The organism is Kitasatospora sp. NPDC042419 (assembly GCF_056437345.1).
Window position 1 is genome coordinate 1 of sequence record NZ_JBWKAW010000036.1, and the last position, 57,671, is coordinate 57,671.

The 57,671-nt window shown below is 74.1% G+C and carries 42 protein-coding genes and 1 tRNA gene (1 of these 43 running past the window's edge); 32 read left to right on the forward strand and 11 right to left on the reverse strand.

Annotated elements, in window-relative coordinates; all coding sequences use genetic code 11:
* Positions 1–113: 113 nt before the first annotated feature.
* Positions 114–461, reverse strand: coding sequence for an alkyl sulfatase C-terminal domain-containing protein (locus AC067J_RS38550; RefSeq protein WP_478307438.1), 348 nt, complete (start codon positions 459–461; stop codon positions 114–116).
* Between the two features lie 166 nt (positions 462–627).
* Between AC067J_RS38550 and AC067J_RS38555 the strand changes: the two genes are divergently transcribed.
* The 4 genes from AC067J_RS38555 to AC067J_RS38570 all read left to right on the forward strand — a co-directional run bounded on the left by AC067J_RS38555 (position 628) and on the right by AC067J_RS38570 (position 3,833).
* On the forward strand, positions 628–1,578 hold the full coding sequence (locus AC067J_RS38555) for a hypothetical protein (RefSeq protein ID WP_478307439.1): 951 nt from the start codon (positions 628–630) through the stop codon (positions 1,576–1,578).
* Positions 1,579–1,678: 100 nt separating this feature from the next.
* The gene (locus tag AC067J_RS38560; RefSeq protein ID WP_478307440.1) at positions 1,679–1,966 is read left to right on the forward strand and encodes a hypothetical protein; all 288 of its coding nucleotides are present in this window, start codon (positions 1,679–1,681) and stop codon (positions 1,964–1,966) included.
* 62 nt (positions 1,967–2,028) lie between these two features.
* On the forward strand, positions 2,029–2,835 hold the full coding sequence (locus AC067J_RS38565; RefSeq protein ID WP_478307508.1) for a TlyA family RNA methyltransferase: 807 nt from the start codon (positions 2,029–2,031) through the stop codon (positions 2,833–2,835).
* Positions 2,836–2,927: 92 nt separating this feature from the next.
* Positions 2,928–3,833 (forward strand): NAD kinase, encoded by a 906-nt coding sequence (locus AC067J_RS38570; protein ID WP_478307441.1) that lies wholly within the window; start codon positions 2,928–2,930, stop codon positions 3,831–3,833.
* Positions 3,834–3,854: 21 nt separating this feature from the next.
* Here AC067J_RS38570 and yczR read toward each other — a convergent pair whose 3' ends face one another.
* Complete coding sequence (yczR, locus tag AC067J_RS38575) at positions 3,855–5,366, reverse strand: MocR-like transcription factor YczR (RefSeq protein ID WP_478307442.1); 1,512 nt, start codon at positions 5,364–5,366, stop codon at positions 3,855–3,857.
* Positions 5,367–5,502: 136 nt separating this feature from the next.
* Between yczR and yczE the strand changes: the two genes are divergently transcribed.
* The 3 genes from yczE (at position 5,503) to AC067J_RS38590 (ending at position 9,707) form a co-directional block, all read left to right on the forward strand.
* Entirely contained in the window at positions 5,503–6,237 is a 735-nt protein-coding gene (yczE, locus tag AC067J_RS38580; protein WP_478307443.1) for a membrane protein YczE, read from the forward strand.
* A gap of 106 nt (positions 6,238–6,343) precedes the next feature.
* On the forward strand, positions 6,344–8,077 hold the full coding sequence (gene recN, locus AC067J_RS38585) for a DNA repair protein RecN (protein WP_478307509.1): 1,734 nt from the start codon (positions 6,344–6,346) through the stop codon (positions 8,075–8,077).
* Positions 8,078–8,525: 448 nt separating this feature from the next.
* On the forward strand, positions 8,526–9,707 hold the full coding sequence (locus tag AC067J_RS38590; RefSeq protein WP_478307444.1) for a glycosyltransferase family 4 protein: 1,182 nt from the start codon (positions 8,526–8,528) through the stop codon (positions 9,705–9,707).
* Between the two features lie 55 nt (positions 9,708–9,762).
* On the opposite strand, the gene AC067J_RS38595 is transcribed toward AC067J_RS38590, so the two are convergent.
* Positions 9,763–11,763 (reverse strand): glycoside hydrolase family 15 protein, encoded by a 2,001-nt coding sequence (locus AC067J_RS38595; RefSeq protein ID WP_478307445.1) that lies wholly within the window; start codon positions 11,761–11,763, stop codon positions 9,763–9,765.
* Positions 11,764–12,540: 777 nt separating this feature from the next.
* On the opposite strand from AC067J_RS38595, the gene AC067J_RS38600 reads away from it, so the two are divergent.
* From AC067J_RS38600 to AC067J_RS38645, 10 genes are all read left to right on the forward strand, one after another.
* Positions 12,541–14,181: a CTP synthase gene (locus AC067J_RS38600; protein ID WP_478307446.1), complete on the forward strand. Its 1,641-nt coding sequence runs from the start codon at positions 12,541–12,543 to the stop codon at positions 14,179–14,181.
* 142 nt (positions 14,182–14,323) lie between these two features.
* The gene (locus AC067J_RS38605) at positions 14,324–14,968 is read left to right on the forward strand and encodes an NUDIX domain-containing protein (protein ID WP_478307447.1); all 645 of its coding nucleotides are present in this window, start codon (positions 14,324–14,326) and stop codon (positions 14,966–14,968) included.
* A 467-nt stretch (positions 14,969–15,435) separates the two neighbouring features.
* Positions 15,436–17,802 carry a tetratricopeptide repeat protein gene (locus AC067J_RS38610; RefSeq protein ID WP_478307448.1) on the forward strand — a complete coding sequence of 789 codons (2,367 nt, stop codon included), beginning with the start codon at positions 15,436–15,438 and terminating at the stop codon, positions 17,800–17,802.
* A gap of 261 nt (positions 17,803–18,063) precedes the next feature.
* Complete coding sequence (gene ald, locus AC067J_RS38615; RefSeq protein ID WP_478307449.1) at positions 18,064–19,179, forward strand: alanine dehydrogenase; 1,116 nt, start codon at positions 18,064–18,066, stop codon at positions 19,177–19,179.
* A gap of 615 nt (positions 19,180–19,794) precedes the next feature.
* The gene (locus AC067J_RS38620; RefSeq protein WP_452153408.1) at positions 19,795–20,862 is read left to right on the forward strand and encodes a ParA family protein; all 1,068 of its coding nucleotides are present in this window, start codon (positions 19,795–19,797) and stop codon (positions 20,860–20,862) included.
* Complete coding sequence (locus AC067J_RS38625) at positions 20,859–21,566, forward strand: hypothetical protein (RefSeq protein WP_478307451.1); 708 nt, start codon at positions 20,859–20,861, stop codon at positions 21,564–21,566. Before AC067J_RS38620 ends, AC067J_RS38625 begins: the two co-directional genes overlap by 4 nt.
* An 841-nt stretch (positions 21,567–22,407) precedes the next feature.
* Positions 22,408–23,244, forward strand: coding sequence for a segregation and condensation protein A (locus AC067J_RS38630; protein WP_478307452.1), 837 nt, complete (start codon positions 22,408–22,410; stop codon positions 23,242–23,244).
* Between the two features lie 527 nt (positions 23,245–23,771).
* Entirely contained in the window at positions 23,772–24,365 is a 594-nt protein-coding gene (scpB, locus tag AC067J_RS38635) for an SMC-Scp complex subunit ScpB (protein WP_478307510.1), read from the forward strand.
* 63 nt (positions 24,366–24,428) lie between these two features.
* Positions 24,429–25,862 (forward strand): pseudouridine synthase, encoded by a 1,434-nt coding sequence (locus AC067J_RS38640; RefSeq protein WP_478307454.1) that lies wholly within the window; start codon positions 24,429–24,431, stop codon positions 25,860–25,862.
* Positions 25,863–26,242: 380 nt separating this feature from the next.
* Positions 26,243–27,226: a TrmB family transcriptional regulator gene (locus AC067J_RS38645; protein ID WP_478307456.1), complete on the forward strand. Its 984-nt coding sequence runs from the start codon at positions 26,243–26,245 to the stop codon at positions 27,224–27,226.
* 141 nt (positions 27,227–27,367) lie between these two features.
* Here the strand turns inward: AC067J_RS38645 and AC067J_RS38650 are convergent, their stop codons facing one another.
* The 3 genes from AC067J_RS38650 to AC067J_RS38660 all read right to left on the reverse strand — a co-directional run bounded on the left by AC067J_RS38650 (position 27,368) and on the right by AC067J_RS38660 (position 31,948).
* The gene (locus AC067J_RS38650) at positions 27,368–27,730 is read right to left on the reverse strand and encodes a DUF952 domain-containing protein (protein WP_478307457.1); all 363 of its coding nucleotides are present in this window, start codon (positions 27,728–27,730) and stop codon (positions 27,368–27,370) included.
* 130 nt (positions 27,731–27,860) lie between these two features.
* Entirely contained in the window at positions 27,861–29,567 is a 1,707-nt protein-coding gene (locus AC067J_RS38655) for a mucoidy inhibitor MuiA family protein (RefSeq protein ID WP_478307458.1), read from the reverse strand.
* A gap of 5 nt (positions 29,568–29,572) precedes the next feature.
* Positions 29,573–31,948 carry a DUF4139 domain-containing protein gene (locus tag AC067J_RS38660; RefSeq protein WP_478307460.1) on the reverse strand — a complete coding sequence of 792 codons (2,376 nt, stop codon included), beginning with the start codon at positions 31,946–31,948 and terminating at the stop codon, positions 29,573–29,575.
* Between the two features lie 448 nt (positions 31,949–32,396).
* Between AC067J_RS38660 and AC067J_RS38665 the strand changes: the two genes are divergently transcribed.
* From AC067J_RS38665 to der, 4 genes are all read left to right on the forward strand, one after another.
* On the forward strand, positions 32,397–33,482 hold the full coding sequence (locus AC067J_RS38665) for a prephenate dehydrogenase (RefSeq protein WP_478307462.1): 1,086 nt from the start codon (positions 32,397–32,399) through the stop codon (positions 33,480–33,482).
* A gap of 474 nt (positions 33,483–33,956) precedes the next feature.
* Positions 33,957–36,032: a hypothetical protein gene (locus AC067J_RS38670; RefSeq protein WP_478307464.1), complete on the forward strand. Its 2,076-nt coding sequence runs from the start codon at positions 33,957–33,959 to the stop codon at positions 36,030–36,032.
* Positions 36,033–36,284: 252 nt separating this feature from the next.
* Positions 36,285–37,028, forward strand: a complete 744-nt coding sequence (gene cmk / locus AC067J_RS38675; RefSeq protein ID WP_478307465.1) for a (d)CMP kinase — start codon at positions 36,285–36,287, stop codon at positions 37,026–37,028.
* 245 nt (positions 37,029–37,273) lie between these two features.
* On the forward strand, positions 37,274–38,728 hold the full coding sequence (gene der, locus AC067J_RS38680) for a ribosome biogenesis GTPase Der (protein WP_478307467.1): 1,455 nt from the start codon (positions 37,274–37,276) through the stop codon (positions 38,726–38,728).
* Positions 38,729–38,868: 140 nt separating this feature from the next.
* Here the strand turns inward: der and AC067J_RS38685 are convergent, their stop codons facing one another.
* Entirely contained in the window at positions 38,869–39,714 is an 846-nt protein-coding gene (locus AC067J_RS38685; protein WP_478307469.1) for a hypothetical protein, read from the reverse strand.
* A gap of 576 nt (positions 39,715–40,290) precedes the next feature.
* Complete coding sequence (locus AC067J_RS38690; RefSeq protein ID WP_478307471.1) at positions 40,291–41,151, reverse strand: hypothetical protein; 861 nt, start codon at positions 41,149–41,151, stop codon at positions 40,291–40,293.
* 725 nt (positions 41,152–41,876) lie between these two features.
* Here AC067J_RS38690 and AC067J_RS38695 point away from each other — a divergent pair.
* The 9 genes from AC067J_RS38695 (at position 41,877) to AC067J_RS38735 (ending at position 49,686) form a co-directional block, all read left to right on the forward strand.
* Complete coding sequence (locus AC067J_RS38695) at positions 41,877–42,692, forward strand: LysM peptidoglycan-binding domain-containing protein (protein ID WP_478307473.1); 816 nt, start codon at positions 41,877–41,879, stop codon at positions 42,690–42,692.
* 458 nt (positions 42,693–43,150) lie between these two features.
* The gene (locus AC067J_RS38700; protein WP_478307475.1) at positions 43,151–43,648 is read left to right on the forward strand and encodes a transglycosylase family protein; all 498 of its coding nucleotides are present in this window, start codon (positions 43,151–43,153) and stop codon (positions 43,646–43,648) included.
* A complete protein-coding gene (locus AC067J_RS38705; protein ID WP_478307477.1) occupies positions 43,645–44,331 on the forward strand; it encodes an alpha-ketoglutarate-dependent dioxygenase AlkB family protein in 687 nt (228 codons plus the stop codon). Before AC067J_RS38700 ends, AC067J_RS38705 begins: the two co-directional genes overlap by 4 nt.
* A 320-nt stretch (positions 44,332–44,651) precedes the next feature.
* Positions 44,652–45,512, forward strand: a complete 861-nt coding sequence (locus AC067J_RS38710; RefSeq protein ID WP_478307479.1) for an acyl-CoA thioesterase — start codon at positions 44,652–44,654, stop codon at positions 45,510–45,512.
* Positions 45,513–45,802: 290 nt separating this feature from the next.
* Entirely contained in the window at positions 45,803–46,594 is a 792-nt protein-coding gene (locus AC067J_RS38715; RefSeq protein ID WP_478307481.1) for a DUF1684 domain-containing protein, read from the forward strand.
* Positions 46,595–46,827: 233 nt separating this feature from the next.
* Positions 46,828–47,286, forward strand: a complete 459-nt coding sequence (locus tag AC067J_RS38720) for a nitroreductase/quinone reductase family protein (protein WP_478307483.1) — start codon at positions 46,828–46,830, stop codon at positions 47,284–47,286.
* 193 nt (positions 47,287–47,479) lie between these two features.
* Positions 47,480–48,049: a MarR family winged helix-turn-helix transcriptional regulator gene (locus AC067J_RS38725; RefSeq protein WP_478307484.1), complete on the forward strand. Its 570-nt coding sequence runs from the start codon at positions 47,480–47,482 to the stop codon at positions 48,047–48,049.
* Positions 48,050–48,178: 129 nt separating this feature from the next.
* Positions 48,179–49,480, forward strand: a complete 1,302-nt coding sequence (locus AC067J_RS38730; RefSeq protein ID WP_478307486.1) for an MFS transporter — start codon at positions 48,179–48,181, stop codon at positions 49,478–49,480.
* A gap of 132 nt (positions 49,481–49,612) precedes the next feature.
* A tRNA-Pro gene (locus AC067J_RS38735) sits at positions 49,613–49,686 on the forward strand.
* Positions 49,687–50,036: 350 nt separating this feature from the next.
* On the opposite strand, the gene AC067J_RS38740 is transcribed toward AC067J_RS38735, so the two are convergent.
* A complete protein-coding gene (locus AC067J_RS38740; RefSeq protein ID WP_478307488.1) occupies positions 50,037–51,158 on the reverse strand; it encodes a tyrosine-type recombinase/integrase in 1,122 nt (373 codons plus the stop codon).
* A gap of 793 nt (positions 51,159–51,951) precedes the next feature.
* On the opposite strand from AC067J_RS38740, the gene AC067J_RS38745 reads away from it, so the two are divergent.
* Both AC067J_RS38745 and AC067J_RS38750 read left to right on the forward strand, forming a co-directional pair.
* Entirely contained in the window at positions 51,952–52,173 is a 222-nt protein-coding gene (locus tag AC067J_RS38745; protein ID WP_478307490.1) for a transposase, read from the forward strand.
* Positions 52,174–52,480: 307 nt separating this feature from the next.
* Complete coding sequence (locus AC067J_RS38750) at positions 52,481–52,690, forward strand: IS3 family transposase (protein ID WP_478307511.1); 210 nt, start codon at positions 52,481–52,483, stop codon at positions 52,688–52,690.
* Positions 52,691–52,785: 95 nt separating this feature from the next.
* Here the strand turns inward: AC067J_RS38750 and AC067J_RS38755 are convergent, their stop codons facing one another.
* Positions 52,786–55,833 (reverse strand): pPIWI_RE module domain-containing protein, encoded by a 3,048-nt coding sequence (locus AC067J_RS38755; protein ID WP_478307492.1) that lies wholly within the window; start codon positions 55,831–55,833, stop codon positions 52,786–52,788.
* Positions 55,834–55,915: 82 nt separating this feature from the next.
* Positions 55,916–57,671 carry the 3' portion of a pPIWI_RE_Z domain-containing protein gene (locus AC067J_RS38760; protein ID WP_478307494.1) on the reverse strand. 2,009 nt of this gene lie beyond the right edge of the window, so 1,756 of the gene's 3,765 nt are visible here — the last part of the coding sequence; its start codon lies beyond the right edge, outside the window; the stop codon is at positions 55,916–55,918.

Consider the following 57,671-nt stretch of genomic DNA (forward strand, 5'->3'; position numbering starts at 1 on the left):
CCGAGCGGGGCTAGCCCCCCCGCTGCCCCGGCGCGGCCCCCGCCCGGGGGCCGGCCCGGGGCGGGGGCCCGGCCCGGGTCCGGAGATCGCCCGGTCGGCCGGGCGGCCCGTGGTCAGAGCAGGGTGCGCAGCCGCAGCAGGTCGCGGAAGCCGGCCTCCAGCTTGACCCGGCCGCCCGCCCAGGCGGAGGCGAAGGCGAGCCGGCCGCCGACGAGCGCCAGCAGGTCGTCGCTCGACATGGTGAGTCGTATGTCGGCTTTTTCGGCGGGGGTGCCGGGCGCCTCCCGGAGGTCCTGGATGCTCCCGCCGCGCAGGCGCCCGGTGAAGGTCAGGTCGAGGTCGGTGATCCGGCAGCTCAGCGAACGGTCCAGGTCGGCGGCCTTGCGGACGTCCCCGGTGGACGTGCCGATGTTCCGGCTGAGCTGTTCCAGCGCCTCGCGGCACTCCTCGGCGTTGGCCATGGTGGCGGATCCACTCCCCTGTACGGGCCGGGTACGGCGGCGGGTGACTGCCGGGCCACGGTACCGCAGGCGGGTTTTGGCGGTAGCGTCGTCGGTGGGATGCCCGGATTCGCCCGGGCACCGACGGCGACGACGCGATGCGCGCAGGCGAATGGGAGGCACCCGGATGCTGCCGAAGACGGTGCGAGGAGCGGTGGAGGCCGCCGCCGTACTGGTGGAGGAGGTCGGCAAGCGGGTCGTCGGGACGGCGGCCGGTCTGCTGGAGAAGGGCGGGATCGACGTCGCCGACGTCGAGCGCCGGCTCGGCGGGCAGTTCCCGCCGTCCGCGCGGTCGTTGCAGACGCTGGCGGGCGAGGCGGTGACCGCCGGCCGGGCCGGGGTGGACCTGGCGGTCGGCGTGGCGCGCGGCGAGGTGGAGAAGGTCTTCGAGAAGGTCGGCGACCAGGTGACCAAGGTCGGCGTGGTGCTGGCCTACCTGGAGAGCAAGCTGCGCGAGGTCGACGAGGACGGCGCGCCCCGGCAGCCGGAGCCCGGACCCGCGCCCGCGCCGCGGGCCGGGGGGCTGTTCGAGAACGGCTGGGAGGACGAGGAGGTGTCACCGGCCGACCGGTCGGCCGCCGGCGGCCCGGCTTCGGCGGGCGGGTCGGCAGGGTCCGAGCGGATAGCGGTCGACGAGCCGGTGGAGGTTGACCCGCCGGTGCCGCCGACCCGGGTGGCCACTGCGGGGACGTCCGCCGCGCCGAAGCCCGCAGCTCCCGCACAGGGCGCCGAGGAGAAGTCCGCCCAGGCGCCGGCGAAGAAGGCCGCTGCCGGGAAGCCCGCGGCCCAGGCGCCGGCGGTGAAGAAGGCGGCCGCGAAGAAGGCGGCTGCCAAGAAGACGGCCGCGAAGAAGACGGCGGCCGGGGCCGGGGACAAGCTGCCCGTCGCGAAGAAGGCCGCCGCCAGGAAGACGGCGGTGAAGAAGACGGCGGTCAAGCGGACCTCGACCGCGAAGAAGGCGCAGCCGGGGGAGGCGAAGCAGCCCTCCGGTCAGGAGCCGCCCGTCAAGCGGACGGCGACCCGGAAGACGACCGTCCGTCGGACCACGACCACGAAGAAGCCCGAGCCCGATGCCTGAGCCCGACGCCGGTCCGGTGCCCGTCGCCGTTCCGGTCCCTGATCCCGTTTCCGCTTCCGTACCCCTTCCCGGGTCCGCTTCCGGCGCCGGTCGGGACTCCGTGTCCGCGACGGATCCCGGGTCCGCGGCCGCGTCCGCACCGCTCTCCTCCTCCGCCGTGCCGACCGCCGTGCCCTCCGCCGTGCCGACCGCCGTGCCCTCCGCCGTGCCGACCGACGAGCCGGCGCCGCTCGGCGTCGACCTGGCCCCCACCGGCCACCCGGCGGTGGATGCCGGCCTGGCCCGGCTGGAGGCGCTGGACGGGGTGCCGACCGATGCGCACGTCCCGGTGTACGAAGATGTTCACCAGCGGCTCGCCGACACGCTGGCCGCTCTCGACCGGGACTGACCGGGAGCGGCCCGGACCGACCGGGCGACGAACCACCTGTAGGAGCTGAAACACCAGTGGCAGTGGCACGACGCCGACTCGACGCGGAGCTGGTCCGCCGCAAGCTGGCCCGGTCCCGGGAGCACGCCTCCGAGCTGATCGCGGCAGGCCGGGTGACCGTCGGCGGCACCACCGCGACCAAGCCGGCCACCCAGGTGGAGACCTCGGCGGCGGTCGTGGTGGCCGAGGACGAGAACGACCCCGACTACGTCTCGCGCGGCGGTCACAAGCTCGCCGGGGCGTTCGCGGCGTTCGTGCCGCAGGGCCTGGTCGTCGAGGGCCGGCGGGCGCTGGACGCGGGCGCGTCGACCGGCGGCTTCACCGACGTGCTGCTGCGTGCCGGGGCGGCGCACGTGCTGGCCGTGGACGTCGGCTACGGGCAGCTGGCCTGGTCGCTGCAGAGCGACGACCGGGTCACCGTGATGGACCGCACCAACGTGCGCGAGCTGACCCCCGAGCTGATCGGCGGCACCCTGGTCGACCTTGTGGTCGGCGACCTCTCGTTCATCTCGCTGGGCCTGGTCCTGCCGGCGCTGGCCGGCTGCGCCGCCGAGGGCGCGGACCTGGTGCTGATGGTCAAGCCGCAGTTCGAGATCGGCAAGGAGCGCCTCGGCAGCGGCGGGGTGGTGCGCAGCCCGCAGCTGCGCGCCGAGATGGTGCGCCAGGTCGCCGGGCAGGCGTGGGCGCTGGGGCTGGGCGTGCGGGCGGTCACCGCGAGCCCGCTGCCCGGTCCGTCCGGAAATGTCGAGTACTTCCTCTGGCTGCGCCGGGACGCGCCGCAACTGGACCCGGCGGAGGCGGACCGGGCCGTCGCCGAAGGCCCCCGATAGGCTGCTCTGCGGACGTCCGGTCCGTCATGCTGGGTGGCGCGGCCGTACCGGGCCGAGGACGACCCGGCCGGCGTAGGGAGAGGGCAGCGGGCATGAGTGACGAACGTACGGTGTTCTTGATCGCGCACACGGGCCGCGAGGCGGCGCTGCGCAGTGTCGAGGGCCTGGTGCACGGTCTGCTGAAGGCGGGGATCCGGATCAGACTGCTGGCCGCCGAGGCGGTCGACCTGGACCTGCCGGACGGCGTGGAGCGGGTGGCCGGGGGGCCCGGCGCGGCGGACGGCTGCGAGCTGATCCTGGTCGCGGGCGGGGACGGAACCCTGCTGCGCGGCGCGGAGCTGGCGCGCGAGCACGGTCTGCCGATGCTCGGCATCAACCTGGGCCGGGTGGGGTTCCTCGCCGAGGCGGAGCGGGACGACCTGGCGGTGGTGGTCGAGCGGGTGGTGGACGCCGACTACGAGGTCGAGGAGCGGATGACCCTCGACGTGATCGTCCGGACCAACGGCGATGTGGTGCACCACGACTGGGCGTTGAACGAGGCGTCGATCGAGAAGGCGGCCCGGGAGCGGATGCTGGAGGTGGTGACCGAGGTGGACGGCCGTCCGGTCTCCAACTTCGGCTGTGACGGGGTGGTCTGCGCGACGCCGACCGGGTCGACCGCGTACGCGTTCTCCGGCGGCGGGCCGGTGGTCTGGCCGGAGGTGGAGGCGCTGCTGATGGTGCCGATCAGCGCGCACGCGCTGTTCGCCCGGCCGCTGGTGACCTCGCCGGACTCGGTGCTGGCGGTGGAGGTGCAGCCCAAGACGCCGCACGGGGTGCTCTGGTGCGACGGCCGGCGCTCGGTGGAGCTGCCGGCCGGCGCCCGGGTGGAGGTCCGCAGGGGCCAGACGCCGGTGCGGCTGGCCAGACTGCACCGGGCGCCGTTCACCGACCGGCTGGTGGCCAAGTTCGCGCTCCCGGTGACGGGTTGGCGCGGCCGGGCCGAGACGAACTGCTGATCCGGGGGAGTTGACGGGGCGTCACACCGCCAGCGGGTGGCTCTCGTCGGCGCCGTGCCAGCGGCCGCCCTCGGCGGCCCGGGCGGCGACGGCGGCGAGCCGCTCGACGGCGTCGGGCACGGCGGCGGCCGGCACGCTGAGCGGGATCCGGATGTGGCGCTCGAAGGCGCCGTCCGAGCCGAACCGGTTGCCGGCCGCGATCCGGACCCCGCCGTGTTCGCCGGCCCGGGCCAGCGCCGCGCCGGAGAGCGCGCCGGTGGAGACCCAGAACGACAGGCCGCCGGGCGGGACGGCGAACCGCCACCGCGGCAGGTGCTCGCCCAGGGCGGTGGTGAGCGCCCCGGCGGTGTCCCGCAGCCGCGCGAGCTGGTGGGCGCGGACGGCCGGCAGCTGCCGCTCGTCCAGCAGCTCGGCGGCGATCAGCTGGTCCAGCACGGGGGCGCCGACGTCGCTGTAGACGCGCTCGGTGGCCAGTCGGCGCACCAGCGCCGGCGCGGCCCGCACCCAGCCGATCCGCAGGCCGCCCCAGAGCAGCTTGCCGGCCGAGCCGACCGTGACCACCTGGGCCGAGCGGTCCAGCGCGGCGGTCGGGCGGGGCAGCGGGGTGTCCTCGGGGACGCCCCAGCCCAGCTCGGCGGTGGTCTCGTCGGCGAGCACCAGCGTGCCGGCGGCCCGGGCGGCGGCCAGCAGCTCGCGCCGCTGCTCCTCGCCGACCAGCGCGCCGGTCGGGTTGTGGAAGTCCGGGATCACGTAGGCGACCCTGGGTGCGGCGCCGCTCAGCACCCGGCGCCACTCGGGGAGGTCCCACTCCGGTCGCGCCGCCCCGCCCGGCCAGGCGTAGGGGACGGGCACCAGGCGGGCCTCGTTGAGCCGCAGTGCCTGCAGGGTGTGGGCGTAGCTGGGCGCCTCCACGGCGACCCGGTCGCCGCGGCCGATCAGCGCCCGTTGCACCAGGTGCAGGGCGCCCATCGCGCCGATGGTGATCAGGATCTGGTCGGGGGTGGTGGGCAGTCCGCGCTCGGTGTAGCGGCGGGCCACCGCCTCGCGCAGGACCGGGACGCCGGTGGGGTAGTGGCCGTGCCCGGCGGCGTACGCGGGCAGTTGCTCGACGGCGCGGGCGGCTGCCGCGGAGAGGAAGGGCTGCGGGGCGGGCAGTGCGGCCACGCCGAGGTCCAGGGTGCGGCCCTGCTCGTCGGGCGGCACCGGGTGCAGGGCGTCGCTGGGCGGGGCCGCGCCCTCGGGCAGGGCGGTCCAGCTGCCGGAGCCGCGCCGGCTGCGCAGGTAGCCCTCGGCGCGCAGGGCCTCGTAGGCGGTGGCGACGGTGGTGCGGCTGAGCCGCAGGGCGAGGGCGAGTTCGCGTTCGGCGGGCAGCCGGGCGCCGACCGGGAGGCGGCCCTCGGAGACCAGCAGCCGGACCTGGCCCGCGAGCGTCCGGTACGCGGGCCGGCGGGCGCTGGCCGGTTCGGGCAGCCGGGCGGTGTCGAGCAGCCGGGCGAGCGCCGGGGGAGTGATGGTGGTCTGCCAGTCGGCCATCGCTAATCAGTCCACTTGCTCGTGATTGGCCCTGGAGTGGGCGTTATTGGCCTGGCCATCATGGCAGGGCGGCCGTCGAGTCCGCCACTGCCGGGGACGCGTCCCCGAACGTGCAGCACCACCTGCCGGAGATTCCATGGCCACCACGACCACGCCCCCGACCTCGCCGACGACCACGCCCCCGACCGCGCCGCCGGAGCGGCCGGGGTTCGCCGTCCGGGTGCTCGGCGACACCCACGCGCTCGGCCGCCGCCTGCCGCAGCTCTTCCTCGGCCTCGCCCTCTACGGCGCCAGCATGGGCCTGATGCTCCGCTCCGGGCTCGGCCTCGACCCGTGGGACGTCTTCCACCAGGGCCTGCAGCGCACCGTCGGCCTCTCGGTGGGCGCCTGGGTGACCATCTGCGGCGCCCTGGTGCTGCTGCTCTGGATCCCGCTGCGCCAGCTCCCCGGCGTCGGCACCGTCTCCAACGTGCTGGTGATCGGCGCCGCGATGGACCTCACCCTGCGCGTCGTCGACGGACCCGGCCCGCTCGCGGCCCGGATCGCGCTGATGGTCGCCGCGATCACCCTCAACGGCCTCGCCACCGGCCTCTACATCGGCGCCCGGCTCGGCCCGGGCCCGCGCGACGGCCTGATGACCGGCCTGCACCGGCGCACCGGCCGCTCGCTGCGGCTGATCCGGACCGGGATCGAGCTGACCGTGCTGGCCGCGGGCCTGCTGCTCGGCGGCACCGCCGGCGTCGGCACCGTCGCCTACGCGCTGGCGATCGGCCCGCTCGCGCAGTTCTTCCTGCCCTGGTGCACCGTCCCGACCGCCGCCGGGTCCGCGGCACGCAGCGGGCCGGAAAACGCCACCCAAACCCCCGCGTAAACGCCCCGGAACGGATGAACTTCCGGGCACCGAGTTGCCGCGCGTCGTTGTCGCTCGTCGCGCGGCGGGGGCGGAACCTCGTAAGGTCGTCTCCGTGTTGGACGAGATGCGGATACGGGATCTTGGGGTCATCGACGACGCGGTGGTCGAACTCGCCCCCGGCTTCACCGCCGTGACCGGCGAGACCGGGGCGGGCAAGACCATGGTGGTGACCAGCCTCGGCCTGCTGCTCGGCGGCCGCGCCGACCCGGGCCTGGTGCGCAACGGCACCGGACGCGCGGTCGTCGAGGGCCGCCTCGAACTGCCCGAGGGCTCCCCGGCGGCCGCCCGCGCGCTGGAGGCCGGTGCCGAACTCGACGACGGCGCCCTGCTGATCAGCCGGACCGTCTCCGCCGAGGGGCGCTCCCGCGCCTACGTCGGCGGCCGGGCCGTCCCGGTCGGCCTGCTCGCCGAACTCGGCGAGGACCTGATCGCCGTGCACGGCCAGACCGACCAGCAGCGGCTGCTCCGCCCGGCCCGCCAGCGCGGCGCCCTCGACCGGTACGCCGGTGCGGCCGTCGCCGAGCCGCTGGCTCGCTACCGCGAGGTGTACCGGCGGCTGCGCGAGGTCTCCGCGACCCTGGAGGAGCTGACCACCCGGGCCCGCGAGCGCGCCCAGGAGGCCGACCTGCTCCGCTTCGGCCTGGACGAGGTCGCCGCCGCCGAACCGGTCGCCGGTGAGGACGAGGAGCTGTCCGCCGAGGCCGAGCGGCTCGGCCACGCCGACGCGCTCTCCTCCGCCGCCACCCTCGCGCACGCCGCCCTGGCCGGCGACCCCGCCGACCCGGAGGCGCTGGACGCCGGCACCCTGGTCGCGCAGGCCCGCCGCGCCCTGGACGCCGTCCGCCACCACGACGAGCGGCTCGCCGCCCTGGCCGACCGGCTCAACGAGGTCGGCTACCTGCTCGCCGACGTGGCCGGCGACCTGGCCGGCTACGCCGACGACCTGGACGCCGACCCCGTCCGGCTGGCGGGCGTCGAGGACCGCCGGGCCGTCCTGGCCCAGCTGCTGCGCAAGTACGGCGGCCCGGAGAACTCCCTGGCCGAGGTGCTCGCCTGGGCCGAGACCGGCGCCACCAGGCTCGCCGAGCTCGACGGCGACGACGACCGGATCGACGAGCTCGGCGCCCGGGAGACCGCGCTGCGCGCCGAGCTGGCCGACCTCGCGGCCGAGGTCTCGACCGCGCGGCAGGCCGCCGCCGGCCGCTTCGCCGAGGCCGTCTCCGCCGAACTCGCCGAACTCGCCATGCCGCACGCCCGGGTCACCTTCGCGATCAGCCAGGTCGACGACCTGTCCGGGATCGAGGTCGAGGGCCGGACCGTCGCCTACGGCCCGCACGGCGTGGACGAGGTCGAGGTGCTGCTCGCCCCGCACCCCGGCGCCCAGCCGCGCCCGATCGCCAAGGGCGCCTCCGGCGGCGAGCTCTCCCGGGTGATGCTCGCCGTCGAGGTGGTCTTCGCCGGGGCCGACCCCGTCCCCACCTACCTCTTCGACGAGGTGGACGCGGGCGTCGGCGGCAAGGCGGCGGTCGAGATCGGCCGCCGGCTCGCCAAGCTGGCCGAGAGCGCCCAGGTCGTCGTGGTCACCCACCTGCCGCAGGTGGCGGCCTTCGCCGACCGCCACCTGGTGGTCGAGAAGACCAACGACGGCACGGTGACCCGCAGCGGCGTCAAGGTACTGACCGACGAGGAGCGGGTGCGCGAGCTCTCCCGGATGCTGGCCGGCCTGGAGGACTCCGAACTCGGCCGGGCGCACGCCGAGGAGCTGCTGGCGGCGGCCCGGGCTCCCCGCCCCCGCTAGGGCGTGTCTGACAATTCCCGCCGCGCGCACGACGCCGGGCATCCCGGCTGGACGCACCGCCGAATCGTCCAAGTACGTCCAGTACGAGGGCGCTCCGGCGGCACGCCCAGCCGGGCGCCCAACGCCGCGCGCTGATGCGACGCGAATTGTCAGACACGCCCGAGGGGTTGTCCGACCGAACCGGGACGGCCGCCGCCGTCCCGCCGCTCCGTGGCCCCGGTGACCCCGGGTGGCGGTCCGGCGGGGCGGGCGGGGCTCCCCGGCCGGTCCCGCCGGACCGGTCCGCCGACCGGCCCGCGCGGGCCCGCCACGACGCGCCCCACCGGGGGCGCCGACTGTCCAAGAGGGCCGCCGACCTGGCATGGTGGCGGCTGGACACTGGCTTTCCAGTCCCGGGCGCCGCAGGCGGGAAACCCCCGCCGCAGGCGCGCGTACCTGATCGAGTCGGATGCGAGACGACGTGGACCATTCCGCCGCCCGGGCCACCGCGGCCAGCCCCGAACGGGGGCAGCTGCAGGTGGTGCTCGTCCTGGCCGCCAGCACCGGCGGCATCGGTGCGCACGTGCGCTCCCTGGCACAGGGCCTGGTCGCGCACGGAGTCACCGTCACGGTGTGCGCCCCCGCCGGCACGGACGCGCTGTTCGGCTTCTCCCGAACCGGCGCCAGGTTCCACCTGGTCGACATCACCCCCACCGCGGGGGCCCGCAGCGACGCCACCGCCATCGGCGAACTGCGCCGTGCCTTCACCGGCGCCGACGTGGTGCACGCCCACGGCCTGCGCGCCGCGCTCCTCTCCGACCTCGCGCTGCGCACCGCCGGCCGCTTCCCGGGCCTGCGCCCGGAGACCCCGCTGGTGGTCACCTCGCACCACGCGCTGCTGGCCACCGGCATGGAACGACGGCTCCAGCGGCTGATGGAGCGCCGGGTGGCGCGCGCCGCCGACCTCGTCCTCGGCGCCTCCTCCGACCTGGTGGCCCGGGCCCGCGAGCTGGGCGCCACCGACGCCCGGCTCGGACCGGTCGCCGCCCCGCCGACCCCCGGGGTCCGGCTGGAGCGGCCCGCGGCCCGGACGGCGCTGCTCGGCGACGGCCCGGACCGGCCGCTGGTGCTCGCCGCCGGCCGGCTCGTCCCGCAGAAGGCCTTCGGGCTGCTGCTGGACGCCACCCGCGAACTCGCCGCGCTGGACCCGGAGCCGCTGCTGCTGCTCGCCGGCGACGGACCGGAGGCCGCCGCGCTGCGCGAGCGGACGGCCGCCGAGAAGCTGCCGGTCCACCTGCTCGGCTACCGCACCGACGTGCCGGACCTGCTGGCCGCCGCCGACCTCCTGGTGGTCTCCAGCCGGTGGGAGGCCCGCCCGCTGGTCGTGCAGGAGGCGATGCGGGCCGGCGTGCCGGTGGTCGCCACCGCCGTCGGCGGCATCCCCGAGCTGGTCGGCGACGCCGCCGTGCTGGTCCCGCCCGGCGACCCGGTCGCGATCGGCCGGGCGGTCCGCGAGCTGCTGTCCGACCCGGCGCGCCGCGAGCGCCTGGCGGAGGCCGGCCGGCAGCAGGCGGAGACCTGGCCGGACGAGGCCGCCACCGTGGCGCAGGTGCTCAGCACCTACGACGAGCTGGTCCAGCGCAACCGCTGAACGCCGCCGGGCGCGCCCGTCCGGCGGGTACGCCCCGGCCGCCGGGCGCGCCCGCTCAGACGGCGGCCTGCTCGGCCGTCCGGTCGGCGGCCGCACCGTCCGGCTGGGCCGACAGGTAGGCGCCGCCGCAGGCCGTCAGCCGCAGCGCGGTGTCGATCAGCGGGACGTGGCTGAAGGCCTGCGGGAAGTTGCCGACCTGGCGCTTGAGCCGCGGGTCCCACTCCTCGGCGAGCAGCCCGAGGTCGTTGCGCAGCGAGAGCAGCCGGTCGAACAGCTCGCGCGCCTCCTGCACCCGGCCGATCATGGCGAGGTCGTCGGCCAGCCAGAACGAGCAGGCCAGGAAGGCGCCCTCGTGGCCGGAGAGGCCGTCGACGTTGTTGCCGTGGTCGTCGTGGGTCGGGTAGCGCAGCACGAAGCCGTCCTCGGTGGACAGTTCGCGCTGGATCGCCTCGATCGTCCCGATCACCCGCTTGTCGTCCGGCGGCAGGAACCCGACCTGCGGGATCAGCAGCAGCGAGGCGTCCAGCTCCTTGCCGCCGTAGTACTGGGTGAAGGTGTTGCGGCCGGGGTCGTAGCCCTTGTCGCAGACGTCCCGGTGGATGGTCTCGCGCAGCTCGCGCCAGCGCTCCAGGTGGCCGTCGGTGGGCGCGTCCTCCGGGTTCTGCTCCAGCAGCTTGATGGTGCGGTCGACCGCCACCCAGGCCATCACCTTGGAGTGGACGAAGTGCCGGCGCGGGCCGCGGACCTCCCAGATGCCCTCGTCCGGCTCCTGCCAGTGGTCCTCCAGGTACTCGATCAGGCGCAGCTGGAGGTGGTGGGCGTGGTCGTTGCGGACCAGTCCGGTCATGTGGGCCAGGTGCAGTGCCTCGACGACCTCGCCGTAGACGTCCAGCTGGAGCTGGCCGGCCGCGCCGTTGCCGACCCGGACCGGCTGGGAGCCCTCGTAGCCGGGCAGCCAGTCGAGGGAGGACTCGGTGAGCTCGCGCTCGCCGGCGATGCCGTACATGATCTGCAGGTTCTCCGGGTCCCCGGCGACCGCGCGCAGCAGCCACTCGCGCCAGGCCTTCGCCTCGTCCCGGTAGCCGGTGCGCAGCAGCGAGGAGAGGGTGATCGCGGCGTCCCGCAGCCAGGTGTAGCGGTAGTCCCAGTTCCGCTCGCCGCCGATGTCCTCGGGCAGCGAGGTGGTGGGGGCGGCGACGATGCCGCCGGTCGGGGCGTAGGTGAGGCCCTTGAGGGTGATCAGCGAGCGGACCACGGCCTCCCGGTACGGCCCCTGGTAGGTGCACTGGCCGGCCCAGTCGTGCCAGAAGTCGGCGGTGGCGTCGAGCAGCTCCTCGGCGGCGGGCGCGGTGGGCGGCTCCAGGTGGGAGGCCTGCCAGGTGAGGGCGAAGGCGATCCGCTCGCCGGCCGAGACGGTGAAGTCGGCGTAGGTGGTGAGGTTGCGGCCGTAGGTGTCGGCCTCGCCGTCCAGCCAGACCGAGTCGGGCCCGGCCACGGCGACCGTGCGGTGGCCGCCGTCGGGCTGCTCGACCCGGTGCACCCAGGGGACGACCCGGCCGTAGCTGAACCGCATCCGCACCGCCGAGCGCATCCGGACGGTGCCGGCCACGCCCTCGACGATCCGGATCATCTGGGGGACGGCGTCCTTGCCGGCGAGCGGTCGCGGCGGCATGAAGTCGATCACCCGGACGGTGCCGCCCTGGGAGTCCCACTCCTGTTCCAGGATCAGCGAGTCGCCCCGGTAGCGGCGCCGGTCGGCGGGCACCGCGGGGGCGGCGGCGGTCGGCGGCGGCACGCGCAGGTCACTGGTGTCGGTGAACTTGAGCCGTGCGGCGGCCGGGGCCGGGTCGGCGGCCGGGGAGGGCAGTTCGGTGGCCACCGCCTCCGCGGGGCCGATCCGCCAGAAGCCGTGTTCGTCGGTGCCGAGCAGGCCGGCGAAGACCGCCGGCGAGTCGAACCGGGGGAGGCAGAGCCAGTCCACCGCTCCGTCCTTGCTGACCAGGGCGGCGGTCTGCATGTCCCCGATGAGTGCGTAGTCCTCGATACGGCCGGCCACGTGGATCTCCAGTTCGCAATGTGGTCACGACGCATCGGCGATCCGAGGGGGAGCCAGCGGTTCTGCGCGGCCGGAGGCCACCCCGGGACGTCCGGCCCTCCGTGGGGTGGTGGGGGCCTTGCTGGAGTGTCCGCGAGGGCTCGGTCGAGCCTCTGGGTGGGTGGGGAGGAGCGGGAAATACGGGGAGGTCCGGTCGCGCATCGGGGACCGAGAGGCGTCCTGACCCTCCCACGCCCTCCGCGTGCTCGTGTTGTCGGCGATGCGTCCGTGCAGCTTACGACGGACGAAAGGGGCGAAGCACGCGGGCGCCGCCCGGTGTGGCGCCGCAATTCGGCGGAAATACCGCGCATCGTGGGGACGCCCGCCAGGATGGCCCGGAAGGATCAGCTCCGGATGGCTCGAACAGAGGAGCCGCCGATGGCCCGGCCGAGCAGTCCCGAGTGGCCCGCCCGGGCCGGTGGTGCGACGGGTGTGACGGCTGCGCCGGGTGGTGCGCCGGTGGTGCGCCAGGCGTGCGCCCCCGGAGTGTTCCCGGCGGGCCCCGGCGGGCCGGAACGCGTCCGGCCCGGGTCACTGTTACCCTGGTATCCCGTGGACCGGTGGGATCAAACGCCCCGGACCAGCCGAACCGACGACCCCCGGGCGCCGTGCACCGCACCGCCCTCCCAGTCGGCAGGCGAGCCGCGAGCCCTCCCACCACGTCACGTCCGACTCGCGACCCACGGGAGCCCCCTCTTGGCACAGCCCCATTCCGGCAAGGCATCGAACAGCCGCGCCGTGACGACCAAGCACCTCTTCGTCACCGGGGGTGTCGCCTCGTCTCTCGGCAAGGGCCTCACCGCCTCCAGCCTCGGTGCCCTGCTCAAGGCCCGTGGCCTGCGCGTCACGATGCAGAAGCTCGACCCGTACCTCAACGTGGACCCGGGCACCATGAACCCGTTCCAGCACGGTGAGGTCTTCGTCACGGACGACGGCGCCGAGACCGACCTCGACATCGGCCACTACGAGCGGTTCCTCGACACCAACCTGCACGGCTCGGCCAACGTCACCACCGGCCAGGTCTACTCCACGGTCATCGCCAAGGAGCGCCGCGGCGAGTACCTGGGCGACACCGTCCAGGTCATCCCGCACATCACCAACGAGATCAAGTCCCGGATCCGCCGCATGGCGACCGAGGACGTCGACGTGGTGATCACCGAGGTCGGCGGCACCGTCGGCGACATCGAGTCGCTGCCGTTCCTGGAGGCCGTCCGCCAGGTCCGCCACGAGGTCGGCCGGGACAACGTCTTCTTCGTCCACGTCTCCCTGCTCCCCTACATCGGCCCCTCGGGCGAGCTGAAGACCAAGCCGACCCAGCACTCGGTCGCGGCCCTGCGCAACATCGGCATCCAGCCCGACGCCATCGTGCTCCGCGCCGACCGCGAGGTCCCGCAGGCCATCAAGCGCAAGATCTCGCTGATGTGCGACGTCGACGAGGAGGCCGTGGTCGCCGCGATCGACGCCAAGTCGATCTACGACATCCCCAAGGTCCTGCACGGCGAGGGCCTGGACGCCTACGTGGTGCGCCGCCTCGACCTGCCGTTCCGCGACGTCGACTGGACCACCTGGGACGACCTGCTGCGCCGCGTCCACGAGCCGCAGCACATCGTCAAGGTCGCCCTGGTCGGCAAGTACATCGACCTGCCCGACGCCTACCTGTCGGTGACCGAGGCACTGCGCGCCGGCGGCTTCGCCAACAACGCGCGGGTCGAGATCAAGTGGGTCACCTCCGACGACTGCGAGACGCCCGAGGGCGCCCAGGAGCAGCTCGGGGACGTGGACGCGATCTGCATCCCCGGTGGCTTCGGCGACCGCGGGGTGGACGGCAAGGTCGCCGCCATCACCTACGCCCGCGAGAACCGGATCCCGCTGCTCGGCCTCTGCCTGGGCCTGCAGTGCGTGGTCATCGAGGCCGCCCGCAACCTGGCCGGCCTGCCCGAGGCGAACTCCACCGAGTTCGACTCCGCCGCCAAGTACCCGGTCGTCTCCACCATGGCCGAGCAGCTGGCCATTGTCGACGGCAAGGGCGACCTGGGCGGCACCATGCGCCTCGGCCTCTACCCGGCCAAGCTCGCCGAGGGCTCCATCGTCCGCGAGGTCTACGGCGGCGAGCAGTACGTCGAGGAGCGCCACCGCCACCGCTACGAGGTCAACAACGCCTACCGGGCGGACCTGGAGAAGACCGGCCTGCAGTTCTCCGGCCTCTCCCCGAAGGGCGACCTCGTCGAGTACGTCGAGTACCCGCGCGAGGTGCACCCCTACCTGGTGGCCACCCAGGCCCACCCGGAGCTCAAGTCCCGCCCGACCCGCCCGCACCCGCTCTTCGCGGGCCTGGTGAAGGCCGCGATCGAGATCAAGACGGCCCCCGCGGCCGAGTAGGCACCCCGTGCCGGGCACCCGGTCGCACGGAGTGCCCGGCTGTTGGAGTGCCCGACTGTTCGCCCGACGGCGGCCCCGCGATTCCCGCGGGGCCGCCGTTCGGCGTTAGATTGTGTCGTACTGACGAAAAGGGGAGAACGTGATGGAAGAGCGCAGCATCGCCGACGTCGCCGAGGGGTGGGAGATCCGGGGGACCACCACGCCGTTCCAGGGCCGGGTCACCGGCGTGCGCACCGAGGAGGTCCGGATGCCCGACGGCAGCTGGGCCCGCCGCGACTACCAGACCCACCCCGGCTCGGTCTCCGTCCTCGCCCTGGACGACCAGCAGCGGGTCCTGGTCCTGCGCCAGTACCGCCACCCCGTCCGCCAGCGACTCTGGGAGCTGCCGGCCGGCCTGCTCGACGTACCCGGCGAGAACCCGCTGCACGCCGCGCAGCGCGAGCTGTACGAGGAGGCGCACTGCAAGGCCGGCACCTGGCGGGTGCTGGTCGACTTCTACACCTCGCCCGGCGGGACCGACGAGGCGCTGCGCCTCTTCCTCGCCACGGACCTCGCCGAGGCCGACGGCGAGCGCTACGCGGCGCACGGGGAGGAGCTGGAGCTGGAGTCCGCCCGGGTCCCGGTCGACGAGCTGGTCCGGCTGATCCACGCGGGCGAGCTGCACAACCCCACCCTGATCACCGGCACCCTGGCGGTCGCGGCGGCGCTGAACGCCCCAGGCGGGCTGGACGCGCTGCGTCCGGCCGACTCGCCCTGGCCGGCCCGGCCGTTCGGGGCCGAGGCCTGAGGCTGAGGTCTGAGGTTGGGGCCTGGCGGGTGACGCCGGGGGCGGGCCGGGCCGGGCGCCGCTGCTCGGCTGCCGGACGGTTCTGCGTGGCCGGGTGACCGGGCGGGGCTCCAGGACGGGACTCCGAGGCGGGCTCCCGGCCTGGGAGCTCGGTCGCGTTGCTCGGTCGGACTGCTCGGTCGGGCTGCTCGGACTGGCGCTGGGCGCGGCGGTCCGGTGCGGCGTCCAGGGGCTCTCGGGACCGGCCGGGCTCCGGGGGACCGGCCCGCTGCGGGCGGCGTTTCCCCGGCCCGGAGGGTGCCCCGGGTCCTGCGCGACGCGACGGGTTGATCCGCGGGGGTGATTTACCGGTTCGTACGACCGGATGTCACCCCGGTCGGGCCGGATCGTCGAACTACGCTTCGCAGACAGGGCGCCCGTCCCGGGCCGCCTACGCTGAGCGCTGGGTGACGTCGGGAGTGGCACGGGTGGCGAGGAAGACGGCGACGATGGAGGCCGGGCCCGGCGCGCCCGCCGAACGCGTTCCCGGGCTGGACCGGCTGCCCGCCGGGCCCGCCCTGTTCGTCGGCCGGCGTGCCGAGCTGGCCGCGCTGCGGGCCGCCGCCGCCCGCCCTGCCGAGGGCCGCAGCCCCGTCCTGGTCGTGGCCGGCCGTCCGGGCTCCGGGCGGACCGCGCTGGCCGTCCGGTTCGCCGTCACCGTCGCCGCCGACTACCCCGACGGTGTGCTGTTCGCACGCCTCTCCGCGCCCGACGGCGGCCGGGTGCCGCCCGCGCGGGCCGCCCGCCGACTGCTGGAGCAGCTCGGCGCGGACACCGCCGGCGTCCCGCTGCCCGGGGCTGTCGAGGACGGCCGGGACGAGCCCGCCTGCGTCGCGCTGCGCGAGGCACTGGCCGGGCGGCGCGTCCTGCTGCTGCTCGACGACGTCCGGGACGCCGGGCAGCTCTGGCCGCTGCTCGCCGACGAGTCCGGCTGCCTCGTCCTCGCCACCACCGCCGGGCCGCTCACCGGGATCGAGGACATCGACCCCGTGATCCTCGGCGGGCTCGACCGGTCGGCGGCGGGCGACCTGCTGGGCGATCTGGTCGGCGGCACCAGGATCAGCTGCGACCCGGTCGGCGGGGCCGACCTGGCTGAGGCCTGCGCCTCGCGCCCGGCGGCGCTGCGGCTGATGGCGGGGTGGCTGCGGGGCAACCCGAAGCTGGCCGTGACGGACGCGGCGAAGGAGCTGGTGCGGGCGGTCTCGGACGCGGACGCGCGGGAGACGGCGCAGGGGGAGGCGCGAGGGGAAGTACGGGGCGAGGCGAAGACGGGGGCGGTGGGGGCGGCTGGGGGCAGCGGGCAGCCGGGGAGCAAGGGGGCCGCAGGGACCGGCGGGCCGGGCAGCGGGTCGGCCGGTGGGTCTGCCGGTGGCTCGGTCGGTGGGTCGGTCGGTGGCTCGGTCGGTGGGTCGGTCGGCGCGTCGGAGCAGAGGGACGGGGCCAAGCAGTCGAAGGCGTCGAAGGCGTCGAAGGGGGCCAAGCGGCAGGCGGGACCGGGCGGGGCGGAGAAACCGGGCGGGACGGGAAGGCCGGGCGGGGCGGAGCGGGGGTCTGCGGGCGGGCGGGACGGCGGCGCGGGTACGGCCGGGCCTGGTGTCGGGCCCGCCGTCGGGCCGGAGGGCCCGACGGACCCCGGGACGGATCAGGGGACCGGCCAGGGGCCGGATCCGGCGCGGGACCAGGCGGCCTGGGTGAAGCCCGGGCCGGAGCCGGCCGAGCCCGTCCCCGTCCCTGACAACGACCCGCTGATCGGCGCGTTCACCCTGACCTACGCGACCCTGTCCGCCGCCCAGGCCCGGATGCTGCGCGCGCTAACCCTGGCGCCCGCCCAGTGCGCGGACCCGCGCACCGCCTCCGCCCTGGTCGGCTGCCCCGCGCCGGAGGCCGCGGCGACGCTGGCCGCGCTGGCCGAGCGGGAGCTGCTGACCGAGGAGCCCCCGGCCGCCGACGGCACCGCCCGCTACCGGGTGCCGGGCCGGCTCTACCCGCGGCTGGTCCGGCTGCGCGATCGGGAGGACCGTCCGGCCGAGGTCGAGCTCGCCCGCGCCCGGCTGCTGGAGCGGCTGGTCCGCCTCACCGACTCGGCCCGGGCGCTGCTCGACCCGGCCGGGGGCACCGGTCCCGACCCGCTGCCCGGCCCGCTGCGGCTGAGGTCCGCCGCCCACGCCCGCCAGTGGCTGCTCGACGAGCGCGACCTGCTGCTCGGCGCCGTCGCCGACGCCATCGGCCAGGGCGACCTGGACGGCTCGGCCGGGCGGCTGGTCACCGCCCTGCTGCGGGCGCTCCCGCTCACCGGCGCGGCCGCTCCCGCCGACCTCCACCAGCTGCACGAGCTGGTGCTGACCGTGGCCGAGCGGCACGGACGCCCCCGCCGGGCCTCCGCCGCGCTGCTCAACCTGGGCGACCTGCAGGCCTCCGCCGGACGCTGGGAGCAGGCCACCGGGCACTACCGGGCCGCCCTGGAGCACGCCCGCTCCGTCGACGACGAGGCGCTCTGCGCCCGGGCGCTGGAGAGCGCGGCCGGCTGTCACCGGGCGCTCGGGGACGCGGTGCGCGCCGCCGACTGGTACGGCCGGGCGCTGGGCGTCCGGCAGTCCATGGGCGACCAGGCCGCCGAGGCCCGGCTGCTCGCCCGGTTGGCCGAGGCGCACACCGCACAGCGCCGCTTCGACGAGGCGGAGCGCGAGTACCGGGCCTCGCTCTCGGTGCTGCGCCGGCTCGGCGACGAGCAGGGCCGGGAGACCGTCGGCGCCGCCCTCGCGGAGCTGCGGGAACGACTCGTCACCGGGTGGTAGCGGGCGCTTCCGGAGTATTGTCGAAGATGCCTGGTTGGCGTGGCTTTGGCAGGAAGATCACCTGGGAAGCCTACGAACCTGCCAATGCGTCCGGCAGATTTATTCACTTTGGAAGGCTGACACGTCGCCTAGGCTTCATTACACTCGGACCTAGTCGCGCAGAGATCTGTGCCCCGGTGTCTTCCGGAGGCTTCCCCACGTGCGCGTCGCCCGCCGGTCTTCTCCGGTAGGGACCCCCATGGCAAGAGGACGTGTTTAGCCGTGAAGGTCGGCATCCCCCGCGAGGTCAAGAACCACGAGTACCGCGTGGCCATCACGCCCGCCGGCGTGCATGAGCTCGTCCGCAACGGACACGAGGTCTACATCGAGGACAACGCCGGTCTCGGCTCCTCGATCCCGAACGAGGAGTACGTGGCCGCCGGCGCCACCATCCTCCCCACCGCCGACGAGGTGTGGGCCACCGCCGACCTGCTGCTGAAGGTCAAGGAGCCCATCGCGGAGGAGTACCACCGCCTGCGCAAGGGCCAGACGGTCTTCACCTACCTCCACCTCGCGGCCGACCGCGCCGGCACCGACGCGCTGGTCGCCTCCGGCACCACCGCCATCGCGTACGAGACCGTGCAGCTCGCCAACGGCGCCCTGCCGCTGCTCGCCCCGATGTCCGAGGTCGCGGGCCGGCTGGCCCCGCAGGTCGGCTCGTACCACCTGATGCGCCCGGCCGGCGGCCGCGGCACCCTCCCCGGCGGCGTGCCCGGCACCCACCCGGCCAAGGCCGTCGTCATCGGTGGCGGCGTCTCCGGCTGGCACGCGGCCACCATCGCCATCGGCATGGGCTACGACGTGACCCTGCTCGACCGCGACATCAACAAGCTGCGCGAGGCGGACAAGGTCTTCGGCACGAAGATCAAGGCCATCATGTCCAACTCGTTCGAGCTGGAGAAGGCCGTGCTCGACGCCGACCTGGTCATCGGCGCCGTGCTGATCCCGGGCGCCAAGGCCCCGAAGCTCGTCACCAACGAGCTGGTCTCCCGCATGAAGCCGGGCTCCGTGCTCGTCGACATCGCCATCGACCAGGGCGGCTGCTTCGAGGACTCGCACGCGACCACCCACGCCGAGCCGACCTTCCAGGTCCACAACTCGGTCTTCTACTGCGTGGCCAACATGCCGGGCGCCGTCCCGAACACCTCCACCTACGCGCTGACCAACGCGACGCTGCCGTACGTCGTCGAGCTGGCCAACCGCGGTTGGAAGGAGGCGCTGCGCCGCGACGCCGCGCTGGCCAAGGGCCTGAACGTGCACGAGGGCCAGATCACCTTCGGCGCCGTCGCCGAGGCCTTCGGTCTGGAGTCCGTCTCCCTGGAGACCGTGCTCGCCTGAGGCTGAGCACCGGCCCCTCTGAACGGGACGCCGCCCGCACGGCGGCCCGTCGGCCCCCGACCCGCTCCCCTCGGGCCGGGGGCTTCGCCGTGCCCGCGTACAGGTGGGGCCGCGGAGCCCGGGCGGCCGTGTGGGCAAGTGTGCCCGAGGGGCTCCGGCGACCCTGTGGGCGGGTGTGTCCGAGGGGCTCCGATGACCTTGTGGGCGGGTGCGTCCGAAGGGCTCCGGTGACCTCGTGAACGAGGGGTGAACCCGGTGGTGACGGAGGGGGTGGCGCGGGCGGGTCGCTCTGTCGTCAATTTCCATCGGTCGCGTCACCCGACCGCAGAAACGTTAGGGTCAAGGGCTCGCGCATCCCTTGACAGAGGGTCGCCTGATAGTCGACACATCCTGCCCACTACCGTGGATTGTGTTGCTGCGAACGCCTTGAACGGCCTAGAGTCGCAAACCGTCGGCATGCTGCCACGCTGACGAATCGACATAGAGTCCTGGATGCCCAAGGAGGTAAGACGACTTGTGAATGAGTCGACATTTGCTCCCGGGGGTGGTCAGCCAGGACTGGCGGAGCACACCGCCGGCCAGCCGCGTGAGGAGTCCGGGGCCCGGCAGGCCACCGTGGGCTCGGCCGAGGTCGGCTCGGTCGCACTCCGTACCTTCGAAGCACGCCAGAACACAGCACAGGTGACCACGGTGACCGACTACGACGCCGATCTGCCGGCCCACGGCCTGGCCTACGGCGAGTTCGCCTACGGCGCCTACGACGACCCCGACGCCGAGTACGAGCCGGACCCGGAGTACGCGGCCACGCTGGCCCCCGACGCCGCGCGGCAGCGCCGCGAGCGGGTCGGCCCGACCGGGCGTCCGCTGCCGTACTTCCCGATCCCCGCGCCGGTGGCCGAGCACGGCCCCGCGCAGATCATCGCGATGTGCAACCAGAAGGGCGGCGTCGGCAAGACCACGTCGACCATCAACCTGGGCGCCGCGCTCGCCGAGTACGGCCGCCGCGTGCTGCTCGTCGACTTCGACCCGCAGGGCGCCCTCTCGGTCGGCCTCGGCGTCAACCCGATGGAGCTCGACGTCACCGTCTACAACCTGCTCATGGAGCGGGGGCTGACGGCCGATGAGGTGCTGCTGAAGACCGCGGTGCCCGGCATGGACCTGCTGCCGTCCAACATCGACCTCTCCGCGGCCGAGGTGCAGCTCGTCAGCGAGGTGGCCCGGGAGTCCGCGCTGGCGCGCGCCCTGAAGCCGCTGCTGCCCGACTACGACTACGTCATCATCGACTGCCAGCCCTCGCTGGGTCTGCTGACGGTCAATGCGCTGACGGCCGCTCACAGCGTGATCGTCCCGCTGGAATGCGAGTTCTTCGCGCTGCGCGGCGTCGCGCTGCTCACCGAGACCATCGAGAAGGTCTGCGAGCGGCTCAACCCCGAGCTCCGTCTGGACGGCATCCTCGCCACCATGTACGACTCGCGCACCGTGCACAGCCGTGAGGTGCTGGCGCGCGTCGTCGAGGCGTTCGGCGAGCACGTCTTCCACACCGTCATCGGGCGGACCGTGCGCTTCCCGGAGACCACCGTCGCCGGCGAGCCGATCACGACGTACGCGACCAATTCGGTCGGTGCGGCCGCCTACCGCCAGCTCGCCAGGGAGGTGCTCGACCGGTGCCGCCCCGCCGAGTGAGTCTCCCGGGTGCCGACGAGCTGTTCCGGACCACGGGCGGGATGGCGCTGTCGCCGTCCCTCGCGTCGCGTCCGGCTGCCGAGGCGCCCCGACCGGAGACCGCCCGGGCGGTCAACGGCGCCGGTGACGCGGACGGCGCCGAGGGCGCCGAGGGCGTCGGCGGCGCGGAGTACGCCGCGGGCGGTGCCGAGGCTGGCGCCGGCGCGGCCGGGGAGTCCGGCGACCACCGGCGGGCCGCCCGCCGGGCGGCCGGTTCGGCCGGGACGGCGGCGATGCCCGTACCCGCGCAGCCGGGCGGGCAGGGCGGTGCCGGGCAGGGCGCCGGAGCCGGCGGTGCTGTGGGTGCTGTGGGTGCGCAGGGTGCCGGAGGCGCTGCGGGGCAGGGCGGCCGGGCCGCCGCGCCGGGTCCGCGCCAGCACGCCGGTGCGGTCGAGGAACAGACGGGTGCCGCCGGACGGCCCCGTCCGCGGGGCCGTGCCCCGCGCCGTCCCAGCGGGCGTGAGCGGCATGACGAGAAGATCACCGTGTACGTGTCCGCCGAGGAGCTGATGGACCTGGAGCACACCCGGCTGGTGCTGCGGGGCGAGCACGGCCTGGCGGTGGACCGCGGCCGGATCGTCCGGGAGGCCATCGCGGTCGTGCTCGCGGACCTGGAGCAGCGGGGCGAGGCCAGCATCCTGGTACGGCGGCTGCGCGGGCGCTGAGGCGCCGCCGGGGCCGTGTGCCCCGCTGAGGCCGTCGGGGACCGTTGAGGCCCGTCCAGGCCCGTCCAGGGCCGCCGAGGGCCGCCGAGCCGATCGGGACGGCTGAGCCTGCCTGCCGGGGCCGCCGATGTGGGCTGGTGCTCGCTGTTGCTCGCGGGCGGTTCGGCGGTGGCGGTGGTTCGTCGAGGTTCGCAGGTGCGCGGCGGGGCCTGTTGCCCGGTCGACGGGTGTTGACGTCTGTCGGTCTCTGCCGCGGTCCGTCCAGGGACGTTCGGGCGACGCGTGTGGCGTCCGAGTCGGGACGCGGGCCGGGGCGGGCCGGGGCTTGAGGTGAGGGCCGGAGGTGTCCTGGCGGGCGCCGAGAGGCGTTGAGAGGCGCTGAGGGACGCTGGGGAGCCTGGGAGCCGCCGCGAGGGCCCGGGCGCCGGGAGGGGCACCGGAGCCGCGTCGAGGGCCTGCCGGGGCTCCTGGTGGGCCCCTGTGGGCCTTATCGGGCCGTCGAGGGCCGTCACGGGCGGGTCGCGGGTTCGGACGCGGCCGGGGCCCCGGGACTCCCGGGGAGGCACGCGCGGCGTGTCGGCGGCCCCGGCGCGGACCGGGCGGCGACACCGGGTGAAGATGGATCGCCATGCCGAGTACGCCCGAACCCCCTGTCGTCACCGGGACCGCCCGGTCGGTCGAGCCGACCGTCCCGCCGGCAGCACAGCCGGTCGCGTCGTCGGTCGCACAGCCGGCTGCTCGGCCGACCGCTCGGCCGACCGTTCAGCAGGGCGGGGCCGTCGGGGCAACCGGCAGTGCGGCCGCCGGGGCGGGCGGGGATGAGCCGCGGGGCGGCTTCCGGGTGCACCTGGACAACTTCGAGGGGCCGTTCGACCTGCTGCTGAGCCTGATCGCCAAGCACAAGATGGACGTCACCGAGGTGGCGCTGGCGACGGTCACCGACGACTTCATGGCACACATCCGGGCCATGGGCCCGGACTGGGACCTGGACGCCGCGACGGAGTTCCTGGTGGTCGCCGCCACCCTGCTCGACCTCAAGGCGGCCCGGCTGCTGCCGGCGGCCGAGATCGAGGACGAGGAGGACCTCGCCCTGCTGGAGGCCCGGGACCTGCTCTTCGCCCGGCTGCTCCAGTACCGGGCCTACAAGCGGGCGGCGGCACTGTTCGGTGAGCGCTGGGCCGCGGAGCTGCTCCGGCGGCCCCGGTCCGTCGGTCTGGAACCGCGGCACGCGCAACTGCTGCCCGAGGTCGTCATCAGCATCGGCACGGAACGGTTCGCCCAGCTGGCGGCCCGGGCGATGGTCCCGAAGCCGAAACCCGTCGTCTACGTCGACCACATCCACACACCGCCGGTCAGCGTGCGCGAACAGGCGGGGCTGGTCGTCGGGCTGCTGGCCGAGCTGGGCGAGGCGACGTTCCAGCGGCTGGTCGCCGACGCAGCGGACGACATGGTCGTCGTCGCGCGGTTCCTGGCGCTGCTGGAGCTCTACCGGGAGCGGGTGCTCGCCTTCGAGCAGCCGGAGGCGCTCGGGGAGCTGGTCGTGCGGTGGGTGGCCGAGGCGGATCGGAGGTCGGTCGAGGTGACGGACGAGTTCGACCGGCCGACGGGGGAGGCGGGGGAGGCGGGCGCAGGGTCCGGGGGCGGGCGGAGAGAGCAGAGAGAGGAAGGCCGGCGATGACGGTTGGGGCCGACGGTGGAGGGCGGGTGCCCCGGCGGCCGCTCGGCGTGCCGGGGCAGCCACGGGCCGAGGAGTGGCTGGAGCCTGCGCCCGGGGTGCTGGTGGAGCCGGCTTCCGGGGCGGTGGACGGAGCGCTGGACGGGCCGGTGGACGGGGCGGTGCACGGTGGCGCGGGGGCTGCCGCTCCGGAATCGACCGGCGGGGCGTCCGGCGGTGTGGCGGGCCGCGACGTGGCGGGGGTCGCTACGCGAGCCGTTGCGGGGGTGGGAGCCGGTGCGGGTGCTGCGGCGGGCGGGGGCTCCGGTGCTGTGGGTGCTGTGGGTGCTGTGGGTGTCGAGCCGGTGGTCGTGCACCGGAAGTCGGCCCCGTCGACTTCTGGTGCGGCTGGTTCCGGTGCCGCTGAGCTCCTCGGCTCGGACCAGGCTCACATCGCGGAGTCGCTGCCGCTGCCGCTGCCGTCGCCGGCCTCGCCGGTCTGGTCGGCTCCGGACGGGCCGGGGCTGCGGGCGGAGCTGGAGGCGATCCTGATGATCGTCGACGAGCCCGTCGGCGAGGCCCACCTGGCGTCCGTGCTGGAGAGGCCCAAGGCGGAGGTGGCGGCGACGCTGCGCGAGCTGTCCGCCGAGTACACCGCGCAGGGCAGGGGCTTCGACCTGAGACTGGTGGCCGGCGGCTGGCGGTTCTACAGCCGGACCGTGTGCGCACCGGCCGTCGACCGCTTCGTCCTCGACGGCCAGCAGGCCCGGCTGACGCAGGCCGCGCTGGAGACGTTGGCGGTGGTCGCCTACCGGCAGCCGGTGTCCAGATCGCGGGTCTCAGCCGTCCGTGGTGTGAACTGTGACGGCGTGATGCGTACCCTGGTACAGCGAGGACTGGTGGAAGAGGCCGGATCCGAGCCCGAAACAGGTGCGATCCTGTATCGGACGACGAACTACTTCCTGGAACGGATGGGGCTCCGCGGCCTGGACGAGCTGCCGGAGCTTGCTCCCTTCCTGCCCGAGGTCGACGACGTGGAAGCGGAGTCCCTGGAGGGCACGATGATCGCGGAGGCGGTCGCCGCCGCTGCCGTGCAGGCCGCGGACGGCAGTGGCGAGGCCGGTCGGGCTGCGCCTGATCGGTAGGGGGCGGTGAGGTCGGCCGAAACGACCGCACATCCCAGACGGTAACGACGTACGGACACTTTGATGCGTAGCAGTGGCAACGGCAGGAACAGCAGCGGCGGCGGCAGCGGTCGCGGCGGACAGGGCGGGGGCCGGGGCGGCTCCTACGGGGGCGGCTCCGGTCGTAGCGGGTCCGACTCGCGCGGTGGCGGTTCGTACGGCGGCGGTGGTGGTTCGTACGGCGGTGGCTCGGGCTCCTCGCGCGGTGGTTCGTACGGCGGCTCCGGCGGCGGCTCGGGCTCCTCGCGCGGTGGCGGTTCTTACGGTGGCGGCTCGAGCTCCTCTCGGGGTGGCTCGTACGGCGGCTCCGGCGGCGGCTCCGGTGCCCCGCGCGGCGGCGGCCCCTCGCGCGGTGGAGCGGGCTCCTCGCGCGGCGGCTCGTACGGCTCCGGCTCCGGCTCGTACGGGCGGGACGACCGGCGCGACGGCCGTCGGGACGACCGGCGTGACGACAGGCGTGACGACCGCCGCTTCCCCGACCGGCCGCTGCGGCCGGAGGAGCGGAAGTACGACCGCCCCGAGTTCGGCGGCGGCCCGAACGCGACCCCGGCCCGCGGTGGCTTCACCGGCCGCCGGCCCGGCCCGGCTCCGCGTCCGCGCCGCGAGGGGCAGGGCGCCCCGGGCGACCCGCGCCGCCAGCCGCAGCGCTCGCGCGAGCTGCAGGCCCGGATCGAGGACGCGGTGCTCGCCCGGCACGACAAGCCGGCCGTGAAGCTGCCCAAGACCTTCGGCGAGCCCGAGGGCGAGCGGCTGCAGAAGGTGCTGGCGCGGGCCGGCATCGGCAGCCGGCGTGCCTGCGAGGAGCTGATCGAGCAGGGCCGGGTCGAGGTCAACGGCAAGCGGGTCACCGAGCAGGGCAAGCGGGTCGACCCGGAGAAGGACGAGATCAAGGTGGACGGCCTGACCGTCGCCACCCAGTCGTACCTGTTCTTCGCGCTGAACAAGCCGGCCGGCGTGGTCTCGACCATGGAGGACCCGGACGGGCGGCAGTGCCTCGGCGACTACGTGACCAACCGGGAGACCCGGCTGTTCCACGTCGGCCGCCTGGACACCGAGACCGAGGGCATCATCCTGCTCACCAACCACGGCGAGCTGGCCCACCGCCTCACCCACCCCCGGTACGGCGTGACCAAGACCTACCTGGCCGCCATCCAGGGGCCGATCCCGCGCGACCTGGGCAAGAAGCTGGCGCAGGGCATCGAGCTGGAGGACGGGTTCGCCCGCGCCGACAGCTTCAAGGTGGTCTCCAACGTCGGCAAGAACTACCTGGTCGAGGTGACCCTGCACGAGGGCCGCAAGCACATCGTCCGGCGGATGCTGTCGGAGGCGGGCTTCCCGGTCGAGAAGCTGGTGCGCACCCACTTCGGTCCGATCGCCCTGGGCGACCAGAAGTCCGGCTGGCTGCGTCGTCTGACCAACCCCGAGGTGGGTCAGCTGATGCGTGAGGTCGGTCTGTAGACCGGTCGGTCTATTCGAGCGGGCTCTATGTAGACCGGTCGGTATATTCCAGCGGAGTTTCTGTAGACCGGTCGACATATTTTGAAGCGGCGACTGCTCTCGCGGCCGGCTTCTGTGGACCGGTCTACATATTCCGTGTGCTGGCCGGTGGATCTGTAGACCGGTCTGCATAATCGCGTGTTTCCCGAGGGCCTCCCCGCCGAGTGGCGGGGAGGCCCTCACGCCGTTCGGCGGGTCCTGCTGTGAAGCGGGCCGCATAGCCGGGTGATCGCCTTGTCAGCGTCATGATCCGTGGCTGAAGATTGCCACCTGACCACGACCCGCCGGGTGGCGGGACTGCGCCATCGGCGCGGGGCGAGAGGTGAACGGGGAGCGACGCCGTGTCCGATGCACCACTCAGCGCTCTGGGACTGGCCGCACCCGACGGACGGGTCTACGCGGCGCTGGTGGCCAATCCGCAGTCGACGGCGGAGGACCTCGCCGCCCTCTGCGACCTGAGCCTCCAGCAGAGCATCCGTGCGCTGGACCGGCTGGCGCAGCAGGGCATGGCCACCCGGGCTCCGGTGGACCGGTACCGCTTCCTGCCGGTCGCCCCCGACGTCGCGATCGGCACCCTGATAGGCCACCGCGAATCCGAGCTGCGCCACGCCCGGGCCGAGATGCACCGGCTGATGGACGCCTTCCGGGAGGCCTCGCGGTACACCGACCCGGCCCACTCGGTCGAGGTGCTGACCGGCGGCGAGGCCATCGCGCAGCGGCTGGAGCACATCACCGAGACCAGCCAGTACCAGGTCCGGGGCTTCGACTGCCCGCCGTACATCCAGGACCCGGTGGCCAACATCCCCCTGCAGCGGCAGCGGATGAAGGAGGGGCTGCGGTTCCGGACCATCTACGACCGGGAGGCGGTGGCCTGGCCCGGGCGGCTGGAGAAGAACATCCTGGTCGGGGTCGCGGACGGCGAGGAGGCGCGGGTCAGGCCGGTGCTGCCGATGAAGATGATCATGTCGGACGACCGGATGGCGATCATCCCGATCAGCGTGGGCGACAGCGTCCTCGACGCCGCCTACGTCATCCACCCCTCGGCGCTGCTCCAGGCGCTGGACACGCTGTTCGAGGCGGAGTGGGAGCGGGCCGTCCAGTTGCAGGCGGCGATCGGCGCCACGGAGGAGACGCCGGAGCCGGAGGCCGACCACCGCAAGCTGCTCGGGCTGCTGGCGGCCGGTCTCACCGACGAGTCGATCGCCCGGTCGCTCGGCTGGAGCGCCCGGACGACCCAGCGCCGCCTCCAGAGCCTGATGCGCGAGCTGGGCGCCACCACCCGCTTCCAGGCCGGCATGGCGGCCCGGGAGCGGGGGTGGCTCTGACGCGGTCGGCGCCCCGGCGCGTGTGGGGAGCCGGTGTGGTCGGCGCCCCGGCGCGTGTGGGGAGCCGGTGCGTGCGGTGCCCCGGTGCGGTCGGTGGCTCGGCGGGGCGGGTGGCTCGGCGGGGCGGGTGGCCCCGTGGGGTCAGCTCCAGGGGGTGAGACCCGCCCAGCGGCCGTCCGGTCCGCGCTCGACCTTCTCCAGACCGACCACCGCGGTCCGGTTCAGCCGGCCGTAGATGTGCGGGAACAGCACGCCGGGGGTGGCCCCGGGCGGCGGTGTGCCGTTCGGGGCCTCCCACTTGACCATCGGTTCCACCAACGACTCCTCGATCAGCAGCACCATCAGCGGTTCGCGGGCGTCGGCGTAGAAGGCGTTGGCCACGGCGAGCACGGTCTGCTCGTCCGCCGAGCAGTGGATGAACCCGTCGGTGAGCAGCGAGGCGGTGGCGTACGGCCGGCCAGGGTCGGCCAGCCAGTCGTCCAGGGGTGCGAGGTGCAGGATCATGTTCCTGTTGTACCTGAGCGGACGTCACGGCGGCGGTTCGCGCGGGGCGGTCGGGTCGTGCCCGGGCCGGTCGTGGTCGGGTGGGTCGTGGTCGGGTGGGTCGCCGGTGCCCGTGCCGGGGACGGTGGTGTCACAGGCCGGCCACCTTCGCGGAGGCGGAGATCTCGTACACCAGCGTGACGGTCCGGCGCGCGCCCGGGCCGAGCGGGACGTCCCAGCGGACGATGCCCTCGGAGTCGAAGGCGTCCGGGGCCGGTGAGCACTCCTCCTTGCGCAGCCGCACCTCCACCGCCGACACCTCGGAGACCGGCACCCGTTCGCGCACCGCGACCAGCTGCTCGTCCCGCTCCTCCGGTCCGGAGAACCGGGAGAGGTACAGCCGGACCGTGCGGGTGGTGACCGAGCGCTGGGTGAGGCCTGCGGTGGACTGGCGCTCCTCCGTCTCGCGGACCACCCGGTAGCCGTCGGTGCTGCCGAACGACAGCTCCGCGTCGGCCCCCGCCGCCGTGAACGGCAGTTCGCCGCGCCCGGTGAAGCCGCTGCCGCGGACCAGCTCGACCGGCCCCGCGAGCAGCGCGTGCCCGGCCGCGTTGCGGAACCGGACCACCTGGGTGACCAGCGGTGACAGCTCCGGCGCGCACGCGTACTCGCTGCGTGCCGGACCGGTGAACGCGCCCAGCGGGACCCGGTGCGCGCGGCCGTCGGACGGCACGGTGGCCGGTGCGGGGGCGGGCAGCACCCGCACCTCGCCGCCGTCGTCCACACCCGGCACCGCCTCGGAGGGGCCGAGCGTGGAGACCTCCTCCTCGCGCAGTTCGACCTCGACGGTGCGCCGTTCCTCGGTGGTGCGCTCGCGCAGCACCAGCTGGTCCTCGCCGAGCGCGGGCGGTTCGGTGGCCAGCGCCGAGCGGGCGGTGGAGAAGGTGAGCCGGGCACCGGTCCAGTCCTCGCCGGTGCGCTGCCACACCACCGCCTCCGACTCCAGGCGGAGCTCGCCGTCGGCCAGGGTGGCGCGGTAGGAGGGTCGCCAGAGCGCGCACGGCACCAGGTGGCTCACGGTCAGCCGGGCGGGGCCGGCCACCCCGGCCTCCACGGTGAGGTCGAGGTGGGCGACCAGTTCGGCCGGCTGCTCCTCGGCCTGGTCGAGGGCGGTGAGCGCCTGGGAGCGCTGCTCCTCCAGCTCGCGCGCCCGGGAGCGGGCGGCGCGGAGCTCCTCGCCGTACCGTTCGCGCTCGGAGTCCACCCGGGTCAGTTCGCGGGCCCAGCGGGTGCGCTCGACCTCCCCGGCGCCGGCGCCCTCGCCGATCTCGCGCAGCAGGTCGGCGGAGAGCTGGGACAGCAGTGCCAGCCGCGCCCCCAGTCGTTCGAGCAGTCGGTGCTCCTGGCGGGTCTGCTCGTCCAGCTGGTGCAGGCGGTGGCGCAGCTCGGAGTCGCCCGGGCCGGGCGGCAGCGGTGCGCGCGGGGTCCAGGCGCGGACGACGCGGGCGTCCAGGACGCGGACGCCCGGTGTGTCCGCCTCGGCGCGCAGGGTGCGGTCGACGGCGAGGGCGGTGAGCGGGCCCAGGCGCAGCCGCTGGACGCCGGGGCCGAGGTCCAGGGTGACGGTGCGTTCGACCTGGCTGCGGTCCTCCAGGCAGGTGACGGCGGTGACGGGGAGCGGGTGGACGGTGCCGGCGATTGTGGTCGGGCCGATTGCGGTCGGGCCGATTGCGGTCGGGCCGAGGACGGTCGGGTCGGTGGTGGTCGGGTCGGTGGTGGTCGGGCCGGCGGTGGTCGGGCCGGTGGTGAGGCTGCCGGGGTCGGGGGAGGGTGTGCTCGGGAGGGGAGTGTCGGTCATCGCGTTCAGTTCCTCCGGTTTCCGCCGACGATGGCCTTTCCGGCCGGGATTCTGATCTGGTAGCCGCCGTCGAGCTCGGCCCGGCCGCCCGGCGGCAGCTCGACCCGCCACAGCCGGGTGCTGGGCGGGCACTCCGGCGACGGGACGGCCGGCGCGCGCCAGTCGGCCCGCTCCTCGATCCGGATCTCGGAGTCGGAGCTGACCGGCACCCGTTCGCGGACCTCGACGGTGACCGCGCGGCCGAGCCGGTTGGCCAGCTCGACGTGGACCCGGTGGTCGAGCACGGTGCTGTTGTTCAGCATGCCTGCGGTGGACTCGCGAAGCTCGGTGCGGCGCGTCACCTCGACCGACTCGGCGACACCGACACCGAGTCGGCGCACACCGCCGGGCGCGAGGGTGGGCAGCGCCGCGGTGAGCAGGAACTCGTCGTCGACGGTCACCTCGACCGGGCCGGCGAGCACCGCCCGGTCCGTCGGGTTGGAGATCACCAGCGTGGCGTAGACCTTCTCCTCGACGGAGGGGACGGTCACGTACTCGGGCCGGACGGACACCGGGATCTCGTCGATCGTGACGGTGTGCCAGGTGGCGTCGGAGGGGATGTCGGAGGGCGCGGCGGCGTCGAAGCGGTGGTCGAAGGAGCCGGCCGAGACGCGCGGCGGCACGGCGTGCAGGGGGAGCGGCAGGTCGTCGATGCCCGTGACGCGGCGGCCCACGCCGGGCCGGGTGGGCCGCTGGGCGGACCGCTGCAGGGTGCCGCGCTCCTCGGACGAGGAGTCCGGTCCGAGCAGGACGAGCGCCGGGTAGTCCAGCAGTCGGGCGTCGGGAACCGGGGGGCCGGCGGGCCCGCCGGGGCCGCCCTCCGCGACTGCGCCGACGGCGGCGGAGTCGAGCCGCACCAGGGCGTCGTCGCCGACCTCCAGGCCCTCCGGCGGAGCGGCCCGTCTGCGGGCCGCACCCCGCCCCGACGCCCGGGCGGCGGGGCGGGGTGCGGCGGCCGGTGCCGGTGGGGGCCCGCCGTAGCCGGCGAAGCCGTGGGAGGGCGAGGCGAGGCGCGGTTCGTCCTCGGCCGCGAGGAGACCGCCGGCGTACGCCTGGTACCCGCCCGGCGCGGCGGGCAGCGGCGGGGGCGGGGGCGGGGCGGTGGTCGGGCTGACCGGTGCGGCGAGGCTCGGCGGCGGGGCGGCGCTCCCGGCGACGGGCAGGTGGCGGGGCCGTTCCGGCGCGGGGCGCGGGCCTGCCGCGTCGTAGCCGGTGAACAGGTCGGCCAGGCCGCCCGGGGGCTCGCGCCAGCCGGAGGGCGGCGGGGCGGGCTGGCTGCGGCCGATCCGCAGCGAGCGCAGCTTGGGCAGGTCGGTGCGCCGGTCGAGGTCGGCGGTGGAGAGGGCGAGGCGGACGCCGGTCCAGTCCTCGCCGGTCAGCTGGGCGACGGAGGCGCGCAGGACCAGCCGGCCGGTGTCGGTGCCCTGGGCGTAGGACAGCCGGTAGGAGGGCACCCAGCGGGCGGCTCGGACGGTGTACTCCAGCTCGATGTCCAGCGCGGCGTCCGGCGCGGCGGTGGCGCTGTCGTCGTCCGGGGCGGCGGAGGCGGGCGGGGCGGCCGAGGAAGCGGAGGTGGGCGGGGGCGGAGTGGTGAGGGTGAGCAGGACGGTCGCCGAGGTCTCGATCGGGCGGGCCGGGCCGGCGGTGGACGAGCGTTCCAGCTGGTCGGCGAGCAACTCGGATTCGTGCTGGGCGAGTTCGAGATCGCGGGTGAGCTCCTCGGCGCGCTGGTGGAGCCCGGCGAGGCGTTCGTCGACGAACTCGGCCAGTTCGAGCCAGGCATCGGCGGGCGTCCGGCGGAGCGGCTCGTCGAGGCGCTGCTTCGGTGGGACGGCGCGCAGCGCGGCGGTCTCGGCGATGGCGGCGAGGACCAGTCGGTGGCGTTCCCCGAGGGCGTGCTCGTGCTCCCGTGCCGCGTTCAACTTCTGCCGAAGCTCGGGGAGTTCGGTGTTCTCCCGAAGCTCGGCGACCGGTTCGAGACGGGCCTCGGTGACGGCGGTGCCGGCCGGCCCGGCGAGCACCCGGGCGCGCAGCGAGCGTCCCTCCAGGGCCATGGGCAGCCCGGTCAGCCGGATCCGTCCGCTCGGCGGCACGGCCACCCGGGCCCGGCGGCGGCAGACCGCGCCGACGGCGTGCACGACGACCGACTCCAGGACGGAGGGGACGGAGGGGACGGAGGGGACAGCGGGGGCGGGGGAGGCGCCTGGCGGCGCAGTGGGGCCGGCCGCGTCGGAGGGCGCCGCCGTGGCGGCCGGGGCGGTGGTGGGGGCGGAGGGCTCCGGGCGTTCGCCGGGCCCCCCGTCGTTCGGTCGATGCTGGTCGCTGCTGTGGTGATCGTTCACCCGGCCAACCCCTTCGTCTCGTACCGCTCGTGCCGTCGGCGCCGATCGCGCCGGGCCTCCCCTGGGCGGCCCATCCTGCCGTGCGTCGGCGCCGCCGTCCCCGGATTTCGCCGTGTGCGGCGTACGGGCGCCGTGGTGTGCGCGCCGTGGCGCGGGTCCCCGGCGGCGGGCGCTTCCGCGTGAGTCGTGTGTGGGGACGGGCGGGAGGGCCGCGCGGTTGCGGTGCGGTGTCCGCAGGGGCGGCGGGGATACGAGAGGATGGGGCGGACGTGTCCGACCGGTCCGGGTCCGCCGGTGCCGCCCGGTCGGTTCCGGGCCGGTACCGGGCTGCTCCCGGGGCCGTCCCGGGCAGGTCCGTACGATCCGTAGGGCTCCGTGCGACCTGTACGGGTCCGTCGGTTCTGTTGTCCCGCTTGCCAGTTCGTTCCGTGAGGAGAGCCACCCCGCCATGCGCACAGTCGCCGTCGTCGGTACCGGACTCATCGGCACCTCCGCCGCGCTCGCCCTCACCGGACGGGGTCTGACCGTCCATCTGGAGGACGCGGACCCGGACGCCGCCCGCACCGCCGAATCGCTGGGGGCGGGCATCACCGAACCGGCCGACGGTCCGGTCGACCTGGCGATCATCGCCGTCCCGCCCGCGCTGGTCGGCAAGGTGCTCGCCGACTGCCAGAGCCGGGGCCTGGCCCGCTGCTACACCGACGTCGCGAGCGTCAAGGCCGGGCCGCGTGCCGACATCACGGCGCTCGGATGCGACACCGTCCACTACATCGGCAGCCACCCGATGGCCGGGCGCGAGCGGTCCGGGCCGCTGGCCGCCCGCGCCGACCTGTTCGAGGGCCGGCCGTGGGTCCTCACCCCCACCGCGGACACCGACACCGAGACGCTGAACGCCGTCCTCGAACTCGTCGCGCTCTGCGGGGCCATGCCGATCGTCATGGACGCCGCAGCGCACGACCGCGCGGTCGCGCTGGTCTCGCACGCCCCCCAGCTGTTCTCCTCGCTGGTCGCCGCCCGGCTGGAACACGCCGACGAGACGGCCATAAGGCTCTCCGGCCAGGGCGTCCGGGACGTCACCCGGATCGCCGCCTCCAACCCCGGGATGTGGGTGGACATCCTCTCCGCCAACGCCGGCGCGGTCGCCGACGTGCTGGAGGAGCTGGCCACCGACCTCGGCGAGGCGGTCGGCGCGCTGCGCGCCCTCCAGGCCGCCGAGGAGGGCGAGCGACGGGACGGCGCCGCCGGGATCGAGGCGGTCATGCGGCGCGGCAACACCGGCCAGGCCCGGATTCCCGGCAAGCACGGCGCGCCGCCCACCCGGTACGAGACGGTCGCCGTCGTCCTCGGCGACCAGCCGGGCGAGCTGGGCCGCCTGTTCGGCGAGGTCGGTGCGGCGGGCGTCAACATCGAGGACGTGGACATCGAGCACTCGACCGGCCAGCAGGTGGGCTTCGTCCAGCTGTCGGTCGCCCCGGGGGCGGTGCGGCCGCTGACGGCGGCGCTGCGGGCCAGCGGCTGGAGCGTACGGGACTGAGTCCGGTTCGGGGCGGGACTTCGCGGGCCTGGTTCGGGGCGGGTTCTCCGAGCCGGGTTCGGGGCGTACTTGCCTGAGCCGGGTCCGGGGCGGCTTCCACGGGGCGGCGGCCGTTGCGTGCGCTGGGTGCTGTCCTCCCGCCGCGACAGGTGGGGGAGGGCCTCGTGGTGCGGTCCGGGGCTGGGGAGCTTTGGGTGGAGTGCGCGGCTGGCCGGTCGACGGGCGCTGCCCGGGCTCCGGAGGTCTGCGGTTGCGACGCCGGATGCCTGGCGGTGCGCCTCGGGATTGTCGAGGCGGTGTCCCGGCCTCCCGGCGTCCCGGCGTCCGGGCGTCCGGGCGTTCTTGCGGGCGGAGGAGCGGGGCGGTGGTGTGATCATCTGCTAGGCCTCGTGGCGGTCGTGGCGGTCGCGATGGTCGGGCAGCCGGGCGGTCGCGGCGGTGGGCCGTGGGGCGCGTGACGGGAGGGACGGCGGAGTGGGTACGGCGGATGCGGCGGCCCCGGCGGTCGCGGTGGAGGAGCGGACGTCCGCCTGGGCATTGCGGCGGGCGGCCGCACGGTTGCGCACCGACCTGCGGGCACCCGCGCGGGGCGGCGAGGCGGTGCCGGGCGCCGTACCGCTGCTGGTCCGCATGCTGCGGTCGGCGCGCGGGCGGACCCGTCGGGCGGCGCTGGGGATGCTCACGGAGCTCGCCGAGCACCCGGCGGCCTACTGGTGGCCGATCGAGGACCTGGGCGGTCCGGCCGTCCTGGCACCGGTGGTGCCCGAGGCCGTCCGGCTGGTCGGGGACGCGGACCGGCAGGTCCGGGCGTCGGCCCTGCCGGTGCTGAAGTGGCTCGGTGTCGGCGATGCGGCGGTGCTCACCGCGTTGCGCGCCCGGGCCGAGTGCGAGCCGGACACGGACGTGCTGGCGGAGCAGCTGACGGTGCTGGTGGCGCTGATACCGGCGGCCGGGACGGCGGACGGCGGGGTGGTGCCGGGCGGCGCGGGAGGCAGTGGGGCGGCAAGCGGTGGGGCGGCGGTCGGTGGGGCAGCGGACGGTGGGGTGGCGGGCGTCGCGTGGGCCGGTGCCGGCGGGGAGGACGGCTGGTACACGTGGTTCGCGCGGTGGCTCGGGCACCCGAGTGCCACGGTGCGACTGGCGGCGGTCGCCGGCCGGGTCAGGCTCCGGCCCGGGACGGACGCCTCGGGCCTGGGCGCCCTCGCGGCGGCGGCGCTGGCCGGCGCCGAGGACCTCGACTGGCCGGCGGTCGGCTTCCTCCACGGCATGACCGCTGGTGCACTCGTCGACCGGCCGGACGAGAGCCGGGCCCTTGCGGAAGCGCTGCTGCGGGCGGGGGCGGGGGCGGGCGGCCGGCAGTCGGCGGGGCAGCGGGCCGCCTGGGCGCTCGACCACGCCGCCCGCGCGCTCACCGACCGCCGGGCCGACGCCGCCGGCCTGTACGCGCTGGCCGCAGAGCACCTCGACCACCCGGGCTGGCAGGCCCGCGAGCGTGCCGAGCGGCTGCTCACCGAGGCCGGCTCGGACGCGGCCCCGTACGCGGACCTGCTCGCGCACCGGCTGCTCGTACAGCTCCCCGTCCACCGCGGGAGGCCGGAGGCGCGGGCGCTGGCCCACCTCGGGGACCGGCGGGTGCTCACCTACCTGCGCCGCCTGCGCGGCTCCGACTACGACCTCGCGCTCGGCCGGCTGGCCGGCTGCTACCCCGGCGAGGCCCACACGCTGCTGCCGGTGCTCGAAGGCGCCCTCAAGGACGAGGACGGCGCCGCACGGGCGGGCGCCCTGGAGGCACTGGCCGCCTGGGGACCGGTGGCGGCCCCGGTCGTGCCGAGGCTCGTCGGGCTCCTGCAGAGCGGGGAGGCCCGCCGGGCCGCCGCGGCGCTCGGTGCGATCGGTCCGGCGGCGGAGCGTGCCGCGCCGCGCCTGCGCGAGCTGGTCGACGGTGTCGGAGTGCCCGGCGTCGGGTCTCCGGGCCCCCGCGACCCGCGCGCCCAGCCCTGGCACGGCACCCAGACGGCCGCCTGGGCCCTGTGGCGGGTCACCGGCGACCACCGGACGGCGCTGGACGTGCTGGGCGCCGCAGCCGAGGCCGGCCCCGGCCGCCCGCACCTGCCGTACCTGGCCGACCTCGGCCCGCTGGCGGTCCGGCACGCCGACGCCGTCCGCGCGCTGCTGGACTCCCCCGGGGAGTGGACCCGGGTCGAGGCCGCGCACGCCTGGTGGCGGCTGACCGGCGAGCCCGGGCCCGCGGTCGACGTGCTGGTCGGCGAGCTGACCGGTGAACGCGCGGTGCTGCGGCGGACGAGGGCGGTACGGGCAGTACGGGTGATGGGAGCGGCGTCCGCGGCGGGGGAGTACGACGACGAGCTGTCGGCCGTGCTGCGACACCTCACCGCGATCGGCCGCCCGGCCGCCGCCGCGGTGCCGGTGCTGGAGGCGTACCTGGCGGGTCACCGGCGGGTGCTGGGCGGGGCCGAGCTGACTCCCCTGCGTGACGAGCGGCTTGCGGCGGCCGCGGCTGCGGCGCTGGTGGCCGTCCGGGGCGGCTGAGGAGCTGCCGGGTGCGCCGGGTGCGTCGTCGGTGGTGCCCTTGCCCGGCCTGCGGGCCTGCGGGCCTGCGGGCCTGCGGGCCTGGCGGCCTGGCGGCCTGGCCTGCGTGGGCAAGGGGCCGGGGGCCGGGGGCCGGTTCAGGCCGGGCAGGGGCCCGGGCAACGGGCGGGTCACCGACTGGGTCGGGGTCGGGCGGCGGTCCATTAACCTTGGGGGAGACACTCCCCCGGCTTCCCCGTAGTTCGGGTTGCCATGCTCAGAGATCAGAGAGAGGTTCGTGCCGTGGACACTGCCGACCGAGCGCACGCCCCGGTCGTCGTCGCCATCGACGGACCCTCCGGCTCCGGCAAGTCGACCGTCTCCCGGGCGGTCGCCGCCCGGCTGGGGCTGAGCTTCCTGGACACCGGTGCGATGTACCGGGCGATGACCTGGTGGATGCTGGCCAACGACGTCGACGTCGACGACCCGGAGGCGGTGGCCGTCGCGTGCGGCAAGCCGGTGATCGTTTCCGGTACGGACGCGGACGGCCCGACCATCACGGTCGACGGCCAGGACGTCGCCGGACCGATCCGGGGCCCCGAGGTGACCGCGCACGTCAGTGCCGTCGCCGCGGTGCCGGCGGTGCGGACCCGGCTGGTCGAGCTGCAGCGCGGCTGCGCCGAGGTCGCCGAGCGCGGCATCGTCGCGGAGGGCCGGGACATGGGGAGCGTGGTCTTCCCCGACGCGACCGTCAAGATCTTCCTGACGGCGTCGGAGACGGCCCGCGCCGAGCGCCGGGCGGCCGAGCTCCGCGCCAAGGGCGTGGACGAGGCGACCATCACCGCGATGGCCGCCGACCTGGCCCGCCGGGACGCGGCCGACTCCTCACGGGCGACCGCCCCGCTGACCCAGGCCGCGGACGCGGTCCTGGTGGACACCAGCGAGCTCACCCTGGAGCAGGTGATCGACACGATCGCCGTCCTGGTGGAGGAACGGGCCGGGTTCTCGGCGGTCTGACCGGACCGCCGGACCGCCGGACCGCTGTACCGCTGGATTGTCGGACTGCCAGGCCGGCGGACTGCCGGGCCGGCCGTCCGACCCGCCTGGTGACCACCAGGTGATCACTGATGACAGGTGCCACGCCGGCATCTGGACGAACGGGTGCCGACGTGGCACCCGGAACCAATCGCGCTGCCCCGGTGGGGCAGGTACGCACGGCACGCCCCTGGGAAGGGCCGGGCCGGGAAACGGACGACACGAACATGACCGCAGAGCACTCCACCGCCGGGCACGGCGAGCTGGACGCCACCGACTACGCCGAGTTCATGGCACTGGCCGCCGAGGAGGGCTTCGACTTCGACGACGTCGACGGCCTCGGTGACGGCAGCCACGTCCCGCTGCCGGTGCTGGCCGTCGTCGGCCGGCCGAACGTCGGCAAGTCGACCCTCGTCAACCGCATCATCGGCCGCCGCGAGGCGGTCGTCGAGGACAAGCCCGGCGTCACCCGCGACCGCGTCAGCTACGAGGCCAGCTGGAACGGCCGCCGCTTCAAGGTCGTCGACACCGGCGGCTGGGAGATCGACGTCCTCGGCATCGACGCCATGGTGGCGGCGCAGGCCGAGCTGGGCATCGAGACCGCCGACGCGGTGATGTTCGTCGTGGACGCCACCGTCGGCGCCACCGACACCGACGAGGCCCTGATCAAGCTCATCCGCCGGGCCGGCAAGCCGACCGTCCTGTGCGCCAACAAGGTCGACGGCCCGTCCACCGAGGCCGAGGCCGCCTACCTCTGGTCGCTCGGGCTCGGCGAGCCGTACCCCGTCTCCGCCCTGCACGGCCGCGGCTCCGGTGACCTGCTCGACGCCGTGATGGCCGCGCTGCCCGAGGCCCCGCCCCAGACCTTCGGCGACGCCGCCCCCGGCGGCCCGCGCCGGGTCGCGCTGATCGGCCGGCCGAACGTCGGCAAGTCCAGCCTGCTCAACAAGGTCGCCGGCGAGGAGCGGGTGGTCGTCAACGAGCTGGCCGGCACCACCCGTGACCCGGTCGACGAGATGATCGAACTCGGCGGCAAGACCTGGAAGTTCGTCGACACCGCCGGTATCCGCCGTCGGGTCCACCTGACCGCCGGCGCCGACTTCTACGCCTCGCTGCGCACTTCCTCCGCGCTGGAGAAGGCCGAGGTCGCGGTCGTCCTGATCGACGCCAGCGAGACCCTCGCCGAGCAGGACACCCGGATCATCTCGATGGCCGTCGAGGCCGGGCGCGCCGTCGTCATCGCCTACAACAAGTGGGACCAGCTCGACGAGGAGCGCCGGTACTACCTGGAGCGCGAGATCGAGCGCGACCTCGTCCAGGTGCAGTGGGCGCCCCGGGTCAACGTCTCGGCGAAGACCGGTCGGCACATGGAGAAGCTCGTTCCGGCGATCGAGACCGCGCTGGAGGGCTGGGAGACCCGCATCCCGACCGCCCGGCTGAACGCGTTCCTCGGCGAGCTGGTCGCGGCGCACCCGCACCCGATCCGCGGCGGCAAGCAGCCCCGTATCCTGTTCGGCACCCAGGCGGGCACCCGTCCGCCGCGCTTCGTGCTGTTCGCCTCGGGCTTCCTGGAGGCCGGGTACCGCCGGTTCGTCGAGCGCCGGCTGCGTGAGGAGTTCGGCTTCGTCGGCACGCCGATCTCGATCTCGGTGCGCGTGCGGGAGAAGCGCAAGAGGAAGTAGTCGCCGGGCTGCCGCCGCCGGGCCGTCCACCTGATCGACAGGTGGGCGGCCGGGTGGGCGAGCCGCCGGCAGGCAGAAGCGCGGAGGCCCCGTCACCCGGTTCCCAGGACCGGCTGACGGGGCCTCCGCGCGTGCGGGGGTCAGTGCTGTTCGCCGCTGCGGCCCGGGGGGAGGGAGAGCATGCTGCGGTGGCGGCCGCCGGCGGCCGGGCCGGGGGCGTGGCCGAAGCCCGTGCTCATGACGGGCGCGGGGGCCGGTACCGGCATCGGGTGAGGGACGGGGCCGAGGTAGCCGGCCGCGACCCAGCCGTGTCCGCTGCCGAACTGGGCGGCGGCGCTGGTGGCTGTGGTGGTGGCGGTGGCGGCGTTCGCGGGTTGGGCGGGAACGGGTACGGCGCCGTGGCTGAAGCCCTGGCTGTGGCCGGGACCGGGGTTGTGGCCTGGGCTCTGGCCGGGGTTCTGGCCGGAGTGGTGGCCGGTTCCGTCGCTGGTGGGGGCGGTGGTGAGGACTGCGCCCGGGTGGTTGGTGTGCTGGCTGCCGTGACCACCGTGGGTGTGCTGGCCGTTCGCGCCGTTCACGCCGTTCGTACCGTTCTGGCCGGTGGGTCCGGTGGGTCCGGAGTTTCCGCCGAGTGCGGAATGGCCTCCAGGGCCGGTGGGGCCGTGATGACCGGCGTGGTGGTCGTGCGGGGCGGGCTGGCCGTGGTGCCCGGCGGGCCCGGAACCGTTCTGCTGGTTCGGCATGAACTGCGGGATGCCGATCGCCTGGCCCGCGTACGTGTGGAACGCCTGCTGCTGCGGCGGGTACGGACGCGGGTCCGCGAGGACCGGGTAGCCGTCACGGACGGCGAAGCCGGCGAACTTCAGGTCCTCCTCGCCGGAACGGTCGCCCGGCAGCGCGCGGAAGAGGCGTCGGTACTCGGAGTACAGCTCGTCGTAGATCGGCGTCGTCGAGTGCGGGTGCTCCGCGTCGTACGACGGGCGCATGCCCGGGATTGCGCGGGAGGCGGTGGCGGACCGCCGGTGGGATGCGGGGACGTCGTAGCTGTACACGCAGGGCCCAACGAGCGAGGACGGCGGGGGATGCGGGGTCCACCGGCCCGGCCGGAAGGTGGCCTATGCCGATCGGGAGGGCGCGAGCGGGCGGGTGGGCGCGGGGTACGGAGGCCGGGCGCTGGGGCCGGTCAGGTGGCTCGGGCGTTGGCGCCGGGTGCGTGTCGGGGCGTGTCGGGGCGTGGCGGCGCGTAGGTACGGCGTACGCGCCCGGCGGGCGTGGCGTGCTGCACGCGGGTGCGGTGTGCGAGGGTGCGCCACGCCGCCGGGGCGGCGGTGCCGTACGGGTACTGCGTGGCGCCTGTCCGCTGTCCGGTGTGCGGTGTGCGGTGTCGGTCGGGGGTGCCGGCCGGGGCGTTCGGGCCGCCGGTGGACCGGGCCGATCGGGTGGGCGGCGGGCCGGGGCGCGGGTGCGGGGCGGGCGGGGGCCCGGACCGGGGGCGGCCCGGATTCCTTTCCGGGTCCTGTTCCCCGCCACGGGCGCCCTTCCGCCTCGGGCTCCCTCCCGGATCAGGTCCCGGCGAGGGGCAGGGAGGCGGCGACCACCTGGCCGAGGGAGACCGCGCGCTCCAGCGCCTGGCGCAGCAGGTCTTCGCGCGGCTGGCGTCCGACGGTCCCGGCCGGGACGGCGTACATGGTCACCTCGCCGAGCTGGTTGGCGGCGAACCGCCAGGCGTCCGTCACCTGGAGCGGCTGGTGGGCCTGCCACCAGCCGGTGCTCCCGCCGGCCGCGGCGGGCTGGAGGATCGCGTGCAGCTTGCCCATCGCGACCAGCACCGACCAGCCGGGCAGCTGGTCGGGCGTCTTGTCGAGGTCGGTGACCGGCTGGAAGCCGGCGTCCTGGAGGAGGTCCAGGAACTCGTCCTCGCCGGTGGTGTTGCCCGGTCGGCCGACCGGGCCGGTCGGCTCGACGACCAGCGAGGCGTGGCCGGCGTCGCCGTGCAGGACCAGTCCGCAGGTGATGCCGAGGATGGCGGCCTGGCCCGGGGCGCTCGGCTGTCCGGACGCCCCGGCCCGGCCGGACTCGGGGGCGGGAGCGGGGGCCGGGACCGACTGCTGGGCCGGGGCGGCGGCACCGGAGGGCGCGTCGCCCTGGGCCTGGCTGATGCTGCGGACGGCTCCGACCAGCTGCTCCTCGGAGACCGGGACCACCTGGGACGGGATGCAGCGCGCGTGGGCGAAGGCGAGCACCGCGGTCTCCTCGCCGACGAACAGCACGGTGCTGGTGGGCTCCTGGAGGGTGTCGCCGGGTGTGCGGCAGGACGTGCACTCGTAGCTGTCGGGCGCGTGGGCGCCGCCGAGCAGGCGGTCGGCCTCGTCGTCGCCGATCTCGGACCGGACCTCGTCGCTGACGTCGAGCATGCGCGGCACTTGTTCTCCTTGGTGAGGTGTCGGGGGCCTGTGGCGTTGGGCCTGGGGCGTTGGGAGCGGGTGTCGGGGCGGGGTGCAGGGGCGGCGGAGCGGGGGCCGGCGGTGGTGCCGGCAGTCGGACGGCGGGGTCGAACCGTGGGGGTCGAGGGGTCGGGTCTGTTCGAGCCCGGGCAGGGGTCGGCCCCGGCCGCCCTTACCAACGGGCCCCTGTGGCAGGGGTCACGGGTGGGGGGTGCGGGTGACGGGAATTGCCCTTGATTCGACCGCGGAGCGTGGTGTCGTGCTCGCAATCTGTCGATCTCGGTGGCGCGCCTGCCGGAATGAAACCGTGAGGTGAGTCACGAGCCGTCAATGTTTGATCTAGGAAATCACGGTTAAATCGGACAAATTGGACATGATTGCATGGTCGTTACCGCCGGTAATGCCCGGCTGAGCTGGGGAGACCTCCGAGTGTTTGGATCCCCGGCAGCCGACTCGTAGCTTCATTGGCGGTGCAACGAGCACCACCCGGGTTCACCCCCGACGCACAGCCCGCCGGCTCACCCCGGTGCAGGCCGTGCCCGCCGATGCGACCGCTCGAACAGGTCGCCGGTGCGTGGGCGGTGGCCGGGGCGGCGCGGTACGTCCGACACGTACCCGGCCGCCCGACGGACGCGGCGAGCGAATCCCAACCCCTGCGAGGGCTTGGTTCCGCATGCCCGCCCGGGGCTGTCGAGAGGAACCTCATGACTTTCCGTAACGAGACCGCCGCTGCCACCACCTCCACCGTCACCAAGCGCAACCGCGTTCGGATGGCTGTCGTGGCGGGCGCCGCTGTCGCGGCCCTGCCGGTGGCCGGCCTCGTCACGGCCACCTCGGCCTCCGCCGCCTCGGTCTCCACCTGGGACGCTGTCGCCCAGTGCGAGAGCGGCGGCAACTGGGCCATCAACACCGGCAACGGTTTCTACGGCGGTCTGCAGTTCACCTCCAGCACCTGGGCCGCCTTCGGCGGCACCGCCTACGCCTCGCAGGCCAACCTGGCCACCAAGGCGCAGCAGATCGCCGTCGCCGAGAAGGTCCTCGCCTCGCAGGGCCCGGGCGCCTGGCCCGTCTGCTCCGTCAAGGCCGGCCTGACCAAGGGCGGCGCCCCGGCGGCCGTCGACACCTCCGCGGGTGCGACCACCGCCCCCGCCGCGAAGCCGGCCGCCCCGGCCGCCACCGCCGCTCCGAAGCCGGCCGCGCCGAAGGCCACCGAGGCCCCGAAGACCGCCGCGCCGAAGGCCGCTGTCGCCCCGAAGGCCGCCGAGGCGCCCAAGGCTGCCGAGGCCCCCAAGGCCGCCGCCGCGCCGAAGGCCGACAACGCCGCGAAGTCCGGCAAGTCCTGGACCTCGAACGACGCCAAGCAGGTCAACGGTGGCAACTACACCGTCAAGGCCGGCGACACCCTGAGCAGCATCGCCGCCGCCAAGGGCATCGACTGGCACGCGCTGTACGACAACAACGCCAAGGTCATCGGTGGCAACCCGAACCTGATCTTCCCGGGCCAGACCCTGACCGTCTGATCTGGTTGACCCATCCGATTCATCCGACCGGAAGATCTGCCGGTCGGATGACCGGTTGAGTCGCGTGACCGGGTGATCTGCTGATCCGACGACACCTTGATGGGTCGATGCGTTGATGCATCGATGCGTCAACGCGTCGACGCGTCGGTCCGGTGATCTGCCAGGTCCCTGATCCGCCGTCCGCGCCCGCGGGCCCGCTCCGGGTTCCGCGGCACAGGACCCCAGGCCGCTTCCCCGCATGCTGTGCGGGGGAGCGGCCGTCGGCGTTCGGCCCCGTCGGGGGTCGGTCGGCTGTGCGGCTGTGCGGGTTCCGGCGTCGGCGCTGGTGCCGTCGTGGGCCCGTGAGGCGGGCGCCCGGACGGCCGTACCGACCCGCCCCGCACCCCGGGAAGCGGCCTAGGGTCGGCTGGTGTGCCGTCAGGACCGCTCGGGCCCGTGGCGTTCGTGGGGGTGATCGAGTGGCCGGCAGGAAGCGCCGACCGGCCGGGACCGCCCTGCACTCCGTCCGCTGCGCTGCCCTCGGCCGCGCAGTCCTGTTCTCCGCCGCCGCCCGTGTCGTCTGCGCCGTCTGCCTGGCGGGCGTCGCGGCACTGCTGCCGACTGACCGCGCCCGGGCCGCGGTCGCGGTGGCGGACATGATCTGGGACGACCTCGCCGCCTGCGAGAGCGGCGGTGACTGGCAGGCCGACACCGGCAACGGGTACTTCGGCGGGCTGCAGATCTGGCCGCCGACCTGGGAGGACGCGGGTGGCCTGCGGTTCGCCGACCGGCCGGACCGTGCGACCCGGCGCCAGCAGACCGCCGTCGGCGAGGAGATCCTGCGCCGACAGGGCTGGGAAGCCTGGCCGGGCTGCGCGCGGGAGATCGGGATGATCGTCGACCCGGTGGGGCGGGCCGGCACTGCGGCGTGCACACGGTGCCCGCTGTCGGAGGGGTGGGCGAGGATGGGGGAGTGACCCAGGGCGAGCTGTTCGGCGGCCTCTTCGACCCCTCCTCCGGGCGCGGGCGGTCCGAGCCGGCGCCCGGAGCGGTGCTGCTCCCCGGCTGGCTCGACGCGGAGGCGCAGCTGGGGCTGGTCGCCGCCTGCCGTGACTGGTCCCGCCCACCGGCGGGCCTGCACACCGTCCGGATGCCCACCGGAGGGGTGATGTCCGTCCGGATGGTCAGCCTCGGCTGGCACTGGTACCCGTACGGCTACTCGCGGACCGCCGAGGACGGGACGCCCGTCAAGCCGTTCCCGGCCGACCTCGGCCGGCTGGCCCGGCGGGCGGTCGCCGACGCGTACGGGGGCGCCGCCGCCGACATCCCCGGCGCGGCCGGGTACGAGCCGGACATCGCGATCGTCAACCACTACCCGCACGGCGCGCGGATGGGCCTGCACCAGGACCGCGACGAGCGGACGGACGCACCCGTCGTCTCGCTCTCGCTGGGGGACACCTGTGTCTTCCGGCTCGGCAACACCGAGACCCGGACCAAGCCGTGGACCGACCTGGAGTTGCACAGCGGTGACCTGCTGGTCTTCGGCGGGGCGGCCCGGTTCGCGTACCACGGTGTGGTGCGGACGCTGCCGGGGACGGCGGACCCGGCACTGGGCCTGACCGGGCGGCTCAACATCACCTTGCGGCAGTCGGGGCGCTAGCCGGTCGGTCCGGCCCTGCTGCGGTCCCGCTTCGGCCCCGCCGTGGTCCCGCTCCGGGCCCGCTGTGGCCTTGCTTCGGCCCTGCTTCGGTCCCGCTCCGCCGGCGGCGGCGGCTCCGGTCCTGGTCGGCGGCGTGCCGACCGTCAGCCGACCGATACTGTTCGACCTCGTTCGAGTGAATCGGCGAGCCTGGCCCTGGCATGGGGGAATGCCCCGGCTCGCTGAAGAATTCGATTGAGCTGGAGAATTCGAGAGAACGGGTTCCGACAGCCGGACGGAAGACCTCCGGTCGGGTCGGCGGCCCGGAGAGGACGTGTCCCATGGGTACCCCCGTCGACGAACTCGTCGCACTGCTGGATCTGGAGCAGATCGAGCTGAACATCTTCCGCGGGCGCAGCCCCGAGGAGGCGCTCCAGCGGACGTTCGGCGGCCAGGTCGCCGGGCAGGCGCTGGTCGCGGCGGGGCGCACCGTGGACGGCGACCGGCCGGTCCACTCGCTGCACGCCTACTTCCTGCGTCCCGGTGTACCCGGGGTGCCGATCGTCTACCAGGTCGACCGGCTCCGCGACGGCCGCTCGTTCACCACCCGCCGGGTGCTCGCCATCCAGGGCGGCCGGTCGATCTTCGCGCTGACCGCGGACTTCCACGTCCCGGAGCCGGAGAGCATCGAGCACCAGTACCCGATGCCCGCCGTCCCGGCCCCCGAGGAGCTGCCCAGCGCGCTCGACGAGGTCGGCTCCCGGCTGGGTGAGCTGCCCCCGTTCATCAGCCGCCGCCAGCCCTTCGACATCCGGTACGTCGACAGGCTCCGCTGGACCACGGCGGAGCTGGCAGGCGTCGAGGCCCGCAGCGGCGTCTGGCTGCGCACCAACGGCGCCCTGCCCGACGATCCGCTGATCCACGTCTGCGCGCTCACCTACGCCAGCGACATGACGCTGCTGGACGCGGTCCGCGCCCCCGTCGAGCCGCTCTGGGGCACCCGGCACTTCGACATGGCCTCACTCGACCACGCGATGTGGTTCCACCGCCCGTTCCGGACCGACGACTGGCTGCTCTACCAGCAGGAGTCCCCGATAGCCCACGGCGCCCGCGGACTCGCGCGCGGGCAGATCTACGACCGCAGCGGTCAGCTGGTGGTGTCGGTGGTCCAGGAGGGCCTGTTCCGGCGTATCAAGGACTGACGGACAGGCGGACTGGCGAACTGGCGGACTGGCGCACCCGGGATCGGAGCGTGGTGGCGGCTTGGGCACCGAGGGCCGAGGGTCGAGGGCTCAGGCCTGGGGCCGAGGACGGATGCACCGCGGCCCGGCGCGCCGGGGACCGATGTGACGGGCGTGCGACGGGCACGCTACGGGCGTGCCAAGCCGTCCGGCAGCGGGAATGATCCACCCGGGTGCCGGATGTTGAGGGGGGTAACGGAGAACGGACGGCCCGCGCGGCGGGCCCTGGACCGGAGTGGGAGGGCGTGCCGATGACGGCGACAGCCGCAGAGGACTGGAAGCACTGGAGCGATCGGCGGGCGGCGTCCGTGAGCGCACCGCACGGGCAGCTGGCGCTCACCGGTACGCACTGGCTCGAACCGGAGCCCGCCGAGGTCCCGGGCCTGCCCGGCCTCTGGTGGACGGACGCCGAGGGCATCCGGGTCCGGGCGGCGGCGGCCGACGGCATCACCGTCGCGGGCACGACGACCCCCGTCGACGGGGAGGTGCTGCTCCGCCCGGACACCGATCCGGCCGCGGACACCGCCACGCTGGGCGAGCTGCTGCTGGTGCCGATCGAGCGCGAGGGTGAGCTGGCACTGCGGGTCTTCGACCCCGCCGCGCCCGGGCGGGCGGCCTTCGCCGGCATCTCCGCCTACACCTATGCGCCGGAGTGGGCCGTCCCGGCGGTCTTCACCCCGTTCGAGGACGACGCCGCGCAGGCGGTGGTGGTCCCGAACGCCGACGGCAAGGAGCGCCCGCTGGCCGTGACGGGTCGGATCGAGTTCACCGTCGCCGGCGAGCACCGCACGCTGACGGTGAGCCGGTCGGGCAACGGACTGAGCGGCGTCATCGCCGATGCGACCAGTGGCCGGGACACCTACCGGTTCCGGTTCATCACGCTCCCCGAGCCCGACGCGGACGGCCGCACGGTGCTGGACCTGAACCGTGCCTACCTGCCGCCGTGCGCCTTCGCGGACCACTTCATCTGCCCCTTCCCGCCGCCGGGGAACCGCCTGGACTTCGCGGTCGAGGCCGGGGAGAAGCAGGTGCTCACCCGGTAGTCGTCGCGCCTTCCGCACGTCCCGCCCCCGTTGCCGCCCGGTCTCCCCGCCGGGCGGGGACGGGGGCGTCGCGTTGAGGCGGTCGGGCCGGGGCGGCCGGGTTGGGGCGGCCGGGTTGAGGCAGTCGGGTTGGGGTGGCGGTGCGGGGTCCGGGGAACTCGTTGACAGCTCCGGGGGTGCATGCCACTCTCATTATTAGATAGCAACCTATCGATTTCTGAGGAGGCAGCACCATGTCCACGTCCACTGCCGCCCGCTCCCGGGTCTCCGCGTTCCAGAGGTTCGGCAACCGGACCATGCAGGTGTTCCACGGGCTAGGCATGCCAGTCGGTCCGATGCACCTGCTGAAGGTCAAGGGCCGGAAGTCCGGCCGGGAGTACACCAACCCGGTCGCCCCGGTACGGATCGACGGGGTGATGTACCTGCTCCAGGCCTTCCCGGGCTCCGACTGGGCGAAGAACGTCCAGGCGGCGGGCGAGGCGGTCCTGGTCCGCGGGCGCCGGGCGCGGCGTGTCCGGTTGGTCGAGGTCCCGCCGGGGGAGCGCGGCCCCGTCGTCCGGGAGTTCCCCGGTCAGGTGCCGATGGGGGCGGGCATCTTCGTCAAGAACGGGGTGGTGCCCGACAAGCGGCCGGAGAGCTTCGAGCGGGCGGCGCAGGGGATCCCGGTGTTCCGGGTCGTACCGCTCGACTGAGCCGGGGGAGGCGGCGCCTGCGCGGCCTGCGCCCCGGGCGCCTCCCGGGCGCCTCCCGCGCGCTTCCTGTCGCCGCCGGCGGAGCCGAGCCCGCCATGCCTCCCGGCGCGGTCTCCCACGGGCCGGCGACTTGGTCCGCCGGTCGTCGGCACTAGGCTGCACGGGGTGATGTCGCGATCGGCGGGAGGCCCGAATGCCCAGGCGGGAGAGTACGGACGAGGACCCGTCCGTCGAGGCGTCGTCCGCCGTCAAGAGACCGTCCGCCGGGGCGTCGTCCGTCGAGGTGTCGGCCGAAGTGCCGGTCGAGGTGACGCCCATGGCAGCTGATCCCGGTCCGGCGTGGCTGCGCACCAGCGTCGCCCCGAAGCTGCACCTGACCGCCAAGTCCTGCCGGGCCTTCTTCGAGGGGCGCCTCGCCGAGGAGGGCGCGACCTTCGCCACCTGGACGGTGCTGGCGGCGCTGAAGCTGGAGGGTCCGATGATCCAGCGCGCCCTCGCGCGGTACCTGGGCATCGAGGGGCCGACCCTGTCCCGGCAACTGGAGCAGATGGAACGACGAGGGCTCGTGGTGCGCCGCCGCACCGACGCCGACCGCCGTGCCGCCACCGTCGAACTGGCCCCCGAGGGGGAGGCCGTTTACGCGCGGATCTCGGCGGTCGCGGTGCGCAGCCAGCAGGAGATGCTGCAGGGCCTCAGCGACACCGACGTCGCCCAGCTCGCCGTCCTGCTGGACCGGATCCTCGGCAACGTCGGAGCGAACTGACCCCGGTCGGCGGCGCCCGAGGACCGGGGCGGAACATGGGATCCCGTGTCGACCAATCATCCTGCCAATCAGCCCTCCGCCGACGCCACCCGACGCCCCTCCCCGCCGGCTCCGGACCCGGTCCCTTCGGTGACCGCCGCGGCGCCCACGCCCGCCGCCACCTCGCCGGTCGTCACCCCACCCCCGCCCTGGTACCGCCGAGCCGCACGCGGAGCCTTCGCGGACCTGAGCCCGCTGCGCGACAACGCCGACTACCGGCGGGTCTGGTTCGGCCAGGTCGTCTCCTCGATCGGCCAGCAGATGACGGCCGTCGCCGTCTCCGTCGAGGTCTACGACCTGACCGGCTCCAGCTTCGCGACCGGCCTGGTCGGCCTCTTCTCCCTCTTCCCCCTCATCGCCTTCGGCCTCTACGGAGGCGCGATCGCCGACAGCGTCGACCGCCGCCGCCTCGGCCTGATCGGCGCGGCGGGCCTGGCCGTCGTCTCCGCGGTCCTCGCCGCACAGGCGCTCGCCGGCCTCGGCCTCGTCGCCGTCCTCTACGCCGCCGTCGCCGTCCAGGCCGGCTTCTTCGCACTCGGCTCGCCCGCCCGCTCGGCGATGATCCCGCGCCTGGTCCCCTCCGAACAGCTCCCCGCCGCCAACGCCCTGAACACCGTCAGCATGAACCTCGGGCTCACCGTCGGCCCCATGATCGGCGGCGTCCTCATCGGCGCCTACGGCGTCCAGGCCGCCTACCTCGTCGACACCGTCGCGTTCGCCGCCACCATCTACGCCATGTGGCGCCTGCCCGCCATGCTCCCGCTCGGCGAGCGCAAGGGCCGGGCCTCCGTCCTCGACGGCCTGCGCTTCCTGCGCGAGCAGCCCAACCTGCGCACCAGCTTCCTCGCCGACCTGGCCGCGATGATCTTCGGCATGCCGCGCGCCCTCTTCCCGGCCATCGCGGTCACCTTCTACGGCGGCGACGCCCGTACCGTCGGACTGCTGGTCGCCGCACCCGCCGTGGGCGCCCTCGCCGGGGCCCTCTTCTCCGGCTGGGTCGGCCGGGTCCGCCGCCAGGGCGCCGCCGTCCTCGTCGCCGTCGTCGCCTGGGGCCTCGCCATCGCCGCCTTCGGCCTCGTCCGCAACCTCTGGCTCGGCCTCTTCCTGCTCGCCGTCGCCGGCTGCGCCGACACCGTCAGCATGATCTTCCGCAACACGATGATGCAGGTCGCCGCCCCCGACGAGATGCGCGGCCGGCTCCAGGGCGTCTTCATCGTGGTCGTCGCCGGCGGTCCACGCCTCGGCGACTTCGAATCCGGCGCGGTCGCCTCCCTCACCAGCCCCGCCGTCTCCGTCGTCACCGGAGGCCTCGCCTGCGTCGCCGCCATCCTCCTCCTCGCCGCCCGCCGCCCCGCCTTCCTCCGCTACGACGCCCGCCACCCCACCCCCTGACCCCACCCCCATACCTGGCAGCGAGCACCCCCCGACGTGCTGTATTGTTTTCCTCGTCGCCGGGACACCGGCCGACAAGGTCGAGAAGCCCGAAGCAGAGCCCCCCAGGCTCAGCTCAGGGCCACGAGACCACGGGACGTGGCGCAGCTTGGTAGCGCACTTGACTGGGGGTCAAGGGGTCGCAGGTTCAAATCCTGTCGTCCCGACTTGCATCACTGCAGGTCAGAGGCCGTTTCCGCCGGATGGCGGAGACGGCCTTCGTGGTTGGTGGTCGCAGTGTGGTCGTGAACGCTCGTTCACGTCGCGCTCGGAAGGTACTACCTGTACTCGGGAGCACCTCAGGGCGGTCGGCCTGTCCTTCATTGGCGAGTCGAGCGTGGCTGGCAGGCCGTTCGGACGCGGTTCGTTGTCGGAGCGAGGTTGATTTTTCTGCTGGCAGGCATGCCTGTGAGACCCGCGGCATCCGCCTGTGAGTGGTTGCTTGAGTGGACGTCAGCTGTGGACCGGATGGCCGGTGTTCTTGCTTCCCTAGGCCTGGGACGTGGCTGTAGCGCCGTCAGGCGGCGTGGCTGAAGAGCGGGTTCGGTGCCGGGCCGCTGAGGGCGAGGACGTCAACGCCGCGCGCGCGGGCTTCGACGAGGCAGAGCCTGGCTTCGATGGTGTGGACCGCGGCCATCGCGACATCCCAGGTCAGGTGGCTGTAGATGTTCGCGGTGGTCGACAGAGTCGAGTGCCGCAGTGTCTTCGAGATGACGGCCATGGAGACGTCGCCTTCCAGGGCGAGGGTGGCGGCGAGGTGTCGCAGGTCGTGGATGGTCACGTGCGGCAGGCCGGCCTGCTCGCGCAGCTCGTGGAAGCGCTGGCGGACCGCGGCCGGGTGAAGGGGCTTGCCGTCCGCGCCCTGGAAGGCATGGTCGTTGCCGGTGGAGGTACTCCTGGCCATGGCGCGCTGGAGGGCGGCGGCGACGCGCTCCGACAGGGGAACCCAGGTGCGGCTCTTCCTCGTCTTCGGTGCGGTCAGGACGAGTTCGTGGTTGTCGATGGCGGAGAGGGTGTGGCGGATGTACATGACGCGGTCGTCGATCCGGACGCACCGGCGTTGAAGCCCGAGTGCCTCGCCCTTGCGCAGTCCGGTTCCGATGATGACCTCGAAGAGGTCGGCGAAGGCGGGGTCGACGTTGCGGCAGTGGGCGAGGAAAGCCACGGCCTGCTCGGCGCTCCAGGGGACGCGCTCGTCGGCGCGGGGCCGGCGCATGGGCAGGGGCTGGGCCGCGTTATAGGGGAGCCGGTGGGTGCGGACGGCGGTCCCCAGGGCGCTGGAGAGCGTGGCCAGGCAGTGGTAGACGGCCTGGCGGCCGCGGCCGGACTCGAGCTGCTCGTGTGCGTAGGCGGCGATGTGGTCGTGGGCGAGTTCCTCCAGGCGCATCTTGCCGAACACGGGGATCAACTCGCAGAGCACGTAGGTGCGGTAGCGGGCGTAGGTGGTGGGCTTGAGCAGGAACTCCATCGACTTCAGCCACTTGGTGAGGTACGCGGCCACCGTCTCGTGCGGGTCGGCGTCGAAGCCCAGCTGGCGGCCTTCGAGGAAGCGCCGCAGCGCGCTCTCGGCGGCGAAGTCGTCCTCGAAACCGCCGCGCCGCACCGTGCGCCTGCGACCGCTGAGCGAGGGGATGTCCACGGCGAAGGTCCACGTGCCGTGCCCCTCCTCGACCAGGCGCGGGCACGCCGCGCCGAACTGGCGCCGAGCCGCGTCGCGGCACCCGCACCGACGGTAGACCCGACCCCGCCGCCGCCCCGAACTGCGCACCACTTTCTCCTGCCTCCTGCGGTCCTGACTTTCTCAATCAGCCCGCGAGGCTACAGATTTCACATCTGGATGGCCGACTGCGACCACCATGCGATCACCAACACGGAATTTGTGGCCTGACCTGCGACTTCCGGTGAGCACCCGCACCTGGACTTGATGGCTGCGCCTCGTGCAGCGCGGCGCGCTTCCTGGCAGGTCAACGCTGGCGCCCTGTTACCCTCGGTAGTTGATGTCGCCTACGAAGGTGTGCCCTGGCCGATTCCCGCTACGCTGCGTTGTCGGCGTTGGTACAGCGCCGCCAGGCGTCGGTGTTCCGCATGGGCCCGAGCCCATCGGGAGCCGCGCCTCGATCTGGTCGAGCCATCGAACAAGCAGTCGTTGGCGGCTATGACGCCACCATCACCAGTGTGGGAATGAAAAGGAGTGGGCGAGGCAGACTCCGACGGTCAACGATCCGATATTTATATTTCCCAGTCTGAAATGGGTCGCCCGTTGCAGCGCCACGCGAGGTTGTCTGCCTTCACTTCTCGCGCCAGCAATCGCGCATTGGCGATCGCCGCCCAGCACTGCACGGTTGTGCTTGTGATCGAGCAGCCTGTGCGACAGCGAACGCTTCCGCGGCTCGGGCCTTCGCCCTGGTGGGGGGGACACGCTGATACTGGATTTGCTTGATCCGGAGGAAGTGAGAACACCGCCGATAGCGATGAAGGACTACTCGGACGAGTTCAGGGCCGATACCGTGGCCCTGTACGAGTCCACGCTCGGAGCGACGTACAAGGATATTGCCGCTGACCTGGGCATCAACAGGGCGACGCTGCGTGAGTGGGTGCTGCGGGACCGCGAACGCCGCGGCGTCGTCCCCATCGTCCCCAGGTCGGGTGGGTAGGCGGCGGCCCTGGCAGGAAAGTCGGCCGTGGCCGCCGATCCGACCGGACCCGGCAGTTGGAGGCCCGTGTGGCCGAGCTCGAGACCAACGAGCGGAAGCTGGCCACCGAGCGGGACATCCTGCGCAGGGCGGCCAAGTATTTCGCCGGCGAGACGAACTGGTGAGCCGCTTTCAGTTCGTCCACGACCACAGGGACGCCTACGAGGTGAAGCGGCTGTGCCAGGTCCTGGACGTCAACCGCTCCAGCTACTACAAGTGATTCAGCGGTGCTGATGCCAGAGCCGTCCGCAGGTACCAGGACGAGGTCCTGGCCGAACGGATCCGCCGGATCCACGCCGATTCCGGCGACGCCTACGGCTCGCCCAGGGGGACCGCGGAACTGCGCGGGACGGGGACTCGAATCAACCACTATGAAGCCCTACCCGCCCGCTCGGAAGCCGTGATCCATGTCGCGATGATCGGCCTCGTGACCCGCCGCCTCACCAGTGAAACCACCCCGACCGGGTGCGGAACCTGAACCCCGTCATCACGGCGACACGCCCAGTCAGAACACAGGTCTCGTGGATACGGTGTCCTCCATCGTCAGGCACTGCGTAGTTGTCGATCCCCTCGTCAGCCGTGGGCCGTCTCGGCCTCGTCGTCCGGCGTCGTGGATAGTCCGGCCGCGTCGGCGAGGTCTGGGTCCTCCCCGATCTGGTCTCCGGCGGGTGTGTCCGACTCCTCGTTCAAAGTCCGGTCGCCGTCGGCGAGTGTCGGGAGGACGTATGCCTGGGCCAGCCCCGCGAGGTGGAGGGGGAGGGGGAGAGACAGGGCGGCGGCGTAATCCGGGGCCTGGCGGAGCTGGTGCATGGCGAGGGCCAGCGCCTCGGGGTCGTCGGACTTTTCCAGTACGGGGGCCGCGGAGTCGTCGTCCTCGTGGCAGCCCAGTACCGCGATCTCCACCAGCGTCGGGTTCCAGGCGCTGGTGCCCGCCTGCGAGGTGAGGTTGCCTGCCGCGTTGACCCGGGTGGCGAGGCGGTCGAGTGCGGGGGAGATCGCATGGGTTCCGGGACGTTCGGTGGTGCTGTAGAAGACCCGCTCTCGCGACGAAGCCCTGTCCCCGTACCGCTGTTGGGGATTCTGTGCCCAGAAGCCGGCCGGCTGCCCGTGGGGCTTGCCCGGGTCGGCCAGGCCCCACCACTGGGCGCTCTCGCGACCGCCGCACCCGCGCACGCGTACGAGGCGGAGTTCGTCGTCCAGTCGGCCTGCCGGGGCGTGGCCGGGCTTGATCAGGTCACGTTCGGTCTGGCCGTCTTGGAGCCATGGCCAGTGCAGTCGGCTGTTCTGAGCATGGGTGATCAGTGCGGTGGGTTGCCCGCGGAGGGAGTACAGCACGCGTTGGAGGAATGCCGCAGTCTCCCTGCGCTGTTGGGCGAGGTTACTGCGCCACTGCTTGCCGGTGACCCGAGGGGCATCGGGACGTGTGTCATCGTCTGAAGTCTCGGGTTCCGTGAACGTTTCGGGGCCGATCTCCGCCTGTTTCACCAGACCGAGGAGGAACTGCGGGTAGGGCACCCATTCCCCCGCGGTGTCATCCCAGCCGCGTACGGCTGCAAGGCCTTCCCCGGCCGGGAGCGGGGTGACGAGGACGGCCACAGGCAGGTGCTTGGGCAACCGGGTCGGGCCGTCCTTGCGACGTTTCACCATCCACACCGCCGCGTATTGCAGCGAGTCCGGAAGATCCTTACCGAGGGTGTGCTGGGGCAGGACGCGGACACCGAGCTGGCGCAGTCCGTCGAGCCACGAGCTGTACGTGCGGTGGTCGAGGCTTTCCGCATTGTCGATCTGCCGATCGGTGGACGGGGTGACGACGAACTGAGTCAGCAGGCCTGCGTCGGCGCACCCGAGGCGGATGGCGAACTTGGGGTCCGTCGACGCCGGGCGGAATGTACTGCGGTGCGCGACTTCCACGAGGGCGAGTTCGGGGCGGGAGGGGTCCGCGCCGTCCGCGCGGAGCCAGGCGCGCAGGGCACGGCGCCGTTCGGCGACTGCAGTCGCGAGCGCCGCGCCTTTGCCCTTGACTGCCGGGTCGGGCACGAGTCGGTCGCCCAGTCCGTCGGCGAGGGGCAGGCAGCGCAGCCGGAGTGTGACCTCCGCCGTCCGCCACTCCAGGACGACCGGTGCTCCGGGCGTGGCCTCGTCGAAGTTCCGGTCCGTGACGTGGGCGGCACTGGCGCCGCCGTCGCCGTCGAGGCCCAAGGCCTTGGCGAACTGTTCCACTGCCTCGCCGCGTACCTCGGGCGACTGCCACAGCAGCCGGGCCTCCACCACGGGCGGGCCGGCCTGCTCCGGGCCGTGGGAGGCGATCCGGGCCTGCGCCGCGAGTGCCACGCGCCGTGCCCGGGTCTCGCGCAGCAGCTCGGCCTTCTTGGCCTCGTCGGTCCTGGGCTTGGGCCGCCGGTTCTCCGGCGCGCCGATGCCCTTGCCGCGTCCGCGCGTGAGGTCGGGTACCCGGGCCAGTGTTTCAGGAAGGGCCTGCTCGGCCCATTCGGTGAGCTGGGCCCGCTGGTTGGGCATGAAGCCGCTGCCGATCTCGTGCTTGCCCGTCCTGGTGCTGTGGACCACGGCGGCGCGGACGCCGCGGCCCTCGCCGATCCAGGAGACCGGTTCGGTGAGTAGCTGTTCGGGGTCGGGGAAGTTGCCGGCGAGGCTGAGTCCGCGCAGGATGCCGGCGGTGTCGTTCTCCGACCAGACGAAGGTGTCGGCGGCCCGGTCGCGGCGCAGGCGTGCCAGTGCGTAGCGTTCGGTGGCCGGTGCGCCGGGCAGCCAGGGGATGGTGGGTCGCAGGTAGACCGTAGTGGCCTCCCGGTAGGGCAGGTTGAGGCGTTTGGTGGTGGTCCGCGGGTGGGTCGCCCAGCGGCGTACACCCCAGTGCAGGTGGAGACGCGGCCTGGGGTCGAACGGCGTGGTGTGCAGGGAGATGTTCAGAAGGACGGAGAACCACCACTCCTTGCGTTTGACGGTCCGGCACAGGGGCTGCGACATGAGTTCCGCGCCTTGGTCGCGAGGTCCGCGGGGCAGTGCCCGGAATCGCAGCTCCCCACCCTCGAACGGGAAGGGGTCGAGGGTCAGGATGCGGCGTGCCAGGGCGTCGGTGGCTAGTTGGAACTGGCGCGGTTCCGGGGCGGCAGTGCCGCCCCGGGTGGTCGGGGTGGTGAGGAGTTCGACGCCGCTGACCGGCTGCCACTTGGGCAGGTTCTGCTTCAGGTCGGTGCTGCTCGCGAGCAACAGCGAGCGGAACCGCGGATCCTGCGCGGAGTCCCTGGGACCGAGGGTACGCAGCCAGGCGTCGAGGAGTTGCTGCAGGGAACGGCCCGGGAGGGGGGCGGGCGCCGAGGCCGGTACATACATCCAGAAGTCCTCGGCGACCTGCGGCCCCGGTTCCACGGGGATCCGCGGCCGGGGGCGGACGATCACGTCGGGGGCGAGGGTCTGGAGCACACCGTCGAGTCGGCGGGTGGGCAGCGTCGGCTGCCGCTTCTCCTCGTCCCGCCCGTGGTTGTGCAGTTCGAGGAGTCCGGCGTGCCAGTGTTCGGGGAAAGAGAGTGCGTGGAAGTCCTCGGTCCAGGGGGTGCCCTCCTCGGCCAGGTGGTACGCGGATCGGCGGATGTTCTTGTACATGTCGGTTCTCCCAGCGATGTCCGTACGCGGGCGGGTGCGGTTGCCCGCCAAGAGCGCTGCCCAGGGCGGTGGTTGGCGTGTTTCAGTTGACCGGTCGCGGGCCGGGCGACGTCCCCATGGCACACAGTGCTTCGTACAGCGGGCGGTAGAGCAGCTTGACGAGTGCGGCGTCGGCGGAGTTGGTGCGCGCGCCATACGCGACGGTGTCGGTGTTGGTCTGGGCGAAATACGGGGCCAGGACGTCCCGCAGTCGGACGAGCAACCCCGGGTCGCCTGCGCGGCTTGGACGCCGGCCCTGGCCGGTGAAGGGTGCCTGTGCCTCGGCGAGTCGCGGTGCGAAGGCCGCGTCTACGAACACGACGCGGGCGGGTACGCCACCGCGGACGAGGCGCCCGATGACCTGCCAGATGGTGACGAGCTGGTCCCAGACGAAGGACTTCTTCTCGTCATCAGAGAGCGAGGAGTAAATGTAGGGCCGTGACAGTACGTGCCGCCACACGCCGCGTGCGGTGGTCCTGAAAGCACTGCCTGCCGCGTTCAGGTCCCCGGCCTGGGTGACCATGTCGCTGAACGTCCCTTCGTCCGGCAGCTTCAGCTGACCGCGTACGAACCGCGTCGCCCAGTCGTTGATGGCGAAGACCGCCAGGGAGAGGTCGTCAGGGCGGGGGTGCGGGCGGACCAGGAAGAACACCGTTCCGAACGCCGCCACCTTCTCCTCGCCGGGCCGTTGGGGGGCGGTGAGGATGTTGTGTCCTCGTTCCACGGCGAGGAGGGGCGCCACGAGCAGTTCAGCGTCCGGGTCGTCGGCGAAGGACGCGAGGTCCCCACGCCGGACCGCTCCCGCGCCTGATCCCGTGCCCGGCGCCTGGCCCCCCGTCGGCGCCGCCCCGTCGACGGCGGCCTCCAGTTCGGCGTCGTCGGCGACCAGAACGCGTACCCGGCCACGCCAGCGCGGGATCTCGTTCAGGGCTGTAGCGGCCACCTTGGCTTCCGTGTAGCTGCCCACCAGAAGCAGAGCACGCTTGCGGCGCTGGTCGGGGATTCGGGCGAGTTCGCTCTGGAGAGGGGAAGAGTTACCGTCGCTCCGGGACCGGGCGAGCCGGTCGATCATCAGGCGCAGGACGTCCTCGCGCTGGTCGGGGTCCTGGCCGGAGAGCCGGATCGGCTGTCCGGCGGCGTCGTAGAGGAACTCGGTGCGGAACACGGTCTCCCGGATGGCGGCGAGAGCCTTGCGCTGCGGTTTCAGTACGGCACGGACGGGGGCGAGGACATGGGCCCGGGTAGAGGTGCCGGCCCAACTGGTGCCCGACATCAGCAGCACGTGTGGGCCTGCCTTGCCGAGGCCTGGGTCGGCGCCGAGCTGGGGAAGACCCAGGAGCAGTTCCCGGCCCACGCCTGCGCAACGGAAGAAGCGCAGGGTGCCGGTGCGGTGCCCGTCCTTGTCGCGGGCGGCGGCCCGTTCGTCCACCAGGTACTGGAAGCCCAGGACGTTGCCCATGGGCGCTTCGGGCAGCAGTGGCGCGTAGTCGAGGGGCGGACGGCGGGTCAGTTCGTGGGCCGCGGAGTCCAGCCGTAGCGCTGCCTCCACCTGGGGCCACAAGAACGTCACCCGGTCCAGGCGTTGGTGCAGGGCGGCGAGGACGAGGGTGAACTCCAGCCGCCGTGCGTTGAGTTCCCGCCACTCCGCGGTGAGTGGTACGTCCTCGGGGGCAGGCTTCTTGCCTCGCTCGGCGGCGGGCACGGGGCGCTGTTCCGGGCCCGGCGCTCCGACGAGGAAGGCGTCGAGGAGCGCGCGGACACGGCGCCGTGTCTGTTTCTCGTCGAGGGTGTGCAGGACG

Bases quoted from the DNA above. Each gene is read 5' to 3' on its own strand.
- AC067J_RS38550 (WP_478307438.1), bottom strand. From the start codon at position 461: ATGGCCAACGCCGAGGAGTGCCGCGAGGCGCTGGAACAGCTCAGCCGG.
- AC067J_RS38555 (WP_478307439.1), top strand. From the start codon at position 628: ATGCTGCCGAAGACGGTGCGAGGAGCGGTGGAGGCCGCCGCCGTACTG.
- AC067J_RS38570 (WP_478307441.1), top strand. From the start codon at position 2,928: ATGAGTGACGAACGTACGGTGTTCTTGATCGCGCACACGGGCCGCGAG.
- yczR (WP_478307442.1), bottom strand. From the start codon at position 5,366: ATGGCCGACTGGCAGACCACCATCACTCCCCCGGCGCTCGCCCGGCTG.
- yczE (WP_478307443.1), top strand. From the start codon at position 5,503: ATGGCCACCACGACCACGCCCCCGACCTCGCCGACGACCACGCCCCCG.
- recN (WP_478307509.1), top strand. From the start codon at position 6,344: ATGCGGATACGGGATCTTGGGGTCATCGACGACGCGGTGGTCGAACTC.
- AC067J_RS38590 (WP_478307444.1), top strand. From the start codon at position 8,526: ATGCGAGACGACGTGGACCATTCCGCCGCCCGGGCCACCGCGGCCAGC.
- AC067J_RS38605 (WP_478307447.1), top strand. From the start codon at position 14,324: ATGGAAGAGCGCAGCATCGCCGACGTCGCCGAGGGGTGGGAGATCCGG.
- scpB (WP_478307510.1), top strand. From the start codon at position 23,772: ATGATCGTCGACGAGCCCGTCGGCGAGGCCCACCTGGCGTCCGTGCTG.
- AC067J_RS38640 (WP_478307454.1), top strand. From the start codon at position 24,429: ATGCGTAGCAGTGGCAACGGCAGGAACAGCAGCGGCGGCGGCAGCGGT.
- AC067J_RS38650 (WP_478307457.1), bottom strand. From the start codon at position 27,730: ATGATCCTGCACCTCGCACCCCTGGACGACTGGCTGGCCGACCCTGGC.
- AC067J_RS38655 (WP_478307458.1), bottom strand. From the start codon at position 29,567: ATGACCGACACTCCCCTCCCGAGCACACCCTCCCCCGACCCCGGCAGC.
- AC067J_RS38665 (WP_478307462.1), top strand. From the start codon at position 32,397: ATGCGCACAGTCGCCGTCGTCGGTACCGGACTCATCGGCACCTCCGCC.
- cmk (WP_478307465.1), top strand. From the start codon at position 36,285: ATGCTCAGAGATCAGAGAGAGGTTCGTGCCGTGGACACTGCCGACCGA.
- der (WP_478307467.1), top strand. From the start codon at position 37,274: ATGACCGCAGAGCACTCCACCGCCGGGCACGGCGAGCTGGACGCCACC.
- AC067J_RS38685 (WP_478307469.1), bottom strand. From the start codon at position 39,714: ATGCGCCCGTCGTACGACGCGGAGCACCCGCACTCGACGACGCCGATC.
- AC067J_RS38695 (WP_478307473.1), top strand. From the start codon at position 41,877: ATGACTTTCCGTAACGAGACCGCCGCTGCCACCACCTCCACCGTCACC.
- AC067J_RS38710 (WP_478307479.1), top strand. From the start codon at position 44,652: ATGGGTACCCCCGTCGACGAACTCGTCGCACTGCTGGATCTGGAGCAG.
- AC067J_RS38715 (WP_478307481.1), top strand. From the start codon at position 45,803: ATGACGGCGACAGCCGCAGAGGACTGGAAGCACTGGAGCGATCGGCGG.
- AC067J_RS38720 (WP_478307483.1), top strand. From the start codon at position 46,828: ATGTCCACGTCCACTGCCGCCCGCTCCCGGGTCTCCGCGTTCCAGAGG.
- AC067J_RS38725 (WP_478307484.1), top strand. From the start codon at position 47,480: ATGCCCAGGCGGGAGAGTACGGACGAGGACCCGTCCGTCGAGGCGTCG.
- AC067J_RS38755 (WP_478307492.1), bottom strand. From the start codon at position 55,833: ATGTACAAGAACATCCGCCGATCCGCGTACCACCTGGCCGAGGAGGGC.